Raw genomic sequence first — 57671 nt, forward strand, 5'->3', positions numbered from 1 at the left:
ATGGTCACATCGCGGAATCCCTGGCCGTCGTAGGCTTTATTGAATGCAGACAGACGTACTTGATGTGGACACTTCACGTCGCCAGATCGTCGACCTGACCGATGCGGTACGCAGGTTCTGCTCCTCGCTGGGCGATGGCCTGTGCAACGTCTTCGTCCCGCACGCGACCGCTGGTGTCGCCGTCATCGAAACCGGTGCCGGCTCCGACGACGACCTGGTGGACACGCTGGAACGGCTGCTGCCCCGCGACGACCGCTACCGGCACGCGCACGGCTCCTACGGCCACGGCGCCGATCACGTGCTGCCGGCGATCGTCTCGCCCTCGGTGACGGTGCCGGTCACCGCGGGCGAGCCGCAGCTGGGCACTTGGCAGAGCGTCGTGCTGGTCGACCTCAACCGTGACAATCCGAAGCGGTCGGTCCGGTTGAGCTTCGTCGAAGGGTAAATGCGAGGCTTAAGCGGGCCGAAATACGACTTCGGCAGCCACGCACCGGCGAATAGGCTGGTGGCGACCGCGACCACGCGCGCGGACATCAAGGACCGGAATTAAGGAAGAAGCGCAAGTGCAGACACACGAGATCAGGAAGCGGTTCCTTGATCATTTCGTGAAGGCGGGTCACACCGAAGTTCCGAGTGCCTCGGTGATCCTTGATGACCCCAACCTGTTGTTCGTCAATGCCGGCATGGTGCAGTTCGTGCCGTTCTTCCTGGGTCAGCGGACCCCGCCGTATGCGACCGCCACCAGCATCCAGAAGTGCATCCGCACCCCGGACATCGACGAGGTGGGCATCACCACCCGGCACAACACCTTCTTCCAGATGGCCGGCAACTTTTCCTTCGGCGACTACTTCAAGCGTCGGGCCATCGAACTAGCCTGGGCGCTGCTGACCAACCCGGTCGACGACGGCGGGTACGGCCTCGACCCGGAAAAACTCTGGGCCACCGTGTATCTCGACGACGACGAAGCCGCGGGGTTGTGGCAGGAAATCGCCGGGCTGCCGGCCGAGCGGATTCAGCGCCGCGGCATGGCCGACAACTACTGGTCGATGGGCATCCCGGGACCGTGCGGGCCGTCGTCGGAGATCTACTACGACCGTGGCCCCGAATTCGGCGTCGGCGGCGGCCCGATCGCCAACGAAGACCGCTACCTCGAGGTGTGGAACCTCGTCTTCATGCAGAACGAGCGCGGCGAGGGCACCTCGAAGGATGACTACGAGATCCTCGGGCCGTTGCCCCGCAAGAACATCGACACCGGCATGGGTGTGGAGCGCATCGCGCTGGTGCTGCAGAACGTGCACAACGTGTACGAGACCGACCTGCTGCGCCCGGTCATCGATCTCGTCGCCGCGCGGGCACCCCGGGGATACGACGTCGGCAACCACCCCGATGATGTCCGCTACCGCATCATCGCCGACCACAGCCGCACCGCCGCGATCCTGATCGGTGACGGCGTCAGCCCCGGCAACGACGGCCGCGGCTACGTATTGCGCCGGCTGCTGCGCCGGGTCATCCGGTCCGCCAAGCTACTGGGCATCGACAGTCCGGTCGTCGGGGACCTGATGGCCACCGTGCGCGACGCGATGGGCCCGTCGTATCCCGAGTTGGTCACCGACTTCGAGCGGATCAATCGGATCGCGGTGGCCGAGGAAACCGCGTTCAACCGCACCCTGGCGTCGGGGTCCAAGCTGTTCGAGGACGTCGCCGATGCCACCAAGTCCGCCGGTACCACGGTGGTCTCCGGCTCCGATGCGTTCACCCTGCACGACACGTACGGGTTCCCGATCGAGCTGACCCTGGAGATGGCGGCCGAATCGGGCCTCAGTGTTGACGAGGCCGGCTTCCGCGAACTGATGGCCGAGCAGCGCCGGCGGGCAAAGGCGGACGCGGCCGCACGCAAGCACGCGCACGCCGACCTGACCGCCTACCGCGAGCTGGTCGACGCCGGCCCGACTGAATTCACCGGCTTTGACGAGTTGACCTCGGAAGCCAAGATTCTCGGCATCTTCGTGGACGGCAAGCGAGTGCCCGTGGTCTCGCACGGCGACACCGCCGAGGCTGACCGGGTCGAGTTGATCCTGGACCGTACCCCGCTGTACGCCGAATCCGGTGGACAGATCGCCGACGCCGGAAGCATCAGCGGCGTCGGGTCCGGCGGCAGCGCCCGGGCGGCGGTCACCGACGTGCAGAAGATCGCCAAGACCCTGCACGCACACCGGGTCAACGTCGAGTCCGGCGAATTCGTCGAGGGCGACACCGTCGTCGCGACGGTCGACCCGGGCTGGCGCAAGGGCGCCACCCAGGGCCACTCCGGTACCCACATGGTGCACGCCGCGCTGCGGCAGGTGTTGGGGCCCAACGCCGTTCAGGCCGGGTCGCTGAACCGGCCGGGGTACCTGCGCTTCGACTTCAACTGGCAGGGGCCGTTGAGCGAGGAACAGCGCACCCAGATCGAGGAGGTCACCAACGAAGCGGTGCAGGCCGACTTCGAGGTGCACACCTTCGAAGAGCAACTCGACAAAGCCAAGGCGATGGGCGCGATGGCGCTGTTCGGCGAGAGCTACCCCGACCGGGTGCGGGTTGTCGAAATCGGCGGACCGTTCTCCCTGGAATTGTGCGGCGGCACCCATGTGCACAACTCGGCGCAGATCGGCCCGGTGACCATCCTGGGCGAGTCGTCCATCGGTTCGGGGGTGCGCCGGGTGGAGGCATACGTCGGGCTGGAGTCCTTCCGACATCTGGCCAAGGAACGCGCGCTGATGGCCGGCCTGGCGTCGTCACTGCGGGTGCCGTCGGAAGAGGTGCCCGCCCGGGTGGCCAGCCTGGTGGAGCGGCTCAAGGCGGCCGAGAAGGAACTCGAACGGGCGCGGTTGGCGAACGCCCGCGCGGCTGCCACCAATGCCGCAGCGGGAGCCGAGCGCATCGGTAACGTCCGGGTGGTGGCGCAGCGCATGTCCAGCGGTATGACGGCGGCGGACCTCCGTTCGCTGGTCGGTGACATCCGCGGCAAGCTCGGCAGCGATCCCGCGGTGGTGGCGCTGATCGCCGAGGGGGAGAGCCAGACCGTTCCATACGCGGTGGCGGCCAACCCCGCCGCCCAGGACCTCGGAATTCGGGCCAACGAACTCATCAAGCAGCTTGCGCTGGCGGTCGAAGGGCGCGGCGGCGGCAAGGCCGATCTGGCCCAGGGCTCCGGGAAGAATCCGACGGGCATCGACGCCGCACTGGACGCGGTCCGGGCAGAGATAGCGCGGGTCGGCTGAGTGGTCGAAACACCGCAGTCACATGGCGGCGACCCGCCGCGACCGGCTTCGCCGCCCTTGCGATCGCCGCAGTCACATGGCGGCGATCCGCCGCGACCGGCTTCGCCGGCCTTGCGATCGCCGCAGTCACATGGCGGCGATCCGCCGCGACCGGCTTCGCCGCCCTTGCGATCGCCGCAGCGTCAGCCTGACCGCCCGGGCGAGTCAGACCCCGGCCGGGGCCGTCGCATCGGAATAGACGTAGGCACCGTGCGCATCGGCGTGGCGGCCAGCGACCCGGACGGCATATTGGCCACCCCGTTGGAGACCGTGCGCCGCGACCGGTCCGGAAAGCATGTCCGCCGGCTGGCCGCCCTGGCCGCGGAGCTGGAGGCGGTCGAGGTGATCGTCGGCCTACCCCGCACGCTGGCCGATCGCATCGGTCAGTCCGCCCAGGACGCCATCGAGGTGGCCGGCGAGCTTGCTGAACGCGTCGCGCCCACGCCGGTGCGGCTCGCCGACGAGCGGTTGACCACCGTCACCGCCCAGCGTTCGCTTCGCGAGGCCGGTGTCCGCGCCAAGCAGCAGCGGTCGGTGATCGACCAGGCCGCCGCGGTGGCGATCCTGCAAGGGTGGCTCGATCAGCGTCGCGCCCTGATCGGTGGGTCCGGCGCGGAAGCCGCCAATGTCTGAGCGCGAGAAGGCCAAGCCGGCGGCGGTGAGCCCGAGCCGGCATCGCAAGTCACGGACCGACCGAAAAAAGCCGAGCGCACCCGCCGCCGGCGGCGGTTCGCCGGGGGTTTCGCGATCGGACTGCTCGTCGTCGTCGTGGTCGCCGCGGTGCTGGTCGGCTCGCAACTGTGGCACATGCTGTCGGGCAACGAGGACGACTTCACCGGCGACGGGAAGCGTGACGTCGTCATTCAGATCCAGGCCGGTGACTCAACCACCGCGGTCGGGCAGACGTTGCTCGAGCGCGGCGTGGTGCGCACGGTGCGGGCGTTCGTCGACGCCGCCCACGGAAATGCCGCGATCACCGCGATACAGCCGGGGTTCTACCGCATGCGCACCGAGATCCCGGCCGCCAATGCCGTCAAGCGGCTGATCGACCCGAACAGCCGGGTGGGCAGGCTGGTGATCCCAGAGGGGCGCCAGCTCGATGACACCACCGACATGAAGACGAACAAGACGACGCCCGGGATATTGACCCTGATCTCCCGGGCCACCTGTGTTGACCTCGACGGCAACGAGCGTTGCGTGTCGGTCGCCGACCTGCGCACCGCGGCCGGCAAAAGCACCCCGGCGGCGCTGCAAGTTCCGGACTGGGCGGTCGAGCCGGTGCGGGAACTCGGCGATGACCACCGGCGCCTGGAAGGCCTGGTCGCGCCGGGCACGTTCAACATCGACCCGGCGGCATCGGCCGAGACGATCCTGGCGAGCCTGATCAACGCGGGCAGCATGTCCTACCTCACGTCCGGACTCGTGGACACGGCCAAGTCGCTGGGCCTGTCGCCCTACGACATCCTGGTGGTGGCGTCGCTGGTGCAGCAGGAAGCCAACGTGGGGGACTTCGCAAAGGTCGCCCAGGTGATCTACAACCGGCTACACGAACACCGCAAGCTCGAGTTCGATTCCACCGTGAACTACCCGCTGGACCGTCGCGAAGTGGCGACCACCGACGCCGACCGGTCGCTCCGGACCCCTTGGAACACCTACATGGCCGAGGGGCTGCCGGCCACGGCGATCTGTTCACCCGGTGTCGACGCGTTGCACGCAGCCGAACATCCCGCGCCCGGTGACTGGTTGTACTTCGTCACCATCGATGCGCAGGGGACGACGCTGTTCACCCGGGACTATCAGCAGCATCTGGCGAACATCGAGCTGGCCAAGCACAACGGTGTCCTCGATTCCTCCCGCTAGTGCCGCTGGAGCCGCTCGTAAAGCGGCCGTGTTGGGCAAGCCGATCGCCCATTCCCGTTCCCCGCTATTGCATCTGGCCGCCTACCGTGCACTGGGACTGACCGACTGGACCTACGAACGCATCGAGTGCGACGCCGAGCAGCTGCCGGAGGTGGTGCGCGGATTCGGGCCGGAATGGGTCGGAGTGTCGGTGACGATGCCCGGCAAGTTCGCCGCCCTGCGGTTCGCCGACGAGCGCACCGGCCGCGCCGAGCAGGTCGGGTCAGCCAACACCCTGGTGCGCACAGCGACCGGCTGGCGGGCCGACAACACCGATATCGATGGCGTGGCCGGGGCGCTCGGGCCACAGCACGGGCATGCGCTGGTGTGCGGCTCGGGCGGCACGGCCCCGGCGGCCGTGGTGGGTCTGGCCACGCTGGGCGTCACCGGTATCACCGTGGTGGCCCGCAATCCGGACAAGGCCTCGCGGTTGGTGGAGCTCGGTGCCCGAGTGGGTGTGGCGACCCGGTACTGCGGTCTCGACGACGCCGGCTTGGCCGGCGAGGTAGCCGCCGCGGCGGTCCTGGTCAGCACCATCCCAGCCGAGGTGGCCGCACGCTACGCCAACACTTTCGCCGCCGTCCCGGTGCTGCTGGACGCCATCTACGACCCGTGGCCCACGCCGCTGGCGGCCGCCGTCGCCGCCGCCGGCGGCCGGGTGGTCAGCGGTCTGCAGATGCTCCTGCACCAGGCGTTTGCGCAGGTCGAGCAGTTCACCGGCCTGCCAGCGCCGCGCGAAGCAATGACTTGCGCCCTGGCGGCAACGGATTAACCTGCCGCTGCATGCGAATCGCAGCGGCGACCCTGGTGCTGGCCTGGATGGCGGTGCTGTGTTGCTTCGACATCCGGCAACGACGGCTGCCCAATGCGCTCACCCTGCCTGGCGCCGGGGTGATCCTGGTCGGCGCGGTGCTGGCTGGTCACAGCGGCCCGGCGCTGGCCGGTGCGGCGGCGCTGACCGCGACATACCTGGTGGTGCACCTGATCGCCCCCGGGTCGATGGGCGCCGGTGACGTGAAGTTGGCGATCGGCCTTGGAGGCCTGGCCGGATGCTTCGGCGCCGACGTGTGGTTCCTCGCGGCGATCGCCGCGCCGCTGCTGACCGCGTCGATCGCGGTGGCCTGCCGCGCACGCGTCGTTCCGCACGGTCCGTCGATGGCGGTCGCCACTGCGGCAGCGGCGGGTTGGGCTCTGCTGGATTAACTGGCGCTCAGTCGTACATGGGAAGATGTTCGGGTGTTGCGCTGGATCACTGCCGGGGAGTCCCACGGCCGCGCGCTGGTAGCCATGGTCGAAGGCATGGTCGCCGGCGTGCACGTCACGTCTACCGAAATCGCTGACCAACTAGCCCGCCGCCGCCTGGGTTACGGGCGCGGAGCGCGGATGAAATTCGAGCGCGACGCCGTGACGATCCTGGCCGGTGTACGCCACGGCAGCACGCTGGGCGGACCCATCGCCGTCGAAATCGGCAACACGGAATGGCCGAAGTGGGAAACCGTGATGGCCGCCGACCCGGTGGACCCCGCCGACCTCGAGAACAGCGCCCGCAACGAACCGTTGACCCGGCCGCGGCCGGGCCACGCCGACTACGCGGGCATGCTCAAGTACGGCTTCGACGACGCCCGGCCCGTGCTGGAGCGGGCCAGCGCCCGCGAGACCGCCGCCCGGGTGGCGGCCGGCACCATCGCGCGGGCATTCCTGCGCCAAGCGCTCGGGGTCGAGGTGCTCTCGCACGTCATCTCGATCGGCGCGTCGGCACCCTACGACGGCCCACCGCCGCGCGCCGAGGACCTGCCCGCGATCGACGCCAGCCCGGTCCGGGCGTATGACGCACAGGCCGAGAAGGCGATGATCGCCGAGATCGAAGCGGCCAAAAAAGACGGCGACACCCTGGGTGGGGTTGTGGAGGTGGTGGCCCTGGGTCTGCCGGTCGGCCTGGGCTCCTTCACCAGCGGCGACAACCGCCTCGACAGCCAACTGGCCGCAGCGGTGATGGGCATCCAAGCGATCAAGGGCGTGGAGATCGGCGACGGTTTCGAGACCGCCCGCCGCCGCGGCAGCCGCGCCCACGACGAGATGTATCCCGGACCCGACGGCGTCGTGCGCTCGACCAATCGCGCCGGGGGACTGGAAGGCGGCATGACCAACGGCCAGCCGCTGCGGGTGCGCGCCGCGATGAAACCGATCTCCACGGTGCCGCGGGCCCTGGCCACCGTCGACATGGCCACCGGTGATGAGGCCGTCGCCATCCACCAGCGCTCCGACGTGTGCGCGGTGCCTGCCGCCGGCGTGGTGGTCGAGATGATGGTGGCGTTGGTGCTGGCCCGCGCGGCGCTGGAGAAGTTCGGCGGCGATTCGCTGGCCGAAACCCGGCGCAACATCGAGGCCTACCAGCGCACGGTTGCCGACCGGGAGGCCCCGGCCGCCCGCGCCGCCGGAAGCTAGCCGCAGATGGCTCCCAGAGCGGTACTCGTGGGCTTACCCGGTTCCGGCAAGTCGACCATCGGACGTCGGCTCGCCAAGGCGCTCGGGGTCGGCATGCTCGACACCGACGCGGCCATCGAGCAGAAGACGGGACGCACCATCGCCGACATCTTCGCCACCGACGGCGAGCAGGAGTTCCGTCGCATCGAAGAAGAGGTGATCCGTGCGGCCCTGGCCGAGCACGACGGTGTGCTGTCGCTGGGCGGGGGAGCGGTCACCAGCCCCGGGGTATGCGCGGCACTGAACGGCCACACCGTCGTCTACCTCGAGATCAGCGCCGCCGAAGGCGTACGGCGCACCGGAGGCAACACCGTGCGTCCCCTGCTGGCCGGGCCGGACCGCGCCGAGAAATTCCGTGAGCTGATGGCCAAGCGCGTTCCGCTGTACCGCCGCGTCGCGACCATCCGGGTGGACACCAACCGCCGCAACCCCGGCGCGGTCGTCCGCTACATCGTGTCGCGGCTGAACACTCAGGTAGAGGCTGCCAAATGACAGAAATAAGCAAACCGGTCACCATCGAGGTGGCCGTCGACCCGCCGTACCCCGTGGTGATCGGCACCGGGTTGCTCGATGAACTCGACGAGCTGCTGGCCGGCCGGCACAAGGTTGCCATCCTGCATCAGCCGGTGCTGACGCAGACCGCGGAGACCATCCGGACCAGGTTGGCAGACAAGGGGATCGACGCACATCGCATCGAGATCCCGGACGCCGAGGCCGGTAAGGACCTGCCCGTCGTGGGTTTCATCTGGGAAGTGTTGGGCCGGATCGGAATCGGCCGCAAGGATGCTTTGGTCAGCCTGGGCGGCGGCGCCGCCACCGATGTCGCCGGATTCGCCGCGGCGACCTGGCTGCGCGGTGTCTCTATCGTGCACGTGCCCACCACGCTGCTCGGCATGGTCGACGCGGCTGTCGGCGGCAAGACCGGCATCAACACCGACGCCGGCAAGAACCTGGTCGGAGCGTTCCATCAACCGCTGGCGGTGCTGGTCGACATTTCGACGCTGAAGACGTTGCCGCACAACGAGATCGTGGCCGGGATGGCCGAGGTGGTGAAGGCCGGGTTCATTGCCGACCCGGTGATCCTGGACCTCATCGAGGCCGACCCGCAGGCGGCACTCGACCCGGAGGGCGACGTGCTACCCGAACTGGTCCGGCGTGCCATCGCCGTCAAGGCGGAAGTCGTCGCGGCCGACGAGAAGGAATCGGAGCTTCGCGAAATCCTCAACTACGGGCACACTTTGGCGCACGCGATCGAACGCCGGGAGCGCTACCGGTGGCGGCACGGTGCCGCTGTGTCGGTGGGCCTGGTCTTCGCCGCCGAGCTTGCCCGGCTCACCGGACGACTCGACGACGAAACCGCACAGCGCCACCGCGCCATCCTCACGTCCCTGGGTCTGCCGGTCAGCTATGACGCCGACGCGCTACCCCAGCTGTTGGAATACATGGCCGGGGACAAAAAGACCCGCGCCGGTGTGCTGCGGTTCGTGGTCCTGGACGGGCTGGCCAAGCCGGGCCGGTTGGTCGGGCCCGACCCGGGCCTGCTGGTGACGGCCTACGCGGGAGTGTGCGCGCCATGACGCGCCCACGACGATGCAGAGCGCGGCGATGCGGAGGAGTGGCGCCATGAGTTCGAGCGTAAACGTGTTCAACGGCCCGAACCTCGGTCGCCTGGGCCAGCGCGAGCCCGCCGTCTACGGCAGCACCACCCACGACGAATTGGCCGCCCTGATCGAGCGCGAAGCCGCCGACCTCGGCCTCAAAGCCATTGTGCGGCAAACCGATAGCGAAGCCGAACTGCTGGACTGGATCCACCGCGCGGCCGATGCCTCCGAACCGGTGATACTCAACGCCGGCGGCCTCACCCACACGTCGGTGGCGCTGCGCGACGCTTGCGCCGAGCTGAGCGGGCCACTGATCGAGGTGCACATCTCAAATGTGTATGCGCGGGAGGAGTTCCGGCGCCACTCCTACCTGAGTCCGGTCGCCACCGGGGTCATCGTGGGCCTGGGCGTCCAGGGCTACCTATTGGCCCTGCGCTACCTGGCCGCTACTCGGTAGATTTCTTGTGCGGCCTGGTCGCCTCGTCCAGGTTGAGCACCTCGGTCTTGGCCTCGCTGCTGTCGCCGGTGCGGATCACCTCGGTTTTGTCTTCGCTGCCGCGGTCGCCGGTGCGAATGACCTGGGTCGGCTCATCGCGTTCGGCGGTGGCCACCGGCGACGTGCGCTCTTCGGTCTGGGCGCCGCCCTGCGACTGCCGCGGGATCTCACCCGTCGGGCTTTCGTCCTCACGCACTGCGGAGAACACGTCGGTGTCCTGGCGGTCATGTGAGCCGTCGTGCTTCTCCGGCGGCGGGGCTTTGCGGTCGATTCGCCAGCGGCCGACCGCCACGCCCAGGATGCCGAACACGAACACGAGCAGGGCGGTGAACGCTGCGAAAGTGGTTAGCTCGTTGAGCAACCCGCCGGTGTAGATGCCCTTGTAGAACAGCGCGATGATCCACGCCACCAGGCCGCTGACCAACCCCGCCACCAGGCCGGCCAGCAGCCAGATCATCGCGAGGTCCTCACGTCGGTCCGGGTCCGGGTTGGATTTGGCGTCGGCGCGGCCGTCGCGCAAGCCCCACAGGACGGACGCGATCACGAAGAGCGTCAGGAGCACAATGCTGATCAGCGCAGACTGCGTCTGCCACGCGTTGATCAGCGCCCCTTGGAAAAGGCGAAGAACGACCATCGCGGCGGCAAAGACCAATCCACGCAGCATCCACTTGTTCATGGGCAAACAGCGTAGCGAGTACCGTCAAGGGTCGTGACACATTCCCAGCGTCGACACAACCTCAAAGCCAAAATCCATGCCGCCGGACTAGACGCGATGCTGGTCACGGACCTGATAAATGTGCGGTATCTATCCGGATTCAGCGGATCCAACGGCGCGTTGCTGGTGTTTGCCGACGATCGGGAGGCCGTATTGGCCACCGATGGGCGCTATCGCACCCAGGCGGCGCAGCAGGCGCCCGATTTGGAAGTGGCCATCGAGCGGGCCGTGGGCCGGCATCTGGCGGGCCGCGCCGGGCAGGACGGGGTGGGGAAACTCGGTTACGAGAGCCATGTCGTCACGGTGGACGGCATGGACGCGTTGTCCGCGGCTTTGGAGGGACACAACACCGAGCTGGTTCGCGCGTCGGGCACCGTAGAGACGCTGCGGGAGGTCAAAGACGCCGGTGAGCTCGCACTTCTGCGCCTGGCGTGTGAGGCGGCCGACGCGGCCCTGACCGATCTGATCGAGCGCGGCGGACTGCGGCCGGGTCGCACCGAACGCGAGGTCAGCCGCCAGCTGGAGAATCTGATGCTCGATCACGGCGCCGATGCGATCTCGTTCGAGACGATCGTGGCGGCCGGGCCGAATTCCGCGATTCCGCACCATCGGCCCACCGACGCGGTGCTTGCCTCGGGTGATTTCGTCAAGATCGACTTCGGCGCCCTGGTGGCCGGCTATCACTCCGACATGACCCGGACGTTCGTGCTGGGCAACGCCGCCGACTGGCAGCTAGAGATCTACGAGCTGGTGGCCGAAGCGCAACGGGCCGGCCGGGAAGCCCTGCATCCGGGCGCTGAACTGCGTGACGTCGACGGTGCGGCGCGGAAGATGATCGCCGACGCGGGATACGGCGAGCACTTCGGCCACGGTCTGGGGCACGGAGTCGGCCTGCAGATCCACGAAGCGCCAGGCATCGGGGCAACCTCCGCCGGTACACTACTTGCGGGCTCCGTGGTGACAGTGGAGCCCGGCGTCTATCTACCCGGCCGCGGCGGTGTCCGCATCGAGGACACGCTGGTGGTGCCAAGTAGGACGTCGGCTACCTCGCAGACCACCGGGCAGACCCCGGAATTGTTGACCCGGTTCCCGAAGGAACTGGCCATCTTGTAGGAGATATAGAAGAACGTGGCGACCACTGCTGACTTCAAGAACGGACTTGTCCTGGTCATCGACGGCCAGTTGTGGACGATCACCGAGTTCCAGCACGTCAAACCCGGCAAGGGGCCGGCTTTCGTGCGCACCAAGCTGAAGAATGTGCTGTCCGGCAAGGTCGTGGACAAGACCTACAACGCGGGAGTCAAGGTCGACACCGCCACCGTCGACCGGCGCGACACCACCTATCTGTACCGCGACGGCTCGGACTTCGTGTTCATGGACAGCGAGGACTACGAACAGCACCCGCTGCCGGAGTCGCTGGTCGGCGACGCAGCGCGGTTCCTGCTGGAAGGGCTGCCCGTACAGGTGGCCTTCCACAACGGAGCACCGCTCTACATCGAACTGCCGGTCTCCGTCGAGCTCGTCGTCTCACACACCGAGCCGGGCCTGCAGGGGGACCGCTCCAGCGCGGGCACCAAGCCCGCCACGGTGGAAACGGGAGCCGAGATCCAGGTGCCGCTGTTCATCAACACCGGCGACAAGCTCAAGGTGGACACCCGCGACGGCAGCTACCTGGGTCGGGTCAACACCTGACATGCCGGAGGGGAAAGCGAGTAAGCCTGGCCGGCGGTCACAGCCCCTGAAGGGCCGGCACAGCGCGCGCAAGCGTGCGGTCGACTTGCTCTTCGAGTCCGAGGCGCGCGGGATGAGCCCGGTCGAGCTGGTCGATCTGCGTACCGCGCTCGCCGAATCCAATCCAGATGTGGCTCCGCTGCATCCCTACACGGCCGGCGTAGCGCGTGGGGTGGCCGAGCATGCCGCCCACATCGACGAGCTGATCACCTCGCACCTGCAGGCCTGGACGCTGGACCGCCTGCCGGCGGTGGATCGCGCAATTCTGCGGGTTGCGGTGTGGGAGCTGCTTTATGCCGAGGACGTGCCGGAACCGGTCGCCGTCGACGAGGCGGTGGAGCTGGCCAAGGAGTTGTCGACCGACGACTCACCCGGCTTCATCAACGGGGTGCTGGGCCAGGTCATGCTGGTAACGCCGCAGATCCGCGCGGCGGCCCAAGCGGTGCGTGGAGCGGGTTCATGACACGCCTCGAGCTGCGTGTGGTCATCGCCGTCCTGGCGGCCGTTGCGGTGGTGGTCGGCGCGGTGGTCAGCGCCGCATTCGGGTGGACGATCGTTGCCTCGGTGCTGGCGATCTTCGCGCTCGGTGTGGGCGCCCTGGTGTATCACACGATCGAACGCCTGATCCTGGCCCGCCGCATCAGTACGGTGCGCACCGCTGCCAAACCGCTGCAGCCACTGTTGCCGGTGATGGCCGCCATCATGGGCCTCACCCAGGGGGTGGTCCGCTCGCTGAGTGACGTCACCGATCTACCCGGACGGCGCTGGGAACTTCCGCAACTGCCGATGCTCAAGTGGGTGGAGAACTCGCTCGGCAACCGCGGCGACAAGCAGATCGTCGACAGCGACGACGACGCTCCTGGCCAGTCGCTGTAGCAAGCTGACACAAGGCCGCACTGTCCCACTCGGGCCAACGACCGGTGGCGCGGGCATCTCGGTCCCGGCAGGCAACTGCGCAGCGGTGCAACGCCGGCATGACGCCGGCACGACGGCTCCCTGAAACGAACAAGGCTTGGCCACGGCGGTGTGCGCGGGGTGTAAATCAAACCCGAAGAAAAGCTCGTGCGGTGAGCGAGGGGGAGACACAATAGCGACGTGATGGAAAGCTGTCGGCAATGATGCTGAGCAGAGCGAGCGCCGCGTTCGTCGCGGCATTCGCCATCACGGCGCTGGCAGCGCCCGGGCCGACGGCGCACGCCGACGGCCTCGAGTTTTTCCAGACGCCGTCGGGAAACATCGGTTGCGGCATCGGGCCGATGGAAGGCTCGGCCTTCGCCGGCTGCGAGATCCGTGAGCACTCCTACCCACTGCCGCCGCGCCCGAGCCCGTGCATGGGCGCGTGGGGCAGCCGGATCAGCATGCACCAGGGCGCCCCAGCCCAAATGACTTGTCACAGCGACACAATTCTGGGCACCGGCTACCCGGTGCTGCAGTACGGTCAAAGCCGGTCATTCAACTCGATAACGTGCGAGAGCCAGGAGTCCGGCATCACCTGCACGGATCACAGCACCGGCCACTATTTCCGTCTTTCCCGCGATGCTTACGAACTGCACTGACGCCGAAGGGTGATACATGACCAGATACAACGCCCGTCCGCGGCGACTTCGCGTCTCGGCACTGGCCGCGGTGGCCAACCCGTCGTACACACGGATCGACACCTGGAACCTGCTCGATGACGCCTGCCGTCACCTCGCCGAGGTCGACCTGGCCGGCCTGGACAAGTCCCACGACCTCGCCAAGGTAAAGCGGTTGATGGACCGCATCGCCGCCTACGAGCGGTACTGGCTGTACCCGGGCGCGGACAACCTGGCGACATTCCGCTCACATCTGGAGAGCCTGTCGACCGTGCGTCTGGCCGAAGAGGTGTCCCAGGCCGTCCGGCTGCTGTCCGAATACGGTGACCGCACAGCGCTATTCGACCTTTCGGCGCCACTGGCCGACCAGGAGCTGGTGGCCCAGGCCAAGCAGCAGCAGTTCTACACCGTGTTGCTGGCCGACGATTCCCCGTGCACCGCTCCGGATTGCCTGGTCGACGCGCTGCGCCAACTGCGCAACGCGGCCGAGGACATCCAGTTCGAGATCCTGGTCGCGCCGAGCGTCGAGGACGCTATCACCGCGGTGGCGCTCAACGGCGAGATCCAGGCCGCGATCATCCGCCACGATCTGCCGTTGCGCTCGCGCGACCGGGTACCGCTGATGAACACGCTGCTCGGCGCCAACGACGACATACCGGTGTCCGACCGCACGCACGACTGGGTCGAATGCGGCGAGTGGATCCGCGAACTGCGGCCGCACATCGACCTGTACCTGCTCACCGACGAATCGATCGCCGCCGGCGGCGACGATGAGCCCGACGTCTACGACCGCACCTTCTATCGGCTCAACGATGTGACGGACCTGCACAGCACCGTGATCGCCGGGCTGCGAAACCGGTTCTCCACACCGTTTTTCGACGCCCTGCGCGCCTATGCCGCGGCACCGGTCGGCCAGTTCCACGCGCTGCCGGTTGCCCGTGGTGCCAGCGTCTTCAACTCGAAGTCGTTGCAGGACATGGGCGAGTTCTACGGACGCAACATCTTCATGGCCGAAACGTCCACCACCTCAGGCGGTTTGGACTCACTGCTCGACCCGCACGGCAACATCAAGAAGGCGATGGACAAAGCCGCGGTGACGTGGAATGCCAACCACACCTACTTCGTCACCAACGGGACCTCCACCGCCAACAAGATTGTGGTGCAGTCGTTGACCCGGCCCGGCGACATCGTGCTGATCGACCGCAACTGCCACAAGTCGCACCACTACGGGCTGGTGCTGGCGGGCGCCTACCCGCGGTACCTGGAGTCCTACGCGCTGCCGCAGTTCGCGATCTACGGGGCGGTCCCGCTGAGCACCATCAAGAAGGCGCTGCTGGACCTCGAAGCGGCCGGGCAGCTGGACAAGGTCCGCATGCTGCTGCTGACCAATTGCATCTTCGACGGCGTCGTCTACAACCCGCGGCAGGTGATGGAAGAGGTGCTGGCGATCAAGCCAGACATCTGCTTCCTGTGGGATGAGGCGTGGTTCGCGTTCGCCACCGCGGTGCCCTGGGCCCGGCAGCGCACCGCCATGGTGTCGGCCGAGAAGCTCGAACAGATGCTGGACTCCCCGCAATACGCCCAGGAGTACCGGCTGTGGGCCGCGGCGATGGAGGGCATTCCGCGTTCGGAATGGGTCAACCACCGGCTGCTGCCCGACCCCGACAAGGCGCGGGTGCGGGTGTATGCGACGCATTCGACGCACAAGTCACTCTCGGCCTTTCGGCAGGCGTCGATGATCCATGTGCGCGACCAGGACTTCAACGCCCGCGCCCGCGACGCCTTCGGCGAGGCGTTCCTGACCCACACCTCGACCTCCCCGAACCAGCAGCTGCTGGCGTCTTTGGATTTGGCTCGGCGCCAGGTCGACATCGAGGGTTTCCAGTTGGTCCGGCAGGTCTACGACATGGCGCTGGTATTCCGGCACCGGGTCCGCAAAGACCGGTTGATCAGCAAGTGGTTCCGCATCCTCGACGAGTCCGATCTGGTGCCGGAGGAATACCGGGCTTCGCACGTCAGCTCGTATCGCGAAGTGCGCCAAGGCGCCCTCGACGAGTGGAACGAGGCCTGGCGATCCGACCAGTTCGTGCTGGACCCGACCAGGGTCACGCTGTTTCTCGGCAAGACCGGCATGAACGGCTACGACTTCCGCGAGAAGATCCTGATGGACCGGTTCGGCATCCAGATCAACAAGACCTCGATCAACAGCGTCCTGCTGATCTTCACCATCGGCGTGACCTGGTCGAGCGTTCACCATCTGCTCGACGTGCTGCGCCGGGTGGCCACCGACTTCGACCGGACCAAGGAGGCCGCGAGTGCGGCCGACTGGGCGCTGCACGAGCGCCGCGTCGAGGAGATCACCGAGGATCTGCCGCACCTGCCCGATTTCAGCGAGTTCGACGTCGCGTTCCGCCCCGCCGAAGGCAGTGTGTACGGCGATACCCGGTCCGCGTTCTATGCCGGCTACGAGGAATCGGACCGCGAGTACGTGCTCATCGGCACGGCCGGACGCCGGATTGCCGAGGGAAAGACGTTGGTGTCCACCACGTTTGTGGTTCCTTATCCGCCGGGCTTCCCCGTGTTGGTGCCGGGCCAGGTGGTCTCCAAGGAGATCGTGTATTTCCTGGCTCAGCTCGACGTCAAAGAGATCCACGGCTACAACCACGAGCTGGGACTGTCGGTCTTCACCCAGGAGGCGCTGACGCGGATGGAGGCGCAGCGCAAGGCGGTGACGCGTGCCAAGGTGTCCGGCAACGGATCCGAGCCGTCGCGGGCGCCCGAGGCGCCGATGGTGGCGAACGAACACACCGTCCAGGTGAACTGAGACCGGGTCGGCTGTCACCCGCATTAGTTTCAGCGCGATCAGAACTGCGGGTGTGGGTCCGGGGTGGCGCAATAACCCGTCGAGACCCCGATATCGCAGGTAACGCACGACGGAGCCCGGCGCAATAGGCCGGACCCTCAGCAGCGCTGCGATCGGTCCCTACTTTGCGCCGCTGACCTGCATTAGCGTGGCGGCGTGGCAGATCCAGTGCCGATCCAGGGCGCCCGGGCAGACCGGGCCCGCCGGGTTGCCGACGTGCTGCGTCAGCAGATCCACGCCGGCGCGTACCCCGACGGGCTGCCCACCGAAAACGAGTTGGCCGCCGAGTTCTCGGCCTCCCGCAACACCGTTCGTGAAGCGCTCGGCGTCCTGAAGCACGAGGGCCTGATCGACCGCGGGCCGAAGATCGGAACGCACGTTGCGCAGCGCAAGTACGCGCACGGCCTGGACACGCTGCTCGGGCTGAAAGAGACCTTCAACGGTCAGGGCGAGGTCCGCAACCAGGTGCGCGCCGCGATGCTGGTCGCGGCGCCGCCTTCGGTGGCACATCGGCTGCGCCTGCGGCCCGGCGAACATGCTGTCTTCATCGAGCGGCTGCGGTACCTGGGTGACCTGCCGCTCAGCCTCGACCTGACCTACCTGGCCCCCGACATCGGCGCCCAGATCCTGGGGCATCCGCTGGAAGACAACGACCTGTTCGCCCTCATCGAGCAGGTGAGTGGACAACCGCTCGGCTCAGCGGCGTTGGCGCTGGAAGCCATTCCCGCTGACGCCCATTCGGCGGTGGCGCTGCAGGTGCCCAACGGCGCGCCGTTGCTGATGCTGGAGCGCCTCACCAGCCTGGACGACGGGCGCCCGGTCGACCTGGAATACATCAGGATGCGAGGGGACCGAATCACCATGCGCGGCAACCTGATTAGGAGCAAGCCTTGACACTGATCGACAACACCCGAGCCGACGTGCCGGTCACCATCGACGAATCGCTGTGCATCGACGGCTGCACCCTGTGTGTCGAGGTGTGCCCGCTGGATGCACTGGCGATCAATCCCGACACCGGTAAGGCGTTCATGCATGTCGACGAATGCTGGTACTGCGGGCCGTGCGCGGCACGCTGCCCCACCGGGGCGGTCACGGTGAACATGCCCTATCTGCTGCGCTGAATCAGGCTGTCGGTCGAGGATCTTGATGAAAAGACACGCGCTGCGGTTGCTGTCCGTCGCGATCACGCTCACCGTTCTGCTGTCCGGTTGTTCGCTGGAATCGCTGGCCGAGTCCGACGGAGTCGTCAACGTCGTCGTCGGCTACCAGTCCAAGACCATCAACACCGTGACGGCGGGCACGTTGCTGCGCGCGCAGGGCTACCTCGAGCACCGGCTCGCTGATGTCACCCATCGCACCGGTACCAGATACGCCGTGCGGTGGCAGGACTACGACACTGGCGCGCCGATCACCGCGCAGATGCTGGCCGAGAAGATCGATATCGGCTCGATGGGGGACTATCCCCTGCTGATCAACGGTTCGAAGACTCAAACGAATCCGTTGGCCCGCACCGAAATGGTGTCAGTCACCGGCTATAACCCCAAGGGCGCCCTGAACATGGTTGTGGTCGCCCCGGGTTCGTCGGCGACGACGCTGGCCGATCTTAGGGGAGCCAGGGTCTCGGCGAGTGTGGGCTCGGCCGGTCATGGCACGTTGGTGCGGGCGCTGGATCGCGCCGGGATTCACGGCTCGGATACCACTGAGGTGCTCAACCAGCAGCCACAGGTCGGCGCGTCCGCTCTGGAATCGGGCCAGGTGCAGGCGCTTTCACAGTTCGTCGCGTGGCCCGGCCTGTTGGTGTACCAGGGCAAGGGCCGGTTGCTCTATGACGGTGCGGAGCTGAACGTGCCTACCTTGCACGGTGTCGTGGTGCGTCGCTCCTACGCGGCGGCGCATCCCGAGGTGCTGGCGGCGTTCCTGCAGGCACAACTGGACGCCAACGACTTTCTGAACACCAGGCCGTTGCAGGCGGCTCGCATCGTCGCCGACGCCAGCGGTCTGCCGCAAGAGGTGGTGTATCTCTACAACGGTCCCGGCGGCACCTCGTTCGACAGCACGCTCAAGTCGGCACAGGTCGAGGCGCTCAAAGGCGATGTGCCGTACCTGAAGTCCATCGGTGACTTCACCGATCTCGATGTCGACGGGTTCGTGCAGGACGGACCGCTGCGGGCGGTGTTCGGTGCGCGTGGGCTGGACTACGACGGCGGCCGGGCCCGTAGCAGTAATCCGTCGGTGCTCAGTGGTGACCCGGCCTTGGCCAGCGAGTTGTGGCTGGATGGTGCGGATTCGACCCAGACGCTCGCCAACCCGACCGCCCTGCTCCACGCGATCAAAGCGGCGCGGGCACGCGGCGCCAGAATCCGGGCCGCCTATGTGCCCGACGCCGAACTGGGCACCCGGTGGTTCGCCGACAAGGCGGTCTGGGTGCGCGATGGTGCCGATTACCGACCGTTCGGCACTGTGGCCGGGGCGCGCCGCTACCTGGCGGCGCATCCGGGTGCAGTGAACGTGGAATACGAGCAGGCAGTGGGGAATTCGTTATGACCGCCGAACTAGCCGACCGAATCGTGGGACCCGCCAAGCCCGTCGCGGCACCACTCCGGTTCCCCTCGCCGTGGCGGTCGCGGCTGCTGCGATTGGCGTCGGTGGCCCTCGCTCTGGGGCTCTGGCAACTGCTCACCGGCGAAAAGGTGCGGTTTTGGCTGCGATTCGACACGCTGCCCACCATCACCGAGATTGCGACCGCGCTCACCCGGCGGCTGGGCGCCTTTGAATACTGGCTGGACCTCGCCCAGTCGCTGCTGCGCATTCTCACCGGTTTCGGTCTGGCGGCGGCGGCCGGTGTCGCGACGGGTGTGCTGCTGGCTCGCTCCCGGTTGTTCGCCGACCTATTCGGCCCGCTGACCGAACTGGCCCGGCCGATTCCCGCGATCGCGGTGGTGCCGGTGGCGATTCTGTTGTTCCCGACCGACGAAGCGGGGATCGTGTTCATCACGTTCCTGGCGGCCTACTTCCCGATCATGGTCAGCACACGGCATGCCGTGCGGGCCCTGCCGACGCTATGGGAAGACAGTGTGCGGACCTTCGGGGGCGGGCGCTGGGACGTGCTGACTCAGGTCGTCCTGCCCGGCATCCTGCCGGGCGTGTTCGGCGGACTGTCGGTCGGCATGGGGGTGGCGTGGATCTGCGTGATCTCCGCCGAAATGATCTCGGGACGGCTGGGTGTCGGTTACCGCACCTGGCAGAACTACACCGTGCTGGCCTACCCGCAGGTGTTCGTCGGCATCATCACGATCGGAGTCCTGGGTTTCGCGACATCGGCGGCCGTCGAACTTGTCGGGCGGCGGCTCACCCGGTGGTTGCCGAGGGGAGAGGAAACCAAGCGGTGAGGGGTATGAGTCTGGAACTGGATCGGGTCCACCTGTCATACAACGGGATCCCAGTCATCGACGAGATGAGTCTGGCGGCGCGGCCCGGGGAGATCCTGGTGCTTACCGGTCCGTCGGGGTGCGGCAAGTCGACCGTGCTGCGCGCCTTGGCGGGTCTGATGCGGCCCGACGGCGGGCGGGTGCTGGCCGACGGTGCAGAGGTGGTCGGCACGTCGGGCGACCGCGGCATGGTGTTCCAGGACAACGCCTTACTGCCGTGGCGCACGGTCCGGTCGAACATCGAGCTGGCATTGCGGTTGCGCGGTGTGCCGCGCGGCACCCGCCGCGCTCAGGCCGAACGCTGGATCACCGAAGTCGGGCTCACCGGTTTCGGGCACTACCTGCCCAAAAGTCTGTCGGGCGGAATGCGTCAGCGCGTGCAGCTGGCCCGTGGTCTGGCGGGTGCGCCGCGTGCGGTGCTGATGGATGAGCCGTTCGGCGCGCTGGACACCCAAACACGTTCGGCCATGCAACGTTTGCTCGTCGATACCTGGCGAGCACACCCCACCACCATCGTCTTCGTCACCCATGACGTCGACGAGGCATTGGTACTCGGTGACCGCATCGCCGTGCTAGGCCGAGCCGGTCATCCACTGCGTGCGGTGCTCGACGTGCCGGATCCGCGCAGCACCGCGCCGCGGACCGAACTGCGCGCCGAAGTCATTGCCGCGCTTGAGTACTCGGTGGCAGCATGATGCGGATACCGTCGACCGAGCCGCAGCTCCGGCTGGACTGTGACGTGCTGGTCATCGGCGGTGGTACCGCCGGCACCATGGCGGCCCTGACCGCGGCCGAACACGGTGCGCAGGTGCTGCTGCTGGAGAAGGCACATGTGCGCCACTCGGGCGCCCTGGCCATGGGCATGGACGGGGTGAACAACGCCGTCATTCCCGGTAAGGCCGAACCGGAAGACTATGTCGCCGAGATCACCCGGGCCAACGACGGAATCGTCAACCAGCGCACCGTGTATCAGACGGCCACTCGCGGGTTCGCCATGGTGCAGCGGCTGGAGCGCTATGGGGTGAAGTTCGAGAAGGACGAGCACGGCGAGTACGCGGTGCGCCGGGTGCACCGGTCCGGCTCGTATGTGTTGCCGATGCCCGAGGGCAAGGACGTCAAGAAGGCGCTTTACCGGGTGTTGCGGCAACGCTCCATGCGGGAGAAGATCCGGATCGAGAACCGGCTGATGCCGGTACGGGTGCTGACCGCGGATGGCCGGGCCGTCGGCGCCGCCGCGCTGCACACGCGCACCGGGGAGTTCGTCGCGATCGGTGCCAAGGCGGTGATCCTGGCGACCGGCGCGTGTGGACGGCTCGGTCTCCCTGCCTCCGGATATCTGTACGGCACCTACGAGAACCCGACCAATGCCGGCGACGGCTACTCGATGGCCTATCACGCCGGCGCCGAACTCTCGGGGATCGAATGCTTCCAAGTCAACCCGTTGATCAAGGACTACAACGGGCCGGCTTGCGCGTACGTGGCCAATCCGTTCGGCGGCTACCAAGTCAACGCGCACGGTGAGCGGTTCGTCGACTCCGACTACTGGTCCGGGCAGATGATGGCCGAGGTCAAGAGCGAGATCGATTCGGCCCGTGGACCGATCTACCTGAAGGTGTCACATCTGCCAGACGAGACACTGACGGCGCTGGAAAACATCCTGCACACCACCGAGCGGCCCACCCGGGGCACCTTCCACGCCAACCGGGGGCACGACTACCGCACCCATGACGTGGAGATGCACATCTCCGAAATCGGCTTGTGCAGTGGGCATTCGGCGTCCGGCGTGTGGGTCGACGAGCATGCCCGCACCACGGTGCCCGGCTTGTACGCTGCCGGGGACCTGGCCTGCGTCCCGCATAACTACATGATCGGGGCCTTCGTCTTCGGCGACTTAGCCGGTGAACACGCCGCCTCGACGATCGCCGAAACCGCTGCGCCACAACAACTGCCACAGGACCAGCTGCGTGCGGCGCACGAGCTGATCTATCGCCCCTTGCGGCACCCGGACGGGCCGCCGCAGCCGCAGGTCGAATACAAGCTCCGGCGCTTCGTCAACGACTATGTCGCACCGCCCAAGACGGCGGCCAAGCTATCGATCGCGATCCGCACCTTCGACCGGATGCGCGACGAGATCGCCGAGATGGGGGCACTAACCCCCCACGAGCTGATGCGCGCGGTCGAGGTGTCCTTCATCCGGGACTGCGCGGAGATGGCCGCCCGGTCCTCGCTCACCCGGACCGAGTCACGGTGGGGGCTCTACCACGACCGCGCCGATCTGCCCGTGCGGGATGACAGCGAGTGGGGCTACCACCTCAACCTGCGCAAGGACCCCGGTGACGGCCGGATGGTGTTCCTGAAGCGTCCGGTGGCTCCCTACCTGGTCTCGGTTCCGGAATTCGATGCACTCCCGCCGACGGATCGGCGCGTGTTCGAGGTAGAGCAGCCGCCGCTGATGGGCGGACAGGCCCCGACCACCACGCGAACCCGTATCGCGACGCCGGTGCATCGCCCGTCGCCGCGCATCGCCGAGGTCCTGGCGCTCGACGAGCCGTCCACCGCGGACCTGCGGCCCTACCTGAGCGATCCCGACAGCGGAGTGCGCCGCAGCGCGGTGGCAGCCCTCACCGAGCACATACCCGACGGCTACGCGCCGGCGCTGTTCGCCGCGCTCGACGACGCCGATGTCACAGTGCGCCGGTCCGCCGCCGACGGGATCCGGGAATTGGTGGAGGTGCTGCCCGACGCCGTCGAAGCCCGCCCGCATCTGGACTCGCCAGATGCGGTGGTGCGGGCCGCGGCCATGTATGTGCTCGCGGCGCGGCGCGCCGGTTCGGCGACGGAGTACCGGCGCGGGCTCGATGACGATGTTCACCAGGTGCGGATCGAGGCCGTGCGCGCATTGGTGTCCGTCGACGACGTGGCCGGCGTCGTCACCGCCGCGGCCGACGAGAACCGGGAGGTGCGCATCGCCGCGGCCGGAGGACTGGCCGCTATGCACCCGTCGGAGCCGAGCCGGGATGCCATCGGCGCCCTGATTGCCGACCCGGACCCACTGGTGCGCGCCGCCGCGCTCGCGGCGATGTCCGAATTAGGGTGCGACGAGGCTTATTTCGAGGCGGTGAAACAGGCGATGCGGGCACCGGCCTGGCAGGTGCGGGTGGGTGCGGCGCGAGCGCTCTCCGGTGCGGCGGCCGACCTCGCCGTACCCCAGCTGGCCCACGCCGTCGCGGACACGCATCTGGACGTGCGGAAGGCGGCGGTGCTGAGTCTGACCAAATGGGCCGGCGAGTCCGCCGCCCGGGACGCACTCGCTATCGCGCTCAAGGACAACGACGCCGATGTGCGAGCCTACGCTCGTCGTGCGCTCCATGGCATGAGTGCGTAGTTCATTCTGCTGCACGGCGTATGACCTGTTGACGGCTTCGTGACCGCTTCTCCTGCGTAAACCCACATTCGGTGCCCACCAAAAACACGCACTGGTCATGGCATAGCGATCGTTATATAGTGATCGTTATTCTAAGGATCGGCTAGGAAGGGACACGTATGGCAAACGAGCAGTCGGCGGGATTGGCGGGCATCTTCGCGGAGATCGGCAGGCGATCGTCGAATCCCAACTTCGAGCTGCAGACGATCCGGGACGTCACCGAGAACATTCATGTGGCGACCAAGGAGCCCGAGGGTGTCACCTACGCCGAGGTCGACGCCGGCGGAGTCGAGGCGCTGTGGTGCATCCCTGTCGACAGCGACCCTGAATCGGTGCTCCTGCACAGCCATATGGGCGGCAGCGTGCTGATGTCGATGTACTCCGACCGAAAGGCGGCCGCGCACATCGCCAAAGCGGCGGGCGCGCGTTCGCTGGTACTGAACTTCCGGCGCTCCCCGGAACACAAGTACCCGGCGCAGGTGGAGGACGTGGAGAGCGCTTACCGCTGGTTGCTCACACAGGGCTATCAACCCAACAAGATCGGCAGCGTGGGCCACTCTATCGGCGGTTACCTCGCCGTCGAACTCGCCCTGCGGCTGCGGGATCGGGGTGAGGCACTGCCCGGCGCCGTATTGTCCATCTCACCCTGGACCGACATCACGATGTCCGGCGAATCCATCGAAACCAACGCCGGACGGGACAAGCTGCTCACCCGCGGACTGATGGAGCTGTTCCGGTCGTGCTGGCTGGACGGAACCGGCGTGGAATACACCGACCCACGCGTGCATTTGCTTGGTGCCGACCTGTCCGGCCTGCCGCCCATTTCGGTGTACTACGGCGAGTACGAGTTGCTCGCGTCGGAAGCCGTCGCCTTCGCGCAAAAGGCAAGGGAGGCGGGCAATGACGTCATTCTCCGGCAGCTCGACGAGGGGCAGCACTCCTTCATCATGGGGGCGGGTCGCGCCGACGCCGTCGACCACGCGATTGCCGAGATGGGCAGCTGGTTACGCTCCACCCTCGGACTGCAGGCGAAGGTTGCCTAGCGTTATGCAACCTTTCGAACTGACCCTGGCCGACGCCGCCCGCCGGATCCGGACAAAAGAGTTGTCGCCGGTCGAGCTCACGGAGTCCGTGCTGGCGCGCATCGATGCCATCAACCCCGAGATCAACGCATTCAGCAACGTCACGGTGGAACTGGCCAACGAGGCGGCGGCGCGGGCGACCCGTGAGATTGCGGCCGGCCGGCATCGGGGTCCCCTGCATGGAATCCCCATCGGGGTCAAGGAGATCTACGATATGGCCGGCGTACCAAGCACTTCCAGCTCGCGCGTCCGGGCGGATCACGTGCCCGATGCGGACAGCACGGTCGTCGCGAAGCTACGACAGGCCGGCGCTGTGGTGGTCGGCCGCACCCACTCGCACGAGTTCGCGTATGGAGTCGTCACTCCCCAGACGCGCAACCCATGGCGGCCGGACCGCATCGCGGGAGGGTCCAGCGGCGGATCGGCGGCGGCGGTGGCGGTCGGGGGATGCTTCCTCGGGCTGGGCAGCGACACCGCCGGTTCCATCCGCATCCCCGCCGCGCTCTGTGGCACCGTAGGGCTCAAGCCGACCTACGGGCGGGTTTCTCGGACTGGCGTGACACCGTTCTCCTGGTCGCTGGATCATGCCGGTCCGTTGACGCGCACCGTCGAGGATGCCGCATTGGTGATGAATGTGATGGCCGGCTACGACCCGAGCGATCCGGGTTCGGTGGACATGGCCGTCCCGGATTTCTCGGCCGGTTTGGGTGATGACCTGACCCGGACGACGGCCGGTATCCCCGCCAATTTCTTTACCGAACATGTCGATCCGGAGATCAGAATCGCGGTCGAATCGGCGTGTGACCGGCTTGCCGAGCTGGGCGTGCGACTGCGCGAAGTGCAGCTGCCCATGGCCGATGAGGTGATGGCGATCGAGTTCGGGATCCTGCAGCCCGAGGCCAGCAGTTATCACCGGCAGATGCTCCGCGAGCACGGGGACCTCTACACCGACGACGTGCGCCGGGCACTGCTGGCCGGCTTCTCCGTTTCGGCAACGGATTACCTTGACGCGCAACAGAAACGGGAACGCTTCCGGCAGCAGTGTAGGAAGCTCTTCGACGACATCGACATATTGCTCGCACCAACGGTGCCGGTGGCCGCCATGGCGGCGGCCAAACCGGAGGTGAGCTGGCCCGACGGGGTAACCGAGGGTCCGGTGGAGGCGTATATCCGGTTCTCCGCGCCGGCGAATCTGGCTGGGCTGCCGGCTCTTTCGGTACCGTGCGGCTTCACCGGCGCCGGTCTGCCGGTCGGTCTTCAGATTGTCGGCCGGGCCTTCGACGAGGCGACGGTATTGCGCGTCGGGCATGCGTATCAATCCGCGCAAGCCTGGGCGACGTTGGCCAACGCCGCCTGATTTGCCGATGACCGGTTCGGCGAAACGCCCCCGATACCAACAGCGCGGTGCGACCATTGTCGGCATCACTTCGGAGGTTGGTGATGAAGGGCGAATGGTTGTATCTGGTCGCCGGCGCGGCGATGGTGCTGTTGGGCGCCTGGCGACTGGTCAAGATCTTTGTCAAATTCCAGGTCAGTCGGAGCAACCGCGCCTGGCCGACGGTCCCCGGTCACGTAACCCGTTCCGAGACGGTTGACACCGGAGAGGAGGAAGAGTTCCGGGTCGAATATCGCTACGAGGTGAACGGGGTCCGGCACTACGGCGACGTCCTGCAAGTCGGGCATGCGTCCGCCTCACGAGCCAAGAACAGGGCACTGCTGCAACAGTATCCAGCCGGAACCGAAGTAGAGGTTCACTACGATCCGGTCGATCCCTCGACGGCGGTCCTGATTCCGGGGGGCGGGCGGAACCTGTTGGTGCCCATCGCGGCCATGCTGGTGCTTATCGGCGGCGGGATCTGGATTTCCTACGGGGCGGTGCAGCGGCACCTGTCGCGTGAGGCAGAAGAGACCCAGGCTGCGGCGGCGCTGCCGCAGGTACCGTTCTACGAACTCAACGCCCCGGGTGGTGTCGCGATTGACACACAGGGATACGTCTACGTCTGTGACGGACCGGCAAAGGCGCCGTCGAGGACGCCGGGATTTCCGATCGGTCCGCCGGGCATCCCCGGATTTCCGACCACCACCCCGGCCATACCCGGTTTTCCGGGGCCCCCGCGTTCGATGCACCGGCCGGGCGGTTGCTGCGCTTGGACCCGGGTCTGCTCAGCGCCACCAACCAGTTGCCCCGCGTGCTGGGAGATCCCGATGGTATAGCCCTCGACAGTGCGGGAAACTTTTATATCACCGACCGGGGGATGCTCTGGGTCTACAGCGTGGAACATCGCGCGGACCAACATGATACGAGGTTCACCGGTGCCACGCCCCTTCGCGGTGTGTCGTCGGGAAGCGTCGCTGTCGATGCGGCCGGGAACGCCTACGTCACCGAACTGTCCTCCGGGCGGGTGCTGAAGATGGCGGCCGAGACCAAAACGGCCACTGAGGTTTTCAAGGTTCCCGACAACGGATCGGCCGTCGACGTGGCGGTGGGCCCGACCGGCATCGTATATGTCACCGACGCCCGCGGTAACAGGGTGTTCAAGATCCCGGTCGACGGAACGCCCACACCGCTGCCGTTCCCCGAGCTTTCCCAACCGCAGGGGGTGGCCGTCGACGGCGCCGGCACCGTCTACGTCGTCGACGGCGGACACCACCGGGTGATGAAATTGACCGCGAACGCGCCGACCGCGACAGACTTACTACTCGAGGGACTCGTGGATCCCTATGACGTGGCAGTCGACAACGCGGGCAACGTGTTCGTCACCGACCGAGGTGGCCACCGGGTGCTGAAATTCCCACCCGCTCAATAGTCGGGCAGGTTGACGGCCTCTGCGGTGGTGAACCATTTCCGCTCGGCGATCGGCCGAAATGGCCAGCGCTGCATGTACTTCATCACCATCGCCGTCACTCGGATGTCCGATACCGACTTCGGTAGGTATCCGTCGATCCCGTTGGGCAGCTTCTGGCACCGATCGACGCACGGCCGCATCACCTTTCGATAGCGCTGCAGCGCGGCCGAGAGCGGTTGCGCGCCGAGTTCACCGGCCAGCACGTAAGCCCCGACCAGCGCCAGGCTGGTGCCCATCCCGCTGAGCGGTGACGCGCAGTAGCCGGCATCACCGACCAACGCGATCCGTCCGGACGCCCAATCATCCATGTGCACTTGGGTGAACGCGTCGAAGTAGAAATCCTCGGCCTGTCGTGCCGCCTCGATCAGCGCATCGGTATGCCAGCCGGCACCGGCGAAGCGGGTGGCAAGCAGATCGCGTTGAGCGTTGAGGTCGCCACGGTCGTAACTGATCGGATCCGAACGGAAGGCCAGGCCCGCTTTGCATTTCGTGGGATCGTGCGACGGCCGCATCGATACGTTCAGTCCGGGTGCCTGGTACATCAGGTACCACCCGTTAAGCCCGACGGTGTCGGGCGCGGTGAACCACGCGTTGTATCCGCCCAAGGGCCGGACGAACTCTTCCTCCGGGCCGAAGGCCAGTCGCCGCACGGCCGAATGAGGACCGTCCGCCCCGACCACCAGATCCGCTTGCACGGTCGTGTCATCCGACAGCGTTGCGGTCACAACATTCTCGGTTTCATCGAGCTCGATGATCCGCGTGTTGAAGCGGTATTCCGTCTCGCCGGCGGTCGCTTGATAGAGCACGTCGGCCAGATCGCCGCGCAGGATCTCCAGCGCGCTCACCATTCCGTTGCCGTGAAATGCTTCGACCGGCATCTCGGCGCGTCGCCGGCCATCGGACTTCACCCAGGCGATGCCGCGCTGATCCAGACTGCGGGCGCGCATCTGATCGAGCAATCCCATCCGCTCGACCACCTGCCGACCGGCGCCGCGCAGGTCGACGGTCTGACCACCGGGCCGGATGCCGTCGGCGATCTCGACGACGATGACGCGGAACCCGCTGCGGGTGAGCCAAAACGCCAGGGACGGCCCGGCGATCCCTGCGCCGCTGATCAATACGGTGGGCTCGGTCATGCCTGCAGCCCCAGGGCCCGGTAGGTGTGCCGCACGAACCTCGGTTGCGCCGTCCTAAGCTTGGCCAGCACCGGATTGCCGGCGACGGCCTCGGCGGCGTTGACCGTGAGGTCGGGGCAGTACTGGATCAGGTACAGCAGGATCAGATCAGCGCTCGGGTCGGCCTGCCACCACGTCCCGTAGGCGCCGGGCCAGCTGAACGTCCCGACGCCCCCGGGCCCGAACAACGGGGTGGCCTTGGCCGGGTCAGTGACCACCGACAGATTCAGCCCGAACCCCCGTCCCACCCAGTACGGGGAACCCAGAAAGTTGTGCCGCTTCTGTTCATCGGTTAGGCGGTCGGTGCGCATCAGGCGCACCGACTCCGCCGAAAGCACGCGTACGCCGTCGATCACGCCGTCTCCCAGCAGCATCCGCGCGAACCTCAGGTAATCGTCGGCGGTCGACCACAGTCCACCGCCGGCGTTGCAGAACTGTGGCGGCTTAACTTGCGGCGGCCCCATCACGTCGTGCCGTAACTTGTCATGCTCGTCATGCCGGTACATCGTCGCCGCGCGACCACGCGCCTCGGGGGTGACAAAGAAACCGGTGTCGGGCATGCCCGCTGGGCCCAAGATGTGCTCGTCGAAAACTTCGTAGAGCGGCTTGTCCTCGATTCGCGAGAGAATCACGCCGAGCAGATCGATCGAGTGGCTGTACGTCACCTTCTCGCCGGGCTGATGCACCAGAGGCAAGGCGGCGAGTTCGGCCACCCAAGTGTCCGACCCCTGATTGAAGGGCAGCCGCAGGTATGCCTGTGAGATGGGCCCGGACACCGAGAAGCCGTACGCGAGGCCGCTGGTATGCGTGAGCAGATCCTCGATCAGGATGGGACGCCGGACCGGATGCGTCCGATCGAGCGGGCCGTGCGGGTCGTCCAGCACCCGCACGTCGGCGAGTTCGGGAACCCACCGCACGACGGGGTCGCGCAAGGCAAGTTTTCCTTGGTCGACGAGGCTCATGACCGCGGCCACCGTGACCGGTTTGGTCATCGAAGCGATCCGGAACAAGGTGTCGCGCCGCATCGGCAGTCCCGCCTCGACGTCGCGGTACCCGATCTCGTTGACCTGCAGCAGCTCTCCGCGGTGCCATACCACGGTGAGCGCCCCCGCGAGCAGACCCGCTGCGCACACCTCGCGGATGGTCGTCTGGTTGCCGTCGAGATTCACCCGGCTTAGGTTAGCGGCTCCTCGACCGAAACCGGCGAAACGGGCGCTCCGCAAAGATTCTGCAGGTGCTTGCAACCCGGTCCGGGCCATCCGACAGTTGCTTTTCCGTATCGGTTTCCAGGTCCCGTGTCGCATGCTAAATTCGCGCTCTCTGGCAAATGCGAACTGGGGAACGGCCGGTGTGGGCAGTGACGTGCGATCGAAGATGTCGTTGCCGGTGAACCAGGGTGCGGGTATGCAGTCACCGAGACCCGCGACCATGGACGGAGCCTGATGTGCGGGCTCCGTCCATACCGTACGACGCGGGTAGCGATCCGCTGCTCACTTTCACCGGTCGGACAACTCAGCAAAGGCTGGCCATGAATGGCTTGATCTCACAAGCGCAAATTTCGCATCGACCTGTCTCCCGTCGGCCCTTCACCCGGGTGCCTGCCGTGCTCCTGTTCGCGACAGCACTTGCCGCGACGGTCATCACGGGATGCGGGGGCAAATCCTCCACTGGTAGCTCTTCGACCTCGGGCGCGGCCGGTTCCTCCGCCGCCTCGGCCACATCGGGTGCGGCATCCGGGACATCCGGTACTCCGTCGCCAGAAGCGCAGCAGCTCTTGAAGGACGCCTCAAAGGCGACCACCGGGCTGCACTCGCTGCACGTCAATTTGCAGACCACCAACATCACCACGCTTCCGATGGAGATGGTCAACGCCGACATAACCAACCAGCCCCAGGGCAACGGGCAGGCCGTCGGCGACGCCATGATCCGGTTGCAGCCCAAGACTCCCGCGGTCCCCAAGCAGTTCCTGGTCTCCAACAAGACCATGTACACCAAGGACGAGACCGGTAAGTACACATCCGTCGGTCCGGCGGAGAAGATCTATGACCCGGGTGTCGTGCTGGACAAGGACAAAGGTATCGGTGCGGTGATCGGCAAGGTCAACGGCGCACAGTCGGCCGGAACGGAGACGATCGACGGTGTGGTCACCCTGAAGGTGACCGGAACCGTCGATCCGGCGATCGTCGACCCGCTGGTTCCGCAGATCGGCAGGGACGCCAAAGGTCCGCTGCCGGTGACGCTTTACATCGTCGACGTGAAAGCACCGAACGCGCCCGGCACGCCGCCGAGCCCGTATCTGGTGCGGATGGTGCTCGATAAGGACCAGGGCCACGTCACCATCACCCTGTCCAGTTGGGGAGCGCCGGTTACGATTCCGAACCCGACGGGTTAGCAACGACGACAGGGAAGTCGGATGGGAACCGGCGCGTTACGAGGCTGGTTCCCATCCGTCTGACCGCATGGCGGGGCACCCGTGACGAACTCGGTGCTGGCGCACCCAGAATTCTTTGAGGATCCTCCAAGGCCGCGCGAACACTCTTGGGCCAGCTTGCCGGAACCACTGGCCGGCAGTTGATCTCACCCATCAGACACCGGAGGAACACGAATGACCAACGACCTTCCCGAGGTCCAGGAGCGCGGGCCCGCGCCACGTCCTGGGCCGCCGCCGGGCGGGCCACCAGTGATGTCGGATGTGTGGGTATACAACGGGCGGGCATACGACCTGAGCGATTGGATCGCCAAGCATCCCGGTGGCGCCTTCTTCATCGGCCGGACCAAGAACCGGGACATCACCGCGATTGTCGCTTCCTACCACCGGGATCCGGCAGTGGTCGAGCGCATCCTGGAGCAGCGGTACTCGTTGGGCCGCGATGCCACACCACGTGACATCCACCCCAAACACAATGCGCCCCCGTTCCTTTTCAAGGACGACTTCAACTCTTGGCGTGACACCCCAACGTATCAATTCGACAATCACCAGGACCTGATGCACCGCGTCAAGGCGCGGCTCACCGAGCCGGCATTGGCCGCCAGGATCAAGCGGATGGACCGGCTTTTCAACGTCGTCGTCGTGCTGCTGGCGATCGCCTACTTCGGTGTACAGGGCGTGCGATTGGTGGAACCGCGGTATATGCCGTTGTGGGCGTTCGTGTTTGCCATGGTGGTGCTGCGCAGCTCACTGGTCGGGTATGGACACTACGCGCTGCACCGAGCGCAACGAGGCTGGAACAGGTTCTTCGCCAACGCATTCGATCTGAACTACATAGCGCTGTCTCTGGTTGTCGCCGACGGCCACACGCTGCTGCATCACCCTTACACCCAAAGTGACGTCGACATCAAGAAGAACGTCTTCACCATGATGATGCGGCTGCCCCGGTTGTATCGGGTTCCGGTGCACACCCTGCACAAGTTCGGCCACACCGTCACCGGTATGGCCGTGCGGCTGGCTGATGTGTGGAACATGACGCGCAAGGTGGGCGTGAAAGAGGGTTACGGCAGCTGGCGTAACGCGTTGCCCCACTTCCTCGGGTCTTCGGTGGTCCGTGTGCTCTTGGTCGCCGAGCTGGTGGTCTTCCTGGCTGCTGGTGACTTTTGGGCCTGGGCACTGCAATTCGTTGCGACGCTGTGGCTGAGCACCTTCATGGTGGTGGCCAGCCACGAATTCGAGGACGAGCAGCAAGGGTGCCCGGCGGCAGGGCAGGACTGGGGCGTGGACCAGGTCGAGCACGCCAACGACCTGAAGGTGGTGGGCAACCGCTACCTCGACTGCTTCCTCTCGGCTGGCCTGAGTTCGCACCGGGTCCACCACGTACTGCCGTTCCAGCGCAGCGGATTCGCCAACATCGTCACCGAAGATGTGTTGCGCGAAGAGGCGGCCAAGTCCGGTGTCGCGTGGTTGCCCGCGAAGAGTTTCCTCACCGACCGGTTGCCCAAACTCAGCAGGACCTATCTGCTGTCGCCGTCGCGCGAAGCCAGACAACGCAATTGGGGATTGCTGCGTGAGCACCTGTCGCCGGCGGCGTGGAAGGAAAGCGTCAGCTACGTGGCGGCCGGATTCGTCGGGATCGGGTCGGTATGAGCACCCCGCAGTATGAGGCGCAGGTCGACCTGGCACAGTTGCCGCCTGCTCCGCCGACCACCGTGGCGGTCATCGAGGGCATCGCCACCGGTGCGCCCGCCCGCGTGGTCGAGCAGTCCGACGCGGCCGAACGGGTCGCCGCGCTGTTCGTCGATCCAGAACAGCGGGAACGGATCCCGCGGCTCTACCACAAGACACGGATCAGCACTCGCCGGATGGCGGTCGACCCGCTGGACCCCACCTTCGACGCATTCCGCCGGGATCCAGGAACCATCCGGGACCGCATGAACCTGTTCTTTCAACACGCCGTGCCGCTGGCCGTCGAGGTGAGCCGGCGAGCATTAGCCAGCTTGCCCTACGGGCCGGATGAGATCGGGTTGCTGGTGTTCGTCACCAGCACCGGATTCGTCGCGCCGGGGGTGGACGTCGCACTGGTCAAGGAACTGGGGTTGTCCCGCTCTGTGTCGCGTGTGGTGGTCAACTTCATGGGCTGCGCCGCAGCCATGAACGCCACCCGGACCGCCGCCGCCTATGTCCGGGCCCACCCAAGCATGAAGGCGCTGGTGGTTTGCATCGAATTATGCTCGGTGAACGCCGTTTTCGCTGACGACGTAAACGACGTCGTGACGCATAGTCTGTTCGGCGACGGATGCGGGGCCATGGTGCTGGGGGCCAGTCAAGTGCAGCAGCCCCTGCCGCCTGGACATGTGGTGATTCGCAGCAACTTCACCCAGCTGCTCGACGAGGCCGAGGACGGCATCGTGCTCGGCGTGAATCACGACGGCATCAGCTGCGAGCTGTCGGAGAACCTCCCCGACTACATCTACCGCGGGGTCGAGTCCGTCGTCGCCGAGGTGTTGCGGGACAACGGGTTGGCCAGAGCCGACATCGATCTCTGGGCAATCCATCCGGGCGGTCCCCGGATCATCGAACAGTCGGCGCGGTCGCTCGGCCTGCCCGCCGCCTGCGCCGCCCAGAGCTGGGACATCCTGGCCCGGTTCGGCAACATGCTGAGTGTCTCGCTGATCTTCGTGCTGGAACAGATGGTGCGGCAAGTGGACTCGGCAAAGTCCATCTCGACCGGTGTTGCATTCGCCTTCGCGCCGGGTGTCACCGTCGAGGGCATTCTCTTCGACATAATCCGGCGGTGACCGACATGAACCCTTCACTCCACGACCGGGTGCTCTACCGCGAGTTGATGACCGATAATTTGCGCTGGGACGCACTGCAGCTGCGCGATGGCGACATCATCATCTCCACCCCGCCCAAGTGCGGCATGACTTGGACCCAGCGCCTGGTGTCGCTGATCGTGTTTGACGGACCGGACCTACCGGGCCCTATGTCGGTGGTATCGCCCTGGTTGGATCAGACGATCCGGCCGATCGACGAAGTGGTCGCGGTGCTCGAGGCGCAACGGCACCGGCGGTTCATCAAGACGCACACGCCGCTGGACGGTCTGGTGCTGGACGACCGCGTGACCTACATCTGCGTGGGACGCGATCCCCGTGACGCCGCGGTGTCGATGCTGCACCAAACCACCAACATGGACCGCGACCGGGTGCGTGCGTTGCACGAGGCGGCGGTGCCTGCGCAACACCGGCTGGGACCGCCCCCGCCCGAACCCGGCTCTGGCAGCAGCCCGATCGACGAGTTCCGGCACTGGCTGGAGGGACCGGCCCTGCCGCCGCCCGGGGTCGGCTTCACCCCGCCCAAGGGGATCGGCACGCTGGCTAACGTCATCGACCAGTTCGGGAAGGCGTGGCAGCGGCGGCACCTGCCCAACGTCGCGCTGTTCCACTACGCCGACTACCAGGCGGACCTGGTGGGGGAGATGGTGCGGTTGGCCGCGGTACTCGGGTACCGACTCAGCCAGGAACGCGCAACGGAGCTTGCCCGATACGCCACGCTTGGTGAGATGCGTTCTCGTGCTGCAGAAGTCGCACCCAATACCACCGACGGCATCTGGCACAGCGACGCGCAGTTCTTCCGACGGGGCAGCAACGGCGAGTGGCAGGAGTACTTCAGCTACGCGGAGTACCGGCGCTACAACGACCGCATCAACCAGCTCGGGGCACCGGACATGCTGGCCTGGGCGCATGAGGGCCGCCGCGGCTGGGATCCGGAGCGCTGACGGACGGGCCCGAGTACCTGTCTCGAATCCCGGCGGTGTTGTGCGCTATTGGTCCTCGTGTGCGCGCGCTGGCTCGACGGGTGAATCCCAGTGCTGGCGGAGGTGGGGGACGAAGAGGTGTGCGTGTTCGTCGGGGAAGTGCATGCGCACACCGTCGAGGAGGCGCACGGCGACGGTTGAGGGGATGAGCTGACCGAGGCGGTGTGCCCATTTGGTGTGGAAGAGAGGGTCCCCGGTGCCCCAGACAATCAGGGTGGGCGCGGTGAGGGCGGCCAATTGTGGGCGCACGGCGATGAGGTCGGCCGAGGACAACGCGGTGATGATGCGACTTAGCGCACGTGACGATTCTTCCGTGCCGAGGACGGGTGTGGCGTAGGCGTCGGCAACTTGGTCCGGGAGTCGGCGGGGGTGTTGATAGCCGATGCCAAGTACGCGCTGCACCAGATGCCGTCTGGCGGCGAGGTGAGGACCGACACGGGTAATTAGTCCGAGCCGAGCTGCGATCGTGATCGGCATGAACAGGGTGGGCGGAGTGTTGCCCTCGGTGTCGCAGTTGGTCAGCGTAAAGGTCGATAGCCTCTCGCCGGCGTGGGCTGCGACGATTTGGGCGACCGCGCCGCCGGTGTCGTTAGCGACCAGGTCGAAGCGGTCTAGATCCAAGTGGTCGCAGAGTTCGATGACGCGGCATGCCAGCCCTGTCAGGGATACGTCGGCGTTCACTTCTGCGGGCGGGGTATGCCCGTGCCCAGGTAGATCTATTGCGATGCAGCGGCGTTGATCGGAGGCGACGGCGGAGATGACGTGACGCCACAGCAGGCTGTTGGCGATTAGACCGTGGATGAAGACGGCGGGGCGACCCTGGCCGACGTCGAGATAGCTCACCGGTCCGGAGGCGGTCGTGGTGCTCCGGCGGTGGGCCTGGAGTGCTTTGAGGTCCACGATCAGTGACCAACCCTTGCCCCGCATACCGTGTAGATGTCACATACCCATGGTATGTGAATGGTCTTTAGCCGACTATTGTTGGGCGTGTGGATGGTGTCAAGACCCGGCGGGCGGAGTACGCCGAACAGACCAGGGTGGCCCTACTGGACGCTGCCACCCGCGAGTTCGCCGAATACGGCTTCGCGAACACGTCCATAACGCAGATCGCCAGCGCGGCGCGGGTCACGAAGGGCGCTGTCTACCATCACTTTTCGGACAAGGTGGGCCTGTTTGAGGCAGTCCTGGATCGGTGCAACGAGGCGGCGGAACGGCAGGTGCTGAATGCGATCGCCACACATCCGACAGATCTGTGGAAGGCGGCACTGGCAGGCCTAGAGGCCACGTTGGACATCTGCATGGACCCAATCGCCGGACGGCTGATTTACGTCGAGGGACCAGTCGGCCTGGGGTGGAGTCGTTGGCGCGCCTGCGAAGCGCGCTACACCAGTCGCAACGTCAAATTCCTGCTGCGAGGTCTTGTTGGAGCTGGCGCGGTTCCCGACGATACCCCGATCGAGGCGATGGCACAGCTACTCACCGGGATGATTACCCACGCAGGTATCGCGCTCGTCGAGGTATCCGCTAGAAAGCGCAGACGCACGCGTGATGAGCTCCGACGTGCGCTGCACCAGGTTATGCGGGGTCTAGAGCGATCCCACATCTAGAGAAATGAGACAGCGGTGCCAGGCACTCCCCGGTTCCTCGGAAGAATCAGTCGTTCGCTGGTTTCGTCTCACCGGGGGTGCACACCTGTTTGCGGTTCTAGAGGACGCGCACCGTGACTTATCAGATAGCGATTCTTCAGTACCGGCGTGGAAGGCTACCGCGGTTCTCGCGACGCATCGGGGATGCAGCGTATCCGCTCCGCGCCGCGGTGTGGCCCGAACAGGCCTTGCCTTGAAGGGCAGCTGCCGTGCTATCGACGCGAATATCGTGCTCGAAGTTGAGATTTCGTCATGGTTTCGATTGCGCAAAGGTACGGCAGCTTATCGGCGGCGGAAGGGCGGATTTCGCCTGCTCGGTTATAGTGTTGGGTCCTATGAATGGACGGAGCCGTGCCGAGAAGCGCTGGCGCACAGCGTTTCACGTGGCCGCATCGGCGATTGTTGCTGCCGTCCTCGGACTCGGCAGCGCCCCCGTCGCCCATGCGGCCTCGGCCTCGGCGACGTTCGTGGTGGAACACACCTGGCAGACCGGCTTCATCGCCCGCTACACCGTCGCCAACTACAGCATTGCGCCACTGGGCGACTGGAGGCTGGAATTCGACATGCCGGTCGGGCAATCCGTCTCGCACGCGTGGAACAGCACCGTCAGCCAGGCCGGCACACACTTCGTGGTGACCCCGGCGAACTGGAATCGCGTCATCCCGCCCGGCGGTACGGCCACGGGTGGAATGCGAGGCGTGCTGACCGGCACCTACTCGCCGCCGGTGAACTGCCGGATCAACGGGATGCCCTGCGCGTAGCTACCCGCCCCCTGTGGCAAATGGTGCTGGTGTGACGAAATGCCCTGCCACCATGTGAAGTCCCCGTCTCGCGAGCGCAGAGCTACCGCCGGTTCGTGTTAGGCTCCCCGGCAGTCGACATCCTTTAACGGACCGTCCAGAGAGGCGGAGAAGGAGGTCTAGTTTTTCGCATGGGTGCTGCAGCAAGCCGGCAACCGCGGGAACTGATGTCAGCGGCCGACGTCGGCCGCACCATTTCTCGCATGGCGCACCAGATCATCGAGAAGACCGCGCTGGACGGTCCCGACGCGACCCGGGTGGTGCTGCTCGGGATCCCGACGCGGGGTGTAACCCTGGCCAGCCGCCTGGCCGCCAATATCGCCGAATACGGCGGTGTCACCGTCGAGCACGGTTCGCTGGACATCACCCTGTACCGCGACGACCTGATGATCAAGCCACCGCGGCCCCTGGAGGCCACGTCGATACCGCCCGGCGGCATCGACGATGCGCTGGTCATCCTGGTCGACGACGTCCTGTACTCCGGCCGCTCGACCCGGTCGGCCCTGGACGCCCTGCGTGACGTCGGCCGGCCTCGGATCGTGCAGCTGGCCGTGCTAGTCGATCGCGGCCACCGCGAACTTCCCATCCGCGCCGACTACGTCGGCAAGAATGTGCCGACCTCACGCAGCGAGAGCGTGCACGTGCAACTCAGCGAGGACGACGGCCGAGATGGCGTGGTGATCACCCGATGACTCCGAGACACCTGTTAGCCGCGGGCGATCTGTCCCGGGACGAGGCGACCGCGATCCTTGACGACGCGGATCGGTTCGCACAGGCCCTGGTCGGCCGCGACGTCAAGAAGCTCCCGACGCTGCGGGGCCGCACGGTGGTCACGATGTTCTATGAGAACTCCACCCGCACCAGGGTGTCGTTCGAGGTCGCCGGCAAATGGATGAGCGCCGACGTGGTCAATGTCAGCGCATCCGGATCGTCGGTGGGCAAGGGTGAGTCGCTCCGCGACACCGCGCTGACGCTGCGGGCGGCGGGCGCCGACGCGCTGATCATTCGGCATCCTGCCTCGGGCGCGGCGCATCTGCTGGCGGACTGGACGTCCCACGGCCCGGCTGCGGAAAACCGTGGCGGCCCATCGGTGATCAACGCCGGCGACGGCACACACGAACACCCCACTCAGGCACTGCTCGACGCGCTGACCATCCGCCAGCGGCTCGGCGGTATCGATGGCCGCCGCATCGTGATCGTCGGCGACATCCTGCACAGCCGGGTGGCCCGCTCCAACGTGATGCTGCTGCACACGCTGGGCGCCGAGGTGGTCCTGGTGGCACCGCCCACCCTGTTGCCACGCGGCGTCGAGGGCTGGCCGGTCACCGTCTCCAACGACTTCGATGCCGAACTGCCCGCCGCCGACGCCGTGCTGATGCTGCGGGTACAGGCCGAGCGAATGAACGGCGGCTTCTTCCCGTCGGTGCGCGAGTACTCGACGCTCTACGGTCTGTCCGCGCGGCGCCAGGCGTTGCTGCCCGGCCATGCCGTGGTACTGCACCCGGGTCCGATGCTGCGCGGCATGGAGATCTCGTCCTCGGTGGCCGACTCGTCGCAATCGGCTGTGCTGCAGCAGGTTTCCAACGGTGTGCATGTGCGGATGGCGGTCTTGTTCCATGTGCTGGTGGGGGCGGAGGAAGTCGCGGCATGAGCGTGCTGATCAGGAATGTGCGGCTGTACGGCGAGGGCGACCGGGTCGATGTGCTGGTCGACACGTTCGGCTATGAAGGCCAGATCGCCGAAATCGGCCCGGGTCTGGAGATACCTGACACCGCCGACGTCATCGACGCCACCGACCAGGTGCTGCTGCCTGGTTTCGTCGATCTGCACACCCACCTGCGCGAGCCGGGCCGCGAATACGCCGAGGACATCGAAACCGGTTCGGCGGCAGCGGCTTTGGGTGGATACACCGCGGTGTTCGCGATGGCCAATACCAACCCCGTCGCCGACAGCCCGGTGGTCACCGACCACGTGTGGCATCGTGGCCAGCAGGTCGGCCTGGTTGACGTGCATCCGGTCGGCGCCGTCACGGTAGGTCTGGCCGGGGTCGAGCTCACCGAGATGGGCATGATGAATGCCGGCGCCGCCGGGGTGCGGATGTTCTCCGACGACGGCATCTGCGTGCACGACCCGCTAGTCATGCGTCGTGCGCTGGAATACGCCACCGGCTTGGGTGTGCTGATCGCCCAGCACGCCGAGGAACCCCGGTTGACGGTCGGTGCCGTCGCGCACGAGGGCCCGACCGCCGCCCGCCTCGGGCTCGCCGGATGGCCCAGGGCCGCCGAGGAATCGATCGTCGCCCGCGACGCCCTGCTGGCGCGGGACGCGGGGGCCCGGGTCCACATCTGCCACGCGTCCACCGCGGGCACCGTCGAGCTCGTCCGATGGGCCAAGGACCAGGGAATTTCGATCACCGCCGAGGTGACCCCGCACCACCTGCTGCTCGACGACAGCAGGTTGGCCAGTTACGACGGGCAAAACCGGGTCAACCCGCCGCTGCGCGAGGCATCTGATGCGATCGCGCTGCGGCAGGCGCTCGCCGACGGGGTCATCGACTGTGTGGCCACCGATCACGCGCCGCACGCCGAGCACGAGAAGTGCGTCGAGTTCTCCGCCGCCCGCCCGGGCATGCTGGGCTTGCAGACGGCGCTGTCGGTGGTGGCGCAGACGATGGTGCAGCCGGGCCTGCTGAGCTGGCGCGATCTCGCCCGGGTGATGAGTGAGAACCCGGCGCGTATTGTCCGGTTGCCTGATCAGGGCCGTCCCCTCGAGGTGGGCGAGCCGGCCAATCTGGCCGTGGTCGATCCCGACGCGACCTGGACGGTGGCCGGTGCCGACCTGGCCAGCCGGTCGGCAAACACGCCGTACGAATCGATGACTTTGCCGGCCAGGGTGACCGCGACGTTGCTCCGCGGGAAGGTCACCGCCCGGGATGGAAAGAGCCCGGCATGAAGCGCGCTAGTGACCGTGCACAGCGAAGCTGCGGGCAGGAGCGGCGCGCATGAACTCAGGCACGCTGGTGGGATCGCTGATCTTCGCGGCGATGCTTGTCGTGTTGCTCGCGGTGGCGATTCACCTGATGATGCGCGGCTGGCGGCGACGCGCCGAACGGCAGGTAGAGTTGGTGGGCGACTTGCCCGAGCTGCCCGTCGATTTCGGCGCCGCAAGCATCACCACACCTGGCCTCTATGTCGGCTGCACGCTTACGCCGGCCCTGAACGACCGGGTCGTGGTCGGGGATCTGGGATACCGAAGCAAAGCGGTGCTGACCCGTTACACCAACGGCATCCTGGTGGAACGGATTCGCGCACAACCGATTTGGATTCCGAACGATTCCATAGTGAATATCCGCACCGAGCGCGGTCTGGTGGGCAAGGTCGCCGCTCGCAACGGACTCTTGGCGATCCAATGGCGGCTGCCGTCGGGCACCGAGATCTGCACGGGATTCCGGGCGAACAATCGAGACGAATACGCGAAGTGGTTAGAGGAGACTCAGAGCTAGATGACGAAGGCTTTGCTGGTGCTCGAAGACGGTCGCGTCTTCACGGGCACACCGTTCGGGGCGATCGGTCAGACGCTGGGGGAGGCAGTGTTCAGCACCGGCATGTCCGGTTACCAGGAAACGCTGACCGACCCTAGCTATCACCGTCAGATCGTGGTGGCCACCGCCCCGCAGATCGGCAACACGGGATGGAACGGCGAGGACGCCGAAAGCCGTGGCGACAAGATCTGGGTCGCCGGCTACGCCGTGCGCGACCCGTCCCCACGCGTGTCGAACTGGCGGGCCACCGGCTCGCTGGAAGCCGAGTTGGTGCGCCAGCGCATCGTCGGTATCGCCGGCATAGACACCCGCGCGGTGGTACGCCACCTGCGCAGCCGCGGCTCGATGAAGGCGGGCGTGTTCTCCGGCGCGGCGCTGGCCGAGCCGGCGGAACTGATTGAGCGGGTACGTGGCCAGCAGCCCATGCTGGGTGCCGACCTGGCCGGTGAGGTCAGCACTCCGGATACCTACATCGTCGAACCGGAAGGCGCGCAGCGCTTCACGGTGGTCGCACTCGACCTCGGGATCAAGACCAACACGCCGCGCAACTTCGCCCAACGCGGGATTCGCAGCCACGTGCTGCCCGCGTCGGCAACCTTCGATCAGATCGCCGAGATCAAACCGGACGGCGTGTTCCTGTCCAACGGTCCCGGCGACCCCGCCACCGCGGACCACACCGTCGCGCTGACCCGCGAGGTACTAGGTGCCGGAATCCCGTTGTTCGGCATCTGTTTCGGCAATCAGATCCTGGGCCGCGCACTCGGATTGTCGACCTACAAAATGGTGTTCGGTCACCGCGGAATCAACATCCCCGTCATCGACCATGCGACCGGACGAGTGGCGGTGACCGCGCAGAATCACGGGTTCGCGCTCGAAGGCGAGGCCGGGCAGTCCTTCGACACACCGTTCGGCACCGCGACGGTCAGCCACACCTGCGCCAACGACGGGGTGGTCGAAGGCGTGAGACTGGCTGACGGACGCGCTTTTTCGGTCCAGTACCACCCGGAGGCCGCGGCGGGCCCGCACGATGCAAATTACCTGTTCGACCAGTTCGTCGACCTGATGGCGAGGGAGAAATGATCACCATCCCCACCGCGAGCGTGCGTGTCTGTACCGCGACACGCCGTAGCGAGTGTGCAGCTGCGCACCCTCAGGCCCGGAAAGGACGTCGCTAGTGCCCCGGCGGACTGACATCAACCACGTGCTGGTGATCGGCTCCGGGCCGATCATCATCGGCCAGGCGGCCGAATTCGACTACTCGGGCACTCAGGCGTGCCGGGTGCTGCGCTCCGAAGGCCTCCAGGTGAGCCTGATCAACTCCAACCCGGCCACCATCATGACCGACCCGGAGTACGCCGACTTCACTTACGTCGAACCCATCACCCCGGCATTCGTCGAGAAGGTGATCGCCCAGCAGGCCGAGCGCGGCAACAAGATCGACGCGCTGCTGGCCACCCTGGGTGGACAGACGGCCCTCAACACCGCGGTCGCCCTTTTCGAGAACGGTGCCCTGGAGCGCCACGGAGTCGAACTGATCGGCGCCGACATCGATGCCATCCAGCGCGGCGAGGACCGCCAGCGGTTCAAGGACATCGTTACCAAGGTGGGCGGCGAATCCGCCCGTAGCCGTGTGTGTTTCACCATGGACGAGGTTCGGGAGACGGTCGAGGACCTCGGGTTGCCGGTCGTGGTGCGGCCCAGCTTCACCATGGGCGGGCTGGGCTCGGGCATGGCCCGGTCGGTCGAGGACGTCGAACGCATGGCCGGTGCCGGCCTGGCCGCCAGCCCGAGCGCCAACGTGCTCATCGAGGAGTCGATCTATGGCTGGAAAGAATTCGAGCTGGAGTTGATGCGCGACGGCCACGACAACGTGGTGGTGGTGTGCTCGATCGAGAACATCGACCCGATGGGCGTGCACACCGGTGACTCGGTCACCGTTGCGCCCGCGCTGACCCTGACCGACCGGGAATACCAGAAGATGCGCGATCTGGGCATCGACATCCTGCGCGAGGTCGGCGTCGACACCGGGGGCTGCAACATCCAGTTCGCCATCAACCCGGACGACGGGCGGCTCATCGTCATCGAGATGAACCCGCGGGTGTCCCGCTCGAGTGCACTGGCGTCCAAGGCAACCGGCTTCCCGATCGCCAAGATCGCCGCCAAGCTGGCCATCGGGTACACCCTCGACGAGATCGTCAACGACATCACCAAGGAAACCCCGGCCTGCTTCGAACCCACCCTGGACTACATCGTCGTCAAGGCGCCGCGATTCGCCTTCGAGAAATTCCCGGGTGCGGATCCCGCTTTGACCACCACGATGAAGTCGGTCGGCGAAGCAATGTCGTTGGGCCGTAATTTTGTCGAGGCGCTCGGCAAGGTGATGCGGTCACTGGAAACCACCCGAGCCGGGTTCTGGACCAAGCCCGACCCGGCCGGCAATGTCGACGACGTGCTGGCCCGGTTGGAGACGCCAACCGAAGGCCGGTTGTATGACATCGAACTGGCGCTGCGGTTGGGCGCGTCGGTGGAGCAGGTCGCCCAGGCCAGCGGCGTCGACCCGTGGTTCGTCGCGCAGATCGACGAACTGGTGGCACTGCGCGCCGAACTCGTCGATGCGCCGGTACTGGACGCCGACTTGCTGCGGCATGCCAAGCACTGTGGGCTGTCCGACCGTCAAATCGCGGCGCTGCGACCGGAATTGGCCGGTGAGGACGGCGTACGGTCGCTGCGCGAACGGCTGGATATCCACCCGGTGTACAAGACCGTGGATACCTGTGCGGCCGAATTCGAGGCCAAGACGCCCTACCACTACAGCAGTTACGAGCTCGACCCCGCCGCCGAAACCGAGGTGGCCCCGCAGACGGAGAAGCCCAAGGTGCTGATCCTGGGCTCCGGCCCCAACCGGATCGGGCAGGGCATCGAGTTCGACTACAGCTGCGTGCACGCGGCAACAACGTTGAGCCAGGCCGGTTTTGAAACGGTCATGGTCAACTGCAATCCCGAAACCGTGTCCACCGACTACGACACCGCGGACCGGTTGTACTTCGAGCCGCTGACCTTCGAAGACGTCTTGGAGGTGTTCCACGCCGAGGACCAGTCGGGAGCCGGCGGCCCCGGCGTGGTGGGCGTCATCGTTCAGCTCGGCGGCCAGACCCCGTTGGGGCTGGCCCAGCGGCTGTACGACGCGGGGGTCCCGATCGTTGGGACGCCGCCGGAAGCCATTGACCTGGCCGAGGATCGAGGCGCATTCGGTGACGTATTGACGACCGCGGGACTGCCGGCGCCGAAGTACGGCATGGCGACCACTTTCGACCAGGCGCGGCGCATTGCGGCCGACATCGGGTATCCGGTGCTCGTCCGCCCGTCCTACGTGCTGGGCGGTCGTGGCATGGAGATCGTCTACGACGAGGACACTCTCGAGGGCTACATCAACCGGGCCACCGAGCTCTCGCCCGAGCACCCGGTGCTCGTCGACCGCTTCCTGGAAGACGCGGTGGAGATCGACGTGGACGCGCTGTGCGACGGCGCCGAGGTCTACATCGGCGGGATCATGGAACACATCGAGGAAGCCGGTGTGCATTCCGGGGACTCGGCATGCGCGCTGCCACCGGTGACACTCGGGCGCAGCGACATCGAGAAGGTTCGCCGGGCCACCGAGGCCATCGCGCACGGCATCGGCGTCGTGGGCTTGCTGAACGTGCAGTACGCGTTGAAGGACGACGTGCTCTACGTCCTGGAAGCCAACCCACGCGCGAGCCGCACGGTGCCCTTCGTGTCGAAGGCCACCGCGATCCCACTGGCGAAAGCCTGCGCTCGGGTCATGTTGGGTGCCAGTATTTCTCAACTGCGTGAGGAGGGAATGCTCGCCGCGTCCGGGGACGGAGCCAGTGCGGCACCCTACGCGCCGATCGCGGTCAAGGAAGCGGTGCTGCCATTCCACCGGTTCCGCCGCACCGACGGCGCCGCCATCGACTCTCTGCTCGGCCCGGAGATGAAATCCACCGGCGAGGTGATGGGCATCGACCGTGATTTCGGGACCGCTTTCGCCAAGAGCCAGACCGCCGCGTACGGGTCGCTGCCGACGCAGGGCACCGTGTTCGTGTCCGTCGCCAACCGGGACAAGCGGTCGCTGGTCTTCCCCGTCAAGCGCCTGGCGGACCTGGGGTTTCGGGTGCTGGCCACGGAGGGAACGGCAGAAATGTTGCGCCGCAACGGTATTCCGTGCGACGAGGTACGCAAACATTTCGAGTCGCCGGTCGAAGGGCGACCGGCGTTGTCGGCGGTCGACGCCATCCGGGCCGGTGAGGTCGACATGGTGATCAACACGCCGTACGGCAATTCCGGGCCGCGCATCGACGGTTACGAGATCCGCTCGGTCGCGGTGGCCGTCAACATCCCTTGCATCACAACGGTTCAGGGTGCCTCGGCGGCGGTGCAGGGCATCGAGGCGGGTATCCGCGGCGACATCGGGGTGCTATCGCTACAGGAGCTGCACCGCTCTTTCGGCTCGCGGAACTCCCACGGTGACTAGTTCCGGATCCAGCTTCGGCACCCGGCTGGCCGAGGCCAGGTCGAGTCGGGGGCCGTTGTGCTTGGGCATCGACCCGCACCCCGAACTCCTGCGGGCCTGGGACCTGCCAACCACCGCCGAGGGCGTGGCCGCGTTCTGCGACATCTGCGTGCAGGCGTTCGCCGACTTCGCGGTGGTCAAGCCTCAGGTGGCGTTCTTCGAGGCCTACGGGTCGGCGGGGATGGCGGTGCTCGAACGCGCCATCACCGGACTGCGGGCGAACGGCGTCCTGGTGCTCGCCGACGCCAAGCGGGGCGACATCGGTTCGACGATGGCCGCCTACGCCGCGGCGTGGGCCGGTGACTCGCCGCTGGCCGCGGATGCCGTGACGGCCTCGCCGTATCTGGGGTTCGGGTCGTTGCGGCCTCTGCTCGAGGTCGCCGCGGCGCACAATCGCGGTGTGTTCGTGCTGGCGGCCACCTCCAACCCCGAAGGTCCGACGGTGCAGCGCGCCGACACCGGCGGCCGCACGGTGGCCCAATTGATCGTCGACCACGTCGCAAAGGCCAATGCCAATGCGCAGCCCGGTTCCGTCGGCGTCGTCGTTGGTGCCACCGTGCTGGATCCACCCGACCTCGCTGGAATCGGCGGGCCAGTGCTGGTGCCCGGTGTGGGCGCCCAAGGCGGTCGTCCCGAGGCGCTGGCCGGCCTGGGCGGCGCGACGCCGGACCAGCTGTGGCCGGCGGTGGCGCGCGAGGTGCTGCGGGCCGGTCCGGACGTCTCGGCGCTGCGCGCCGCTGCTCAACGGCTGCTCGAAGCCGTCGCCTACCTGGCGTGACCCGCCGCGCGACACGCGCGACTCGTGGCAGATTTCCGTGATTCACGGCACTGGCGGCCGCGGTTGGCTACGCCCGGAGCCGCCGCGAGTCGGCCGCGGCGCCTCTCCAGTTACCGGCGAATCGCTAAAACCACAGGTCAGCGCCCTATTTGCGGCAGCGGGAGCGAAACGGCCGACCAGGCGGGCCGCCTCGTCGCGCCGTCGTGAAGGTAGCTGCGGAACACCCCGGAGCACGCCGCGAAGGCCGTCGCCGCGGGATTCACCTGGACAAATGACCCCGATATCGGGGGGTCGGGTTAGATTTCGTCAGGAAGCGTGAGTACGGTCGTCTGCGCTGGCTGGAGTACCCGGCCGAGACAAAAAACGATCGATGGTTATCGACGAGAGACGGAGGAATCGTGGCCCTTCCCCAGTTGACCGACGAGCAGCGCGCTGCCGCGTTGGAGAAGGCTGCTGCCGCACGTCGAGCACGAGCTGAGCTCAAGGATCGGCTCAAGCGTGGCGGCACCAACCTCACTCAGGTGCTCAAGGACGCCGAGAGCGACGAAGTTTTGGGCAAGATGAAGGTCTCTGCGCTGCTGGAGGCATTGCCGAAGGTTGGCAAGGTCAAGGCGCAGGAAATCATGACCGAGCTCGAGATCGCGCCGACCCGCCGGCTGCGTGGCCTTGGCGACCGTCAGCGCAAGGCCCTGCTGGAAAAGTTCGGCTCCTAACCCCTGACGATGCAGGCCGGCCGGCCTGTGGCGGGGGAACCGACCCAGGAGCGCCAATGAGCGCCGACGGGGGACCGGACGCAGGACGCGTAGTTGTGCTGTCCGGTCCCTCCGCGGTCGGTAAGTCGACGGTGGTCCGGTGTCTGCGCGAGCGGATCCCGAACCTGCACTTCAGCGTCTCGGCCACGACTCGGGCGCCGCGGCCGGGCGAAGTCGACGGGGTCGACTATCACTTCGTCACCCCAGCCCGCTTCCAGCAATTGATCGACCAGGGCGAATTGCTGGAATGGGCCGAAATCCACGGGGGATTGCACCGGTCGGGCACTCTGGCCGAGCCGGTGCGCGCCGCCACCGGCTCCGGTCATCCCGTCCTCATCGAGGTTGATCTGGCCGGTGCCCAGGCCGTCAAGAAAGCCATGCCGGAGGCGACCAGCGTCTTTCTGGCACCGCCCAGCTGGGAGGATCTGGAAGCCAGGCTGGTCGGCCGGGGCACCGAGACACCCGAGGTCATTCGGCGGCGACTGGACACCGCGCGCGTGGAACTGGCAGCCCAGGACGACTTCGACGTGGTGGTCGTGAATCGCCGATTAGAGTCTGCGTGCGCCGAATTGGTATCCTTGCTGGTGGGAAACGCGCCGCAGCCGGCGTAAGCCCCTTAAGTTCTTACTCGTAAACCCGCTCTATGCCGCCAGGAGAATTTTTTCGTGAGTATTTCGCCGTCCGACGCCTCGTTGGCCGCCGTCCCCGACCAGTTCGATCCCGCAGCGGGAGGGGTAGGCGCCTACGACACCCCGCTGGGCATCACCAACCCGCCCATCGACGAGTTGCTGGACCGCGTCTCGAGCAAGTACGCGCTGGTGATTTACGCGGCCAAGCGGGCCCGCCAGATCAACGACTACTACAACCAGCTTGGCGAGGGCATCCTCGAGTACGTCGGCCCGCTGGTCGAGCCGGGACTGCAGGAGAAGCCGCTTTCGATCGCCATGCGCGAAATCCACGCTGACCTGCTCGAACACACCGAGGGCGAGTAACGGACCGGGGCTGGCCGTGGACGAGGAGCGCAGCAAGCGGGTCCCCAAACGGGTCGTAGTCGGCGTCTCCGGCGGTATCGCGGCGTACAAGGCCTGCACCGTCGTCCGCCAGCTCGCTGAAGCCGGCCATTCGGTGCGGGTCATCCCGACCGAGTCCGCGCTCCGCTTCGTCGGGGCCGCCACGTTCGAGGCGTTGTCCGGCGCGCCGGTGCACACCGGCGTATTCCAGGACGTTCCCGAGGTGCCGCATGTGCGTCTGGGTCAGCAGGCCGACCTGGTGGTTGTCGCGCCGGCCACCGCCGATCTGCTGGCCCGCGCCGTGGCCGGCCGCGCCGACGATCTGCTCACCGCCACCCTGCTCACCGCCCGATGTCCGGTGATGTTCGCCCCGGCCATGCACACCGAGATGTGGCTGCATCCGGCCACCGTGGACAACGTCGCCACCCTCCGCCGCCGCGGCGCCGTGGTGCTCGAACCCGCATCCGGCCGTCTCACCGGCTCGGACAGCGGCGCCGGGCGACTGCCCGAGGCCGAGGAGATCACCACGCTGGCCCACCTGCTGCTCGAGCGCCACGACGCGCTGCCGCACGACCTTGCCGGGTGCCGGGTCCTGGTAACCGCCGGTGGCACCCGCGAGGCGATCGACCCGGTCCGGTTCATCGGTAACCGCAGCTCCGGAAAGCAGGGTTACGCCGTCGCCCGCGTCGCCGCGCAGCGCGGCGCCGAAGTCACCCTGATTGCCGGCCACACCGCCGGGCTGATCGATCCGGCCGGCGTCAACGTGGTGCACGTCAGCTCGGCAGAGCAACTCGGTGACGCCGTGTCCAAGCACGCCCCGGAGGCGAATGTGCTGGTGATGGCCGCGGCCGTGGCCGACTTCCGGCCCACCGAGATCGCCACCGCCAAGATCAAGAAGAGCCCTGACAGCCAAGTTGGGCCGCCGCCGATCGAACTGGTGCGCAACGACGACGTGCTCGCCAACGCGGTGCAGGCCCGCTCCCACGGACAGCTGCCCAACATGCGAGCCATCGTCGGGTTCGCGGCCGAGACCGGCGACGCCAACGGGGACGTGCTTTTCCACGCTCGCGCCAAACTGCAGCGCAAGGGCTGCGATCTGCTGGTCGTCAACGCTGTCGGTGAGGGCAGGGCATTCGAGGTGGACAGCAACGACGGTTGGCTGCTGGCGGCGAATGGGACCGAGTCGGCGTTGCAGCACGGCTCCAAGACGCTGATGGCAAGCCGTATCGTTGATGCGATCTCCACGTTTCTGCACGGGGACGTCGGATAGCGTGTGTCGGGCAGCGTTGCCCGGCCGAAATTTGCAAACGCCAGGCGTAGCCGGTTGAGTAAGACTGAAGAAAATAATTCGCCTAACTAACATCTGTGGCGAGCGGGATCTGGAAGGACGTACACGGTGAGCGAGAAGGGTCGGCTATTTACCAGTGAGTCGGTGACCGAGGGGCACCCCGACAAGATCTGTGACGCGATCAGCGACTCGGTGCTCGACGCGCTGCTGGCGGGTGACCCGCGCTCCCGGGTGGCGGTCGAGACGTTGGTGACCACCGGGCAGGTCCATGTGGTGGGCGAGGTGACCACCTCTGCGAAGGAGGCCTTCGCCGACATCACCAACACGGTGCGCGCGCGAATTCTGGACATCGGCTACGACTCGTCGGACAAGGGCTTCGACGGTGCTTCCTGCGGGGTCAACATCGGTATCGGCGCGCAGTCGCCCGACATCGCTCAGGGCGTCGACACCGCGCACGAGGCTCGGGTCGAGGGTGCTGCCGACCCGCTGGACTCGCAGGGCGCCGGCGACCAGGGGCTGATGTTCGGGTACGCGATCAACGACACCCCGGAGCTGATGCCGCTGCCGATCGCGCTCGCGCACCGGCTGTCGCGGAAGCTGACCGAGGTCCGCAAGAACGGCACGTTGCCGTACCTGCGCCCGGACGGCAAGACGCAGGTCACGATCGCTTACGAGGACAACGTGCCGGTGCGGCTGGACACCGTGGTGGTCTCCACCCAGCACGCCGACGGCATCGACCTGGAGAAGACGCTGGACCCCGACATTCGCCAACACGTGCTCGGGACGGTGCTCGAGGAGCTGGCGCACGAGACGCTGGACTCGTCGGCCACCCGGGTGCTGGTCAACCCGACCGGCAAGTTCGTGCTGGGTGGACCAATGGGCGACGCGGGCCTGACCGGGCGCAAGATCATCGTCGACACCTACGGCGGCTGGGCCCGTCACGGCGGCGGCGCCTTCTCCGGTAAGGACCCGTCGAAGGTGGACCGGTCGGCGGCCTACGCAATGCGCTGGGTCGCCAAGAACGTCGTCGCCGCCGGCCTGGCCGAGCGGGTCGAGGTGCAGGTTGCCTACGCCATTGGCAAGGCGGCCCCGGTGGGGCTGTTCGTCGAGACGTTCGGGTCCGAGGCCGTCGACCCGGTCAAGATCGAGAAGGCCATCGGTGAGGTATTCGACCTGCGACCGGGCGCCATCATCCGCGACCTGAACCTGCTGCAGCCGATCTACGCGCAGACCGCCGCCTACGGGCACTTCGGTCGTACCGACGTCGAGTTGCCGTGGGAGCAGCTGGACAAGGTCGACGACCTCAAGAGCGCCATCTAACTTTGCTGCCGAGCAGACGCAGAATCGCGCAGTAGCTCGGTCTTTTCGTGCGATTCTGCGTCTGCTCGCGGAACTACTGGACCACCGGCGGCAGTGGGTGATCCGGGTCCAGCCCGGGTAGCCCGTCGATACTGCTGCGGTTTCGCACGACGGTGCGCTGATAGCCCTCGTCGGGCTGCTTGGCGTGATAGGTGTCCAGCACCGGCCGCTCGTCGACGAGCTCGTAGTAGGGCACCGAGAACCCGCAGGCGTCCGCGATTCGCTCCAGGTCCACCACGATCGCGGCCCGTACACCGGGATGCAGGCGATCGAAATGCGTTCGCACTCGGTCAAATTCATCGTCGTCCGGGCGGACCACCCGGCCGGTGCCGAACAGCCGCAGGATGCGCGAGTTTCGGGTGAACGAGACGAACATGATCGTGATACGCCCGTTGTCACGCAGGTGGGCGATCGTTTCGACGCCGCTGCCGAACAGGTCGAGGTAGGCGACGGTGTGGTCGTCCAGCACGGCGAACGTGTCGCTGTATCCCTTGGGCGAGAGGTTGACTCGGCCACCCTCGCTGGGCGCGGTCGCCACGAAGAACATGGCCTGTTCAGCAATGAAGTCGCGGAGCGAGTCGTCGATTCGCGAAAATTCTTTCGCCACAGTGTGAGCGTAGCGTTGCCGGCAACCGTTCCGGCTTCAGTGCCGTCAACTCGATCCGGCCCTGGTAGAAGGCCAGCACTCGCGGATCCATCACACGCCGCCAAACCGGCGGCAGCATGGCGAGCAGTACCATCGCGCTGTAGCCCGTAGGCAGTTGCGGCGCCTCCTCCACGCCACGCAGCGCCTGGTACCGACGCAGCGGGTTGGCGTGATGGTCCGAGTGCCGCTGCAAATGGAGCAGAAAGACATTCGCGATCACCGTGTTGCTGTTCCAGCTGTGCGACGGCCGCACCCGCTCGTATCGACCGCTGGGCAGCAGTCTGCGCCGCAGCCCGTAGTGCTCGGTGTAGTTGACCGTCTCCAGCAGCCCGATGCCGATCACCGCCTGCCCGACGAGCCAGGGCAGCACGACGGGTCGAAACCACACTGCCAGCACGGTGAACAGAACCGCACTGATCAGCCAGGCATTGAGCACCTCATTGCGAGGAGTCCAACGCGACTTGCCAATCCTCGCCAGCCGTTGGCTCTCGAGTTTCCACGCGGAGCGCACTCCGCCGAGGACCGAGCGGGGAATGAACGCATAGAGGCTCTCGCCGAATCGCGCGCTGGCGGGATCTTGCGGTGTCGCCACCCGGACGTGGTGTCCGCGGTTGTGTTCGACGTAGAAGTGTCCGTAGCACGTCTGCGCCAACGCGATCTTGGACAGGCGACGTTCCGACTGCTCGCGGGTGTGGCCGAGATCGTGGGCAGCATTGATGGCCAGGCCACCAATCAGCCCGACGGTCAGCATTAGACCCAGTTTGTCGACGAAAGACATTGCGACCCAACCGCCCCCGCTCCAGAGCCAGCAGGCCAGGACCACCGACCCGTACTGGTTGGGCAGGTAGAGATACGTGACCCAGCGGTAGTAGCGATCGTTCTCCAGCCGCGCCAGCGCGCTGTCCGGGGGACTGGTGGCATCCGGCCCGATCAGATGGTCGAGAACGGGGATCACCCCGAATGCCAGCAGAGGGCCCAGCCACCAAAACACGCCGAGTCCGGAGACCCAGACCAAGAGCCACGACACCTCGACCAATCCCGGGACCGCCGCGCCCAACAGCCAGAGGTATCGCTTGGGATCCCTCCAGTCCGCCTTTGCAGCACTCGGCCGCAAATGCCATTCACATGACTGTAACTTTGCCTTTAATGCTGTCTCCCCGCCCATAGGAAACGCTATTCCCATACCTAGAGTACGCTTAAACCTGAGTTTGGTTAACAATGGTTGGCTAGCTTGGGGGCGGTAATGGGCCAGACGGAGATGGCACGGGCCACTTTTTCGCGGCGACGGTTTCTGGGGGCGGCGGCTGGGATCGCCGTGGGTGCGGTCGGGACGGGTGCCATCGAAGTGGCCATGCGCCGCGATCAGGTTGGTGCCCGGCCCAGGGTGCACTATCGGGCGATTGTCGTCGGCAGCGGTTACGCCGGCGGAGTCTCCGCTCTACGACTGGGCCAGGCCGGCATCGAGACCTTGGTTCTGGAGCGTGGGAGGTGGTGGGACGCCGCCGACACCGACGGAAAACGCTTTTCGCGCATGCTGCCCGCCGACAACCGAGCGGGCTGGTTCACCGACGTCCCACCCAGTCTGGTCCCGTCGTTCCGCGGCGTCTCGATGGAGCAGGTCGCCAAGCATGCGCCGTCGCAACAGCCGGTGCAGGCAGGCATTTGCGACAAGGTGGCGCACGGCGCCCACACGGTGTTCCGCGGAATGGGTGTCGGCGGCGGGTCTTTGGTCAACGCCGCCATCGCCGCGATACCCACCGCGGCGCAAGTGCGCGCCGCGTTCCCTGACATCGACCCCTCGGTTTTCCTGGGGACGTACGTCGAACGCGCGAAGAACATGCTGCGCATCAGCTATCGCGACATGGACTGGTTCGAGCAGACGCCTTGGTTCCAATACGCAAGGGTGGGACGACAATACGCGGCGGCGGCGGGTTACGGCGTCGACTACAACGGCAGCGCCTACTCGTTCGACTACATGAGAAGGGAAGAGGCGGGCCAGGTTCCACGATCGGCACTCGATTTCGAACAGCAGTACGGCAACAACTACGGCCGGTTCGGTAGCGTCGATCAGACCTACATCGCCGCGGCGCTGGCAACCGGCAAGGTCACCCTCAAGCCGCTGACGGAGGTCACCGGAATCCGTCGCGAGCGATCCGGTGAGTACGTGATAACCACGCGCGAGATCGACCGGTTCGGCAAGGAACTCCGCCGCGACGAAATCGGCTGCGACGAACTGTATCTCAGTGCCGGGGTGCTGGGCACCGCCGAGCTGCTGCTGCGGGCGCGTGAGAGGGGGACACTGCCGGACCTCAGCGAGGAGATCGGCCGTGGTTACGGCAACAACGGTGACATCATGGTCGCTCACATGCTGCAACCCGGTGATCCCGCCGGCACCCGACAGTCGCTGCTCGGAATGATAAACCTCGACGGCCGCGACGACCCGGACAATCCGGTGTATGCCAGCATGTTCTCGCTGCCGCTTCCGGTGGAGACCTATGCGCTCGGTTACTACGTCATGGTCCGCACCGGCGATCGTGCCGACATCGTTTACAACGGCGCCTCCGATTCGATTGGTATCGACTGGCCAGAAGGCCACACCGAACATCTGCGTGTGCGGGCGGCGAAAGTGTTCGACAGGGTCACCCACGCCAACGGCGTGGACTACCGGGACGACCTGTTCGAGGGAAAAGTCTTTGCACCCAACACCGTTCACCCCATGGGCGGGGTGGTGCGGGGCAGGGCGACCGACGGCTACGGCAGAGTCAAGGGCTATACCAAGTTGTACGTCAACGACGCGTCACTGTTGCCGGGCTATCTCGGCTGCAACCCCTTTATGACCATCACCGCGCTGGCCGAATGGAATATGGAAGGGATCCTGCAGGGCCGCAAATGAGAGCTCAGGCGCTGAACCGGTAGTCGTCCAGATCGAATCTCCGACTGCGCCAATATGCTTCGACGGTGGTGGTGGGCCGCAGCGGGACATCCCCGTTCTTGTCGAAGTAGTAGCTGTTGGCCAGCCGGCAACTGTCCTGCCAGAAGATCTGCCGGTGGCGCTTGCGCATCATCTCGGCGAAATACCGGCTGTTCGCCTGCTCCGTTACCTCGACGCGGGTGGCACCCTCGCGGCGCGCCCGGCTGAGGCAGCGCACGATGTGATGGGTCTGGGTCTCGATCAGCGCGAAATACGAGGACCCGACATAGCCGTAGGGGCCGAACACGGTGAACATGTTCGGGAACCCGGGGACGCTGACTCCCTCGTAGGCCTGCAGGCGATGCTCGTCCCAGAAGCGACTCAACGACCGGCCGCCGCTACCGGTCACGGCATAGGTGGGCACATTGTCGGTGTCCATCACCTTGAAACCGGTCGCCAGAATGAGCACGTCGATGTCGTGGTTCTCGCCGTCGGTGGTGGCCACTGCGCCCGGGGTGATCTTGTCGATCGGTTCGGTCACCAGCCGGACGTTGTCACGGTTGAACGTCGACAGGTAGGTGTTGTGGAAGCCGGGACGCTTGCAGCCCACGGCGTATTGCGGGGTGAGTTTCTCGCGCACTTCGGGGTCGTTCACCTGCTGGCGGAGGTAGCGGCGACCCGCGGACGCCATCCTCTTGGCCAGTGGAAACACCGTGAAATATTGCGCCGAGATCGGAAAGGTCAACTCGACGAAGGCCTGGCTGAGCAGCCGCTGCACCACCTTGCCGCCCGGTATCCGCATCGCGAGGCGGGCCGCGGTCGGCAGTGCCACGTCGAACTTCGGGAAACACCAGATCGGCGTCCGCTGAAACACGGTGAGCTGGGAGACGATCGGCGCGATCTCCGGAATCACCTGCACCGCCGAAGCGCCGGTTCCGATGATCGCGACCCGCTTGCCGGTCAGGTCTTGGCTGTGGTCCCACCGCGCGGTGTGCATGGTGATGCCGTCGAATGAGTCGACCCCGTCGATGTCGGGCAGATTCGGCACGGTCAGCACGCCGCTGGCGCTGATCAGGAACCTGGCGGTGATCTCGCCACCGGGGTCGGTCTGTATGCGCCACCAGCCGTGCTCGTCGTCGAATTCGGCGGAGATGACCTTGGTGTTGAACCGGATCCGCGATCGGATGCCGTACTTGTCGACGCAGTGCTCGGCGTACGCCTTGAGTTCGCCGCCGGGGGCATAGGTGCGCGACCAGTTCGGGCTCTGCTCAAAGGAGAACTGGTAGGAGAACGACGGGATGTCTACGGCGATGCCGGGGTAGGTGTTCCAGTGCCAGGTGCCGCCCACCCCGTCGCCGGCTTCGACGACGAGGTAGTCGGTGAACCCCGCTTGATCGAGTTTGATTGCGCTGCCGATGCCGGAGAATCCGGCGCCGACGATGAGGACGTGGTGATCGGGCACGGTAGGCATGGCGCTATCCCTTGTCGGCGGGTTTACCCCAAGATACTGCCCGGCCGGCTGGGCCGAGCTACGGATACAGCGCCTTCTTCAGCGCCGCGAGCCCGCGATTGGTGGCTTCCGCGGCGGCCGGCACCACCAGGGCGAAGCTGGCATAGCCGTGCACCATGTTGGGTTCGTTGCTCCACTCCACGGGAACCCCCGCGGCCGTGAGCAATTCGGCATAGCGTGCACCGTCGTCGCGCAGTGGATCGTGTTCCGCAGTGCCGATGAAGGCCGGCGGTAGACCCGACAGCTCACCGTTGCCCGGTGCCAGATTGGCCGGCAGCGTGGTGTAGTCGCTCAGGTCGAGCTCGGGGATGTACCACTGCAAGAACGCGTCGATGACGTCGCCGTCCAGGATGGGCGCGGTGGCGTTCTGGGTGAACGACGGCAGCGTCCGATCGCCGATGCAGGACGGATACCACAGCAGTTGGAAAACCAGGTTCGGCCCGCCGGCGTCCCGGGCGAGCTGAGCCATCACGGCCGAGATATTGCCGCCGGCCGAATCACCGGCCACCGCAATGCGGTTGGGGTCACCGCCGAGTTCGCCCGCATTCTCGCCGACCCACCGCAAAGCTGCCCAGCTGTCGTTGACGCCGGCCGGGAACGGGTGTTCGGGCGCGAGCCGGTAGTCCACCGACACCACGATGGCCTCCGCGCCCACCGCATGGGCTCGTGCGACGTGGTCGTGAGTGTCCAGGCTGCCGAGCGCCCATCCGCCACCGTGGTAGAAGACGACCACCGGCAGATCCTCCTGCGCCGCGGTAGGTGGCCAGTAGATCCGCACCGGGATGTCCTCATGCTCCCCATAACCGATGCGCCGGTCCTCGATTCGCAGATCGGGCAACAGCTCGGGCGGCGCCTTCAGCGCGGCCAGGCGTGCTCGGGCCACCTCGACGCCGTCGGACGCGGTGAAGGTCATCGGCACTGCGTCGAGCAGCATCTTCAGTAGGGGATCGATTTCGGCTCGGCCAGACGTGGACTGCGTCATGCAAATACCGTACGCAATCCCGTCACTGTCCGTGTAGCGCAACGCGCAACGCCGTTAACCCACGGTCCATCGCGGCGGTAGCGGCGGGCACCACACCCGCATAACCGACGTAACCGTGCACCATCGTCTCGGCGTTGTGCACCTGCACCGGGACACCGGCCGCCGCCAGCAACTCGCCGTAGCGGATGCCGTCGTCCCGCAGCGGGTCGTACCCGGCGACGGCGATGTAGGCAGCGGGCAGGTCGGCGAGGTCATCGGCGCGACCTGGCGCCATGGCCGCCGGCGGGTTGGACATGTCGACATCGCCTGCGTACCAACGGGAGAAGTCGGCGATGGCCCTGGCGTCCAGGATCTGCGCGCTGGCGTTCTCGGTGAACGACGGCAGTGTCGGATCCCACATCGTCGAGGGGTACCAAAGTAATTGGAAAACAATCTGCGGCGCGCCTTCGTCGCGGGCTTGCTGAGCGATCGCCGCCGCGATCGTGCCGCCGGCCGAGTCCCCGGCCAGCGCGATACGTGCGGTGTCGGCGCCGATCTCAGGCCCGTGGTCGGCCACCCATTTCGTTGCGGCCCAAGCATCCTCGATCGCGGCAGGGTAAGGGTGCTCCGGCGCCAGGCGGTAGTCGACGGACACGACGATGGCGTCCGCGCCGACGGCATGCTGGCGCGACGTGCCGTCATGGGTGTCCAAATCGCCCATCACGAAGCCGCCGCCGTGGAAGAACAACACCACCGGTGCAGTATCGGATTCGTTTGGCGGCCAATAAATCCGAATGGCGATCGGTCCGCCCGGGCCGTCGATCTTGCGGTCCTCGACCCGAAGTTCGGGGTGCAGCGGCCGGCGCGGCAGGTCCCGCAACCGCTGCCGAACTGCGACGATTCCATCCTCGGTTGATAGCCGAAACGGAACCGCATCCAGTACCTTCAGCAGGATGGGATCGACTCCGGGGCGCTCATCGGCGGTGTTGTCCAAACTGGGCATGGAGGTACCGTACGCATCGCGCCTGATGGTC

54 protein-coding genes and 1 pseudogene (1 of these 55 only partly in view) are annotated in these 57671 nt (G+C 66.5%); 46 read left to right on the forward strand and 9 right to left on the reverse strand.

All coding sequences use genetic code 11. From position 1 onward, the window contains the following. Positions 1-43: 43 nt before the first annotated feature. From BN972_RS09135 to aroQ, 10 genes and pseudogenes are all read left to right on the forward strand, one after another. Positions 44-445: a secondary thiamine-phosphate synthase enzyme YjbQ gene (locus BN972_RS09135; protein WP_036355241.1), complete on the forward strand. Its 402-nt coding sequence runs from the start codon at positions 44-46 to the stop codon at positions 443-445. A 118-nt stretch (positions 446-563) separates the two neighbouring features. After that, positions 564-3260 (forward strand): alanine--tRNA ligase, encoded by a 2697-nt coding sequence (gene alaS, locus BN972_RS09140; protein ID WP_036355242.1) that lies wholly within the window; start codon positions 564-566, stop codon positions 3258-3260. Between the two features lie 165 nt (positions 3261-3425). Continuing rightward, positions 3426-3932, forward strand: a complete 507-nt coding sequence (ruvX, locus tag BN972_RS09145) for a Holliday junction resolvase RuvX (RefSeq protein ID WP_036357097.1) — start codon at positions 3426-3428, stop codon at positions 3930-3932. Continuing rightward, positions 3925-5159 (forward strand): annotated as a pseudogene (gene mltG / locus BN972_RS09150) (endolytic transglycosylase MltG). Before ruvX ends, mltG begins: the two are co-directional and overlap by 8 nt. Next, entirely contained in the window at positions 5146-5970 is an 825-nt protein-coding gene (locus BN972_RS09155) for a shikimate dehydrogenase (RefSeq protein WP_036357099.1), read from the forward strand. Before mltG ends, BN972_RS09155 begins: the two are co-directional and overlap by 14 nt. Positions 5971-5981: 11 nt before the next feature. Continuing rightward, the gene (locus BN972_RS09160; protein ID WP_036355243.1) at positions 5982-6401 is read left to right on the forward strand and encodes an A24 family peptidase; all 420 of its coding nucleotides are present in this window, start codon (positions 5982-5984) and stop codon (positions 6399-6401) included. Positions 6402-6434: 33 nt separating this feature from the next. After that, positions 6435-7643, forward strand: a complete 1209-nt coding sequence (aroC, locus tag BN972_RS09165; RefSeq protein WP_036355244.1) for a chorismate synthase — start codon at positions 6435-6437, stop codon at positions 7641-7643. Positions 7644-7649: 6 nt separating this feature from the next. Next, entirely contained in the window at positions 7650-8174 is a 525-nt protein-coding gene (locus BN972_RS09170; protein WP_036355246.1) for a shikimate kinase, read from the forward strand. Then, entirely contained in the window at positions 8171-9259 is a 1089-nt protein-coding gene (aroB, locus tag BN972_RS09175; RefSeq protein ID WP_036355247.1) for a 3-dehydroquinate synthase, read from the forward strand. The genes BN972_RS09170 and aroB overlap by 4 nt, the downstream gene beginning before the upstream one ends. A 46-nt stretch (positions 9260-9305) precedes the next feature. Then, complete coding sequence (gene aroQ / locus BN972_RS09180; protein WP_036355249.1) at positions 9306-9740, forward strand: type II 3-dehydroquinate dehydratase; 435 nt, start codon at positions 9306-9308, stop codon at positions 9738-9740. Here aroQ and BN972_RS31345 read toward each other — a convergent pair. Beyond that, entirely contained in the window at positions 9730-10455 is a 726-nt protein-coding gene (locus BN972_RS31345; RefSeq protein WP_036355251.1) for a B-4DMT family transporter, read from the reverse strand. The two genes, aroQ and BN972_RS31345, sit on opposite strands and share 11 nt — an antisense overlap. Positions 10456-10488: 33 nt before the next feature. On the opposite strand from BN972_RS31345, the gene BN972_RS09190 reads away from it, so the two are divergent. The 16 genes from BN972_RS09190 (at position 10489) to BN972_RS09265 (ending at position 27403) form a co-directional block, all read left to right on the forward strand. Further along, positions 10489-11607 (forward strand): M24 family metallopeptidase, encoded by a 1119-nt coding sequence (locus BN972_RS09190; protein ID WP_036355253.1) that lies wholly within the window; start codon positions 10489-10491, stop codon positions 11605-11607. 15 nt (positions 11608-11622) lie between these two features. Beyond that, positions 11623-12186 carry an elongation factor P gene (gene efp / locus BN972_RS09195; RefSeq protein WP_036355256.1) on the forward strand — a complete coding sequence of 188 codons (564 nt, stop codon included), beginning with the start codon at positions 11623-11625 and terminating at the stop codon, positions 12184-12186. 1 nt (position 12187) lies between these two features. After that, complete coding sequence (gene nusB, locus BN972_RS09200; RefSeq protein ID WP_051545171.1) at positions 12188-12688, forward strand: transcription antitermination factor NusB; 501 nt, start codon at positions 12188-12190, stop codon at positions 12686-12688. Continuing rightward, positions 12685-13101 carry a hypothetical protein gene (locus BN972_RS09205; RefSeq protein WP_036355258.1) on the forward strand — a complete coding sequence of 139 codons (417 nt, stop codon included), beginning with the start codon at positions 12685-12687 and terminating at the stop codon, positions 13099-13101. Before nusB ends, BN972_RS09205 begins: the two co-directional genes overlap by 4 nt. Positions 13102-13340: 239 nt before the next feature. Beyond that, the gene (locus BN972_RS09210) at positions 13341-13781 is read left to right on the forward strand and encodes a DUF6636 domain-containing protein (protein ID WP_051545172.1); all 441 of its coding nucleotides are present in this window, start codon (positions 13341-13343) and stop codon (positions 13779-13781) included. 16 nt (positions 13782-13797) lie between these two features. Further along, on the forward strand, positions 13798-16623 hold the full coding sequence (locus tag BN972_RS09215; RefSeq protein WP_080696747.1) for an aminotransferase class I/II-fold pyridoxal phosphate-dependent enzyme: 2826 nt from the start codon (positions 13798-13800) through the stop codon (positions 16621-16623). A gap of 195 nt (positions 16624-16818) precedes the next feature. After that, a complete protein-coding gene (locus BN972_RS09220; protein WP_036355260.1) occupies positions 16819-17556 on the forward strand; it encodes a GntR family transcriptional regulator in 738 nt (245 codons plus the stop codon). Next, positions 17553-17783, forward strand: a complete 231-nt coding sequence (locus BN972_RS09225; protein ID WP_036355262.1) for a 4Fe-4S dicluster domain-containing protein — start codon at positions 17553-17555, stop codon at positions 17781-17783. Before BN972_RS09220 ends, BN972_RS09225 begins: the two co-directional genes overlap by 4 nt. A 25-nt stretch (positions 17784-17808) precedes the next feature. Next, on the forward strand, positions 17809-19206 hold the full coding sequence (locus BN972_RS09230) for an ABC transporter substrate-binding protein (RefSeq protein ID WP_036355264.1): 1398 nt from the start codon (positions 17809-17811) through the stop codon (positions 19204-19206). After that, positions 19203-20051: an ABC transporter permease gene (locus BN972_RS09235; RefSeq protein ID WP_036355265.1), complete on the forward strand. Its 849-nt coding sequence runs from the start codon at positions 19203-19205 to the stop codon at positions 20049-20051. The genes BN972_RS09230 and BN972_RS09235 overlap by 4 nt, the downstream gene beginning before the upstream one ends. Continuing rightward, positions 20048-20785 (forward strand): ABC transporter ATP-binding protein, encoded by a 738-nt coding sequence (locus tag BN972_RS09240; RefSeq protein ID WP_172831276.1) that lies wholly within the window; start codon positions 20048-20050, stop codon positions 20783-20785. The genes BN972_RS09235 and BN972_RS09240 overlap by 4 nt, the downstream gene beginning before the upstream one ends. Next, positions 20785-23475, forward strand: coding sequence for a fumarate reductase/succinate dehydrogenase flavoprotein subunit (locus tag BN972_RS09245; RefSeq protein WP_036355270.1), 2691 nt, complete (start codon positions 20785-20787; stop codon positions 23473-23475). Before BN972_RS09240 ends, BN972_RS09245 begins: the two co-directional genes overlap by 1 nt. Positions 23476-23633: 158 nt before the next feature. Further along, the gene (locus BN972_RS09250) at positions 23634-24557 is read left to right on the forward strand and encodes an alpha/beta hydrolase fold domain-containing protein (RefSeq protein WP_051545173.1); all 924 of its coding nucleotides are present in this window, start codon (positions 23634-23636) and stop codon (positions 24555-24557) included. A gap of 4 nt (positions 24558-24561) precedes the next feature. Then, the gene (locus tag BN972_RS09255; RefSeq protein WP_036355272.1) at positions 24562-25953 is read left to right on the forward strand and encodes an Asp-tRNA(Asn)/Glu-tRNA(Gln) amidotransferase GatCAB subunit A; all 1392 of its coding nucleotides are present in this window, start codon (positions 24562-24564) and stop codon (positions 25951-25953) included. An 83-nt stretch (positions 25954-26036) separates the two neighbouring features. Continuing rightward, positions 26037-26810, forward strand: a complete 774-nt coding sequence (locus BN972_RS09260) for a DUF3592 domain-containing protein (protein ID WP_036355274.1) — start codon at positions 26037-26039, stop codon at positions 26808-26810. A 119-nt stretch (positions 26811-26929) separates the two neighbouring features. Then, positions 26930-27403 (forward strand): NHL repeat-containing protein, encoded by a 474-nt coding sequence (locus BN972_RS09265; RefSeq protein ID WP_158497693.1) that lies wholly within the window; start codon positions 26930-26932, stop codon positions 27401-27403. On the opposite strand, the gene BN972_RS09270 is transcribed toward BN972_RS09265, so the two are convergent. Further along, the gene (locus tag BN972_RS09270) at positions 27397-28578 is read right to left on the reverse strand and encodes an FAD-dependent monooxygenase (protein WP_036355278.1); all 1182 of its coding nucleotides are present in this window, start codon (positions 28576-28578) and stop codon (positions 27397-27399) included. The two genes, BN972_RS09265 and BN972_RS09270, sit on opposite strands and share 7 nt — an antisense overlap. Beyond that, positions 28575-29786, reverse strand: coding sequence for a serine hydrolase domain-containing protein (locus tag BN972_RS09275; protein WP_036355280.1), 1212 nt, complete (start codon positions 29784-29786; stop codon positions 28575-28577). The genes BN972_RS09270 and BN972_RS09275 overlap by 4 nt, the downstream gene beginning before the upstream one ends. A gap of 359 nt (positions 29787-30145) precedes the next feature. Between BN972_RS09275 and BN972_RS09280 the strand changes: the two genes are divergently transcribed. The 4 genes from BN972_RS09280 to BN972_RS09295 all read left to right on the forward strand — a co-directional run bounded on the left by BN972_RS09280 (position 30146) and on the right by BN972_RS09295 (position 34826). Beyond that, complete coding sequence (locus tag BN972_RS09280; protein ID WP_036355282.1) at positions 30146-31009, forward strand: LppX_LprAFG lipoprotein; 864 nt, start codon at positions 30146-30148, stop codon at positions 31007-31009. A 213-nt stretch (positions 31010-31222) separates the two neighbouring features. Next, positions 31223-32695, forward strand: a complete 1473-nt coding sequence (locus tag BN972_RS09285; RefSeq protein WP_099051021.1) for a cytochrome b5 domain-containing protein — start codon at positions 31223-31225, stop codon at positions 32693-32695. Next, on the forward strand, positions 32692-33846 hold the full coding sequence (locus BN972_RS09290) for a type III polyketide synthase (protein ID WP_036355286.1): 1155 nt from the start codon (positions 32692-32694) through the stop codon (positions 33844-33846). The genes BN972_RS09285 and BN972_RS09290 overlap by 4 nt, the downstream gene beginning before the upstream one ends. Positions 33847-33851: 5 nt before the next feature. Beyond that, positions 33852-34826 carry a sulfotransferase domain-containing protein gene (locus BN972_RS09295; protein WP_036357127.1) on the forward strand — a complete coding sequence of 325 codons (975 nt, stop codon included), beginning with the start codon at positions 33852-33854 and terminating at the stop codon, positions 34824-34826. Positions 34827-34871: 45 nt separating this feature from the next. Here BN972_RS09295 and BN972_RS09300 read toward each other — a convergent pair whose 3' ends face one another. Continuing rightward, positions 34872-35792, reverse strand: coding sequence for an alpha/beta fold hydrolase (locus tag BN972_RS09300; RefSeq protein WP_099051022.1), 921 nt, complete (start codon positions 35790-35792; stop codon positions 34872-34874). A gap of 62 nt (positions 35793-35854) precedes the next feature. On the opposite strand from BN972_RS09300, the gene BN972_RS09305 reads away from it, so the two are divergent. The 14 genes from BN972_RS09305 to metK all read left to right on the forward strand — a co-directional run bounded on the left by BN972_RS09305 (position 35855) and on the right by metK (position 50570). Further along, positions 35855-36472 (forward strand): TetR/AcrR family transcriptional regulator, encoded by a 618-nt coding sequence (locus BN972_RS09305; protein WP_036355288.1) that lies wholly within the window; start codon positions 35855-35857, stop codon positions 36470-36472. Between the two features lie 374 nt (positions 36473-36846). Then, entirely contained in the window at positions 36847-37272 is a 426-nt protein-coding gene (locus tag BN972_RS09310; protein ID WP_036355289.1) for a cellulose-binding domain-containing protein, read from the forward strand. Positions 37273-37442: 170 nt separating this feature from the next. Next, positions 37443-38003 carry a bifunctional pyr operon transcriptional regulator/uracil phosphoribosyltransferase PyrR gene (gene pyrR, locus BN972_RS09315; RefSeq protein WP_036355291.1) on the forward strand — a complete coding sequence of 187 codons (561 nt, stop codon included), beginning with the start codon at positions 37443-37445 and terminating at the stop codon, positions 38001-38003. Next, a complete protein-coding gene (locus BN972_RS09320) occupies positions 38000-38962 on the forward strand; it encodes an aspartate carbamoyltransferase catalytic subunit (protein WP_036355293.1) in 963 nt (320 codons plus the stop codon). The genes pyrR and BN972_RS09320 overlap by 4 nt, the downstream gene beginning before the upstream one ends. Then, on the forward strand, positions 38959-40263 hold the full coding sequence (locus BN972_RS09325; protein ID WP_036355295.1) for a dihydroorotase: 1305 nt from the start codon (positions 38959-38961) through the stop codon (positions 40261-40263). The genes BN972_RS09320 and BN972_RS09325 overlap by 4 nt, the downstream gene beginning before the upstream one ends. A gap of 49 nt (positions 40264-40312) precedes the next feature. Continuing rightward, entirely contained in the window at positions 40313-40813 is a 501-nt protein-coding gene (locus BN972_RS09330; RefSeq protein WP_036355296.1) for a PH-like domain-containing protein, read from the forward strand. Next, positions 40814-41932: a glutamine-hydrolyzing carbamoyl-phosphate synthase small subunit gene (gene carA, locus BN972_RS09335; RefSeq protein ID WP_036355298.1), complete on the forward strand. Its 1119-nt coding sequence runs from the start codon at positions 40814-40816 to the stop codon at positions 41930-41932. Between the two features lie 94 nt (positions 41933-42026). Continuing rightward, on the forward strand, positions 42027-45383 hold the full coding sequence (carB, locus tag BN972_RS09340; RefSeq protein WP_036355300.1) for a carbamoyl-phosphate synthase large subunit: 3357 nt from the start codon (positions 42027-42029) through the stop codon (positions 45381-45383). Then, positions 45376-46200: an orotidine-5'-phosphate decarboxylase gene (pyrF, locus tag BN972_RS09345; RefSeq protein WP_036355301.1), complete on the forward strand. Its 825-nt coding sequence runs from the start codon at positions 45376-45378 to the stop codon at positions 46198-46200. Before carB ends, pyrF begins: the two co-directional genes overlap by 8 nt. A gap of 398 nt (positions 46201-46598) precedes the next feature. Continuing rightward, complete coding sequence (gene mihF, locus BN972_RS09350) at positions 46599-46913, forward strand: integration host factor, actinobacterial type (RefSeq protein WP_036355303.1); 315 nt, start codon at positions 46599-46601, stop codon at positions 46911-46913. Between the two features lie 56 nt (positions 46914-46969). After that, positions 46970-47563, forward strand: a complete 594-nt coding sequence (gene gmk, locus BN972_RS09355; protein ID WP_036355305.1) for a guanylate kinase — start codon at positions 46970-46972, stop codon at positions 47561-47563. A gap of 54 nt (positions 47564-47617) precedes the next feature. Beyond that, positions 47618-47944 carry a DNA-directed RNA polymerase subunit omega gene (rpoZ, locus tag BN972_RS09360; RefSeq protein WP_036355307.1) on the forward strand — a complete coding sequence of 109 codons (327 nt, stop codon included), beginning with the start codon at positions 47618-47620 and terminating at the stop codon, positions 47942-47944. Between the two features lie 16 nt (positions 47945-47960). Continuing rightward, complete coding sequence (coaBC, locus tag BN972_RS09365) at positions 47961-49232, forward strand: bifunctional phosphopantothenoylcysteine decarboxylase/phosphopantothenate--cysteine ligase CoaBC (RefSeq protein ID WP_036355308.1); 1272 nt, start codon at positions 47961-47963, stop codon at positions 49230-49232. 126 nt (positions 49233-49358) lie between these two features. Further along, positions 49359-50570: a methionine adenosyltransferase gene (metK, locus tag BN972_RS09370; RefSeq protein WP_036355310.1), complete on the forward strand. Its 1212-nt coding sequence runs from the start codon at positions 49359-49361 to the stop codon at positions 50568-50570. A gap of 73 nt (positions 50571-50643) precedes the next feature. On the opposite strand, the gene BN972_RS09375 is transcribed toward metK, so the two are convergent. Then, positions 50644-51216, reverse strand: coding sequence for a pyridoxamine 5'-phosphate oxidase family protein (locus BN972_RS09375; RefSeq protein ID WP_036355312.1), 573 nt, complete (start codon positions 51214-51216; stop codon positions 50644-50646). Next, positions 51164-52420, reverse strand: a complete 1257-nt coding sequence (locus BN972_RS09380) for an alkane 1-monooxygenase (RefSeq protein WP_080696749.1) — start codon at positions 52418-52420, stop codon at positions 51164-51166. The genes BN972_RS09375 and BN972_RS09380 overlap by 53 nt, the downstream gene beginning before the upstream one ends. A 78-nt stretch (positions 52421-52498) precedes the next feature. Here BN972_RS09380 and BN972_RS09385 point away from each other — a divergent pair, with 78 nt between their 5' ends. Further along, positions 52499-54148, forward strand: coding sequence for a GMC oxidoreductase (locus BN972_RS09385; protein WP_036355314.1), 1650 nt, complete (start codon positions 52499-52501; stop codon positions 54146-54148). Between the two features lie 4 nt (positions 54149-54152). Here the strand turns inward: BN972_RS09385 and BN972_RS09390 are convergent, their stop codons facing one another. From BN972_RS09390 to BN972_RS09400, 3 genes are read right to left on the reverse strand one after another with little or no spacing between them, the layout of a single operon-like run. Next, complete coding sequence (locus BN972_RS09390) at positions 54153-55637, reverse strand: flavin-containing monooxygenase (RefSeq protein ID WP_036355316.1); 1485 nt, start codon at positions 55635-55637, stop codon at positions 54153-54155. A gap of 58 nt (positions 55638-55695) precedes the next feature. Beyond that, on the reverse strand, positions 55696-56658 hold the full coding sequence (locus BN972_RS09395) for an alpha/beta hydrolase (protein WP_036355318.1): 963 nt from the start codon (positions 56656-56658) through the stop codon (positions 55696-55698). Between the two features lie 22 nt (positions 56659-56680). Next, positions 56681-57640 (reverse strand): alpha/beta hydrolase, encoded by a 960-nt coding sequence (locus BN972_RS09400; RefSeq protein ID WP_036355320.1) that lies wholly within the window; start codon positions 57638-57640, stop codon positions 56681-56683. On the opposite strand from BN972_RS09400, the gene BN972_RS09405 reads away from it, so the two are divergent. After that, positions 57639-57671 carry the beginning of a lysoplasmalogenase gene (locus BN972_RS09405; RefSeq protein ID WP_036355322.1) on the forward strand. Its footprint extends 714 nt past the window's final position, so the window shows 33 of its 747 coding nt (coding positions 1-33); its start codon is at positions 57639-57641; its stop codon lies beyond the right edge, outside the window. The genes BN972_RS09400 and BN972_RS09405 overlap by 2 nt on opposite strands.

The sequence above is a fragment of the Mycobacterium asiaticum DSM 44297 genome, assembly GCF_000613245.1.
In the GTDB taxonomy this organism is placed as follows: Bacteria; Actinomycetota; Actinomycetes; order Mycobacteriales; family Mycobacteriaceae; genus Mycobacterium; species Mycobacterium asiaticum.

Bases quoted from the DNA above. Each gene is read 5' to 3' on its own strand.
- BN972_RS09135 (WP_036355241.1), top strand. From the start codon at position 44: ATGCAGACAGACGTACTTGATGTGGACACTTCACGTCGCCAGATCGTC.
- BN972_RS09160 (WP_036355243.1), top strand. From the start codon at position 5,982: ATGCGAATCGCAGCGGCGACCCTGGTGCTGGCCTGGATGGCGGTGCTG.
- BN972_RS09170 (WP_036355246.1), top strand. From the start codon at position 7,650: ATGGCTCCCAGAGCGGTACTCGTGGGCTTACCCGGTTCCGGCAAGTCG.
- aroB (WP_036355247.1), top strand. From the start codon at position 8,171: ATGACAGAAATAAGCAAACCGGTCACCATCGAGGTGGCCGTCGACCCG.
- aroQ (WP_036355249.1), top strand. From the start codon at position 9,306: ATGAGTTCGAGCGTAAACGTGTTCAACGGCCCGAACCTCGGTCGCCTG.
- BN972_RS31345 (WP_036355251.1), bottom strand. From the start codon at position 10,455: ATGAACAAGTGGATGCTGCGTGGATTGGTCTTTGCCGCCGCGATGGTC.
- nusB (WP_051545171.1), top strand. From the start codon at position 12,188: ATGCCGGAGGGGAAAGCGAGTAAGCCTGGCCGGCGGTCACAGCCCCTG.
- BN972_RS09205 (WP_036355258.1), top strand. From the start codon at position 12,685: ATGACACGCCTCGAGCTGCGTGTGGTCATCGCCGTCCTGGCGGCCGTT.
- BN972_RS09210 (WP_051545172.1), top strand. From the start codon at position 13,341: ATGATGCTGAGCAGAGCGAGCGCCGCGTTCGTCGCGGCATTCGCCATC.
- BN972_RS09215 (WP_080696747.1), top strand. From the start codon at position 13,798: ATGACCAGATACAACGCCCGTCCGCGGCGACTTCGCGTCTCGGCACTG.
- BN972_RS09230 (WP_036355264.1), top strand. From the start codon at position 17,809: ATGAAAAGACACGCGCTGCGGTTGCTGTCCGTCGCGATCACGCTCACC.
- BN972_RS09235 (WP_036355265.1), top strand. From the start codon at position 19,203: ATGACCGCCGAACTAGCCGACCGAATCGTGGGACCCGCCAAGCCCGTC.
- BN972_RS09245 (WP_036355270.1), top strand. From the start codon at position 20,785: ATGCGGATACCGTCGACCGAGCCGCAGCTCCGGCTGGACTGTGACGTG.
- BN972_RS09250 (WP_051545173.1), top strand. From the start codon at position 23,634: ATGGCAAACGAGCAGTCGGCGGGATTGGCGGGCATCTTCGCGGAGATC.
- BN972_RS09255 (WP_036355272.1), top strand. From the start codon at position 24,562: ATGCAACCTTTCGAACTGACCCTGGCCGACGCCGCCCGCCGGATCCGG.
- BN972_RS09260 (WP_036355274.1), top strand. From the start codon at position 26,037: ATGAAGGGCGAATGGTTGTATCTGGTCGCCGGCGCGGCGATGGTGCTG.
- BN972_RS09270 (WP_036355278.1), bottom strand. From the start codon at position 28,578: ATGACCGAGCCCACCGTATTGATCAGCGGCGCAGGGATCGCCGGGCCG.
- BN972_RS09280 (WP_036355282.1), top strand. From the start codon at position 30,146: ATGAATGGCTTGATCTCACAAGCGCAAATTTCGCATCGACCTGTCTCC.
- BN972_RS09285 (WP_099051021.1), top strand. From the start codon at position 31,223: ATGACCAACGACCTTCCCGAGGTCCAGGAGCGCGGGCCCGCGCCACGT.
- BN972_RS09290 (WP_036355286.1), top strand. From the start codon at position 32,692: ATGAGCACCCCGCAGTATGAGGCGCAGGTCGACCTGGCACAGTTGCCG.
- BN972_RS09295 (WP_036357127.1), top strand. From the start codon at position 33,852: ATGAACCCTTCACTCCACGACCGGGTGCTCTACCGCGAGTTGATGACC.
- BN972_RS09300 (WP_099051022.1), bottom strand. From the start codon at position 35,792: ATGCGGGGCAAGGGTTGGTCACTGATCGTGGACCTCAAAGCACTCCAG.
- BN972_RS09310 (WP_036355289.1), top strand. From the start codon at position 36,847: ATGAATGGACGGAGCCGTGCCGAGAAGCGCTGGCGCACAGCGTTTCAC.
- pyrR (WP_036355291.1), top strand. From the start codon at position 37,443: ATGGGTGCTGCAGCAAGCCGGCAACCGCGGGAACTGATGTCAGCGGCC.
- BN972_RS09320 (WP_036355293.1), top strand. From the start codon at position 38,000: ATGACTCCGAGACACCTGTTAGCCGCGGGCGATCTGTCCCGGGACGAG.
- BN972_RS09325 (WP_036355295.1), top strand. From the start codon at position 38,959: ATGAGCGTGCTGATCAGGAATGTGCGGCTGTACGGCGAGGGCGACCGG.
- BN972_RS09330 (WP_036355296.1), top strand. From the start codon at position 40,313: ATGAACTCAGGCACGCTGGTGGGATCGCTGATCTTCGCGGCGATGCTT.
- carA (WP_036355298.1), top strand. From the start codon at position 40,814: ATGACGAAGGCTTTGCTGGTGCTCGAAGACGGTCGCGTCTTCACGGGC.
- gmk (WP_036355305.1), top strand. From the start codon at position 46,970: ATGAGCGCCGACGGGGGACCGGACGCAGGACGCGTAGTTGTGCTGTCC.
- BN972_RS09380 (WP_080696749.1), bottom strand. From the start codon at position 52,420: ATGGGCGGGGAGACAGCATTAAAGGCAAAGTTACAGTCATGTGAATGG.
- BN972_RS09385 (WP_036355314.1), top strand. From the start codon at position 52,499: ATGGGCCAGACGGAGATGGCACGGGCCACTTTTTCGCGGCGACGGTTT.
- BN972_RS09390 (WP_036355316.1), bottom strand. From the start codon at position 55,637: ATGCCTACCGTGCCCGATCACCACGTCCTCATCGTCGGCGCCGGATTC.
- BN972_RS09395 (WP_036355318.1), bottom strand. From the start codon at position 56,658: ATGACGCAGTCCACGTCTGGCCGAGCCGAAATCGATCCCCTACTGAAG.
- BN972_RS09400 (WP_036355320.1), bottom strand. From the start codon at position 57,640: ATGCCCAGTTTGGACAACACCGCCGATGAGCGCCCCGGAGTCGATCCC.